This is a genomic window from Virgibacillus sp. GM2-2 (assembly GCF_055329585.1).
This window is the reverse complement of sequence record NZ_JBUZWC010000001.1, coordinates 57,672-115,342: the sequence shown is the minus strand read 5'-3', so window position 1 is coordinate 115,342 and position 57,671 is coordinate 57,672. Positions and strand designations below refer to the sequence as shown.

Here is a 57,671-nt window from a genome sequence, read left to right as displayed (position 1 = left end):
AGGATTATTACGTGGCGTTACGTGAATTTTTGAAAAAAGAATACGCTACACAAACTGTTTATCCGGATATGGATAATATTTTTAATGCACTTCATTATACTCCTTTCCATCAAGTCAAGGTGGTTATTCTGGGACAAGATCCGTACCATGGACCAGGGCAAGCGCATGGGCTAAGTTTTTCGGTGAAACCAGGTGTTGCAATACCGCCGTCCCTTAGGAATATTTTCAGAGAAATGAAGGATGATATCGGTTGTGCCATCCCTGACAATGGTTACCTTGTTCAATGGGCGAAGCAGGGTGTGTTGTTACTAAATACTGTTTTGACCGTACGCGCTGGAGAGGCGCATTCTCATCAAGGGAAAGGTTGGGAGACATTTACAGATCGAGTGATTACCGCATTAAATGAAAAAGATACACCGGTTGTGTACATACTTTGGGGACGTGCTGCTCAAAACAAACAAGCATTAATTGATACGGGCAAACATTATGTGATTAAAGGTCCGCACCCGAGCCCATTATCGGCTCATCGTGGATTTTTTGGAAGCAAACCATTTTCAAAGGCGAATCAGATGCTGGAGGAAAGTGGACAGGATGGGATTGATTGGGGAGCGGTAGCACGAGATTAATTGGTGTTTTAATTTGTCATTATAAGGGTACATTTTCCAAAACATACAAGATTGTACAACGAAGAGGAAGTGAAAAATGTGCTGAAACGTATTATTATTCTCTCTATCATCCTTGCTTTTACCTTACTTACTGCGTGTAGCGAAACCAATGAAAAGGACAAGCCAAATAGTAAGTCAAATTCTGAAAATCAAACGAATGTACAGCCAAAAGAGGATGCGCAAAAGCTTGACAAACAACCGTTTGAGGCAATTGATCCTCCGGAAAATGCGAAGTCATTAGTTGAAAAATATTCAAACGAAGAACAGAAGCTGATGCCTGCTGCCGAAGCCCATGGTGGAGATCGCACAAGATCAGTTCCGTTTGGGCAAACGTTATTGGAAGGGAAGAAGGATTTATCGAATGGTCCGCTAAAAAATTATCGTTTGGTAGCCTTTTATGGAACACCATTGTCGCCGAATATGGGGATTTTAGGTGAATATCCGTCTGAAAAAATGATGAAAAAATTGAAGCAGCAAACAGCCTCCTATTCGGAGGCTGATCCTGACCGGCCAGCTGTTCCAACAATTGAATTGATCGCAACGATAGCACAACGTTCTCCTGGTCCTGATGGAAATTATGTATCTGAACCATCCGAAAAGGTAATTGATCGATATGTTGAACTTGCTAAGAAGCACAATGCCCTATTGCTACTAGATGTTCAGCTAGGACAAGCTCCTGTTATGGAAGGAGTAAAAAAGTTAGAGGAATATTTGAAACTGCCTTTTGTCCACTTGGCAATTGATACCGAATACAGTGTCGATGAAGGTGAAGTTCCGGGAGAAGATCTTGGCCATGTAGACGGTGCTGCTATTCAAAAAGCAGTTCGATACATGGACATGCTTGTGGAGAAGCATAATATTCCCGATAAGTTAGTGCTCGTCCATCAATTCGGTGAGGGGATTGTCACTGGTAAGGATCAGGTTAACCCGACGGATGATGTTGAGGTAGCTCTGAACTTTGACGGTTTTGGTGACGCAGCAGTGAAAATGAGTGCATATGGAAAATTGGTAAAGGAAAAGCCTATCCAATACACTGGTTTTAAATTGTTTTATGAAAAAGATGATCCACTGCTTTCACCAATGGAGGTATTGAGGTTAGACCCAGCACCGGCTGTGGTGAATTATCAGTAGTATTTTAAAAGCTTGGTTTCCAGTATGTGAAAAGTAACTGGAACCGAGCTTTCGTGGTGCGGGAAAATACTGGCCAGATTATGAAAATACAAGCGAGATTGCGTGAAATACTGGCTGGATTTTTAAAATACAAGCTAGATTCAACAGAATACAAGCCAGATTTTAAAAATACAAGCCAAAACAGGTGGAAAGCACGCCATTTGGAAAATACGAGCCATATCACGTGCTTTACGATCCGAATTCGGAAAATACGATCCGAATTGAGCGAAATACGATCCGAATTTGAAATTTACGATCCAAATTCCATTCATTACGATCCGAATCCACACAAATCGAAATCCAGTGTTACGTCTAACCTCGCATCTTAGCTTTCTGATACGTCCATTCAAAGTGTGAACTAAGGTCTTTTATATCCTCTTCATTTAAAATAGCCCATTTATCCGTTTGTAAAAAATATGGAGTTTCAATGCCCTTTTCTTCAAATAATTTAAGAACTTCTGCTAGAGCTTCAATCCGTGGGCCAGTACCGCTTACTTGCCCCGGTATGTAGTCTCTGCCTGTAATAATGTAATCAACCGAAACATTATATAAAGCAGATAGTTCTTTTAATGTATCGTATGAGGGTATGCGATCCTCTCGTTCGTAGTTACCATAGGCGTTTGGTGAATAACCGAGCTTAAGGCTAACTTCTTTTTGTGAGTATCCATGTTTTTCGCGTAAGTTTTCCAATCGATGCCCAAATCCGTTCATGATAACACCCCTTCCATTGGGGTGAAAAATATCACAAACTGTGTGATAAAACGTAAAAACACACGAAATGAGTTTAAATTATTTATGACACTCAAATTGTGTGTTTTATAGTCTGTTTCAATTAAATGAAAGTATATTATAAATAACAAAATTTTACAGTCTTTTCATTATAAACAGATAATTGTCGAAGAGGGGATAAGAAGATGGGGTCACGTGTATCTTTTGAAGAAATTTTTAGTCAAAATGAACAACTGATGCGTTATTATGTTGGTCAAAAAACATTAGATGCTAGTTTGGTTCTGCCTATTTGGTACAAGAAACGGGCGCAAGGGGTGTTGGTTACATATTTTGAAAGTATAATACGGGAAATAGATTAGTTATTAAAAAGAGCTGTGCAGACCGCTAACCAAGCGGTCTGCAGAGACATAAGAATTACAACACTTTTTCCTCCATATCCGACTCCACATTCTCATTTTTATCTGGCATTAGTAAACTAAATACAATTCCAAAGAACGCTGCGATGAAAAATGTTGTGAATTTAGATGTAATGATTCCTTCGAGTGGTGTACTGATCCATAGAATTGTAGAGAGTAGCCCAGCAAGAATGGTTGCGACGACACCTGCGCTTGAGTATTTTTTCCAGAAGAAGGTCATCAAAATAGCAGGAGAGAGGGTACAGCCGACTCCAGCCCACGCCCAGCTGACAACAAGATAAAGTAATGAATCGGAAACGAGTGCTATAATCATGCCAATGATCCCGAATACGACGACAGAAATTCGGGAAATCCAGATCAATTGTTTTTCCGTTAGTTGGATACCCATTGCTTTATGGATGATATCCTCACTGACTGAGCTCGTAACAACCATTAATTGTGAATCGGCTGTGGTGATGATTGCAGCTAGGACACCAGCGAGTAAGATTCCGGCAATCCAAGTTGGAAATAGGTCAAGAATCATAGTAGGTAATATGATTTCTACATCGGCAAAAGATCCCTGACTATACATGGCGATTGCACATAGCCCGATTAAAAATGCTCCTCCATAAGCAAGAAATGTCCAGACAATGGCAACGATGCTTCCCTGGTTGGCTTCTTTATCGTTTTTTAGTGCCATAAAGCGTGCGCTAAGCTGTGGTTGACCACCTAAAAAGCCGAAGAACCAGGAGAAGTTATTGAAAAATAGTACCCCAAGTGCAAATCCTGTTAAACCGCCAAACCAGCTGTTATACGAACCTCCTGCTTCGACAAGTGAATGACTGATTGATAGGTCATTTGTATTGATGTAAATTAAGGCAACGATTGGTAATGCAACTAAGGTTACGAGCATCATGATACTTTGGATCATATCGGTCCATACAACGGATATAAATCCTCCTGCAAATGCGATAACAATGATAACGATTGTGGCAAGTACGACACCGGTTGTATGTGACATGCCAAATGTGGTGAATAGCATTTTTCCAGCACCAGCCATTTGTGCTCCTACGTAAAACATGAGGAATCCAGCAATTAAAATACTTGTTAACCAGCGAATTACATTAGCTTTTTGACCGAAACGCACTGCTAAGTAATCTGGAAGTGTTAGGACATTGTATTTGTCTGTTTCGCGCATGAATTTTTTCGCTAGGAATAACCATGCGAAGATGATTCCAGATCCAATTCCTGCTGCAACCCAAAAGGAAGCAAGTCCGGTTGTAAACACAAATCCTGTATATCCGAGTAGTAACCAGGCGGATTCACCAGTTGCTCGTTCAGAAAAGGCTAGCGCCCAGCCGGGAAGCTTTTTTCCACCAAGCAAAAAATCCGAATGTGTTTTACTGTTCTTACTGAAGTAGTAACCAATGGCTAAAATTGCAATACAGTAGACGGCAAACTCAATCAATATAATATTCATCGTATTCCCCCTTAAATTTGTACTGCTTTTACCTTATTCTAGTTTTTGTCCGGCCCCCTTTTCGACTGCACGTTGATAGATTGCATTTGTGACAACAACATCAAACAGCGCCATTCCGGTTGATTTAAAAACAACCGTCGTGTCGCTAGGTGTACCTGATTTTGATGAAACAAAACTCGCCATCGTTTGGATGGAGTCTCGTGTTATCCAATTATTTTCAAGTGGTGTGGTGATGTCACCGGATTCTTTGATGGCATCTTCCGTGTCGACATAAATGGTATTAGCTACTTGATAAAGAGAAGGTGGAAATTCTTGCATGGTTGGTTGGAACGAGCCAATGCCAATGATTAGCTTATTTCTTAGTAACTCGGGTTTATCTGGGAGTACTGGTGATCTTGAAGTGGTTGCGGTAATGATAACTTCTGCATCGCGAATGGCAGCCTCTGTTGTATCCATTGGATGAATATTGACGCTTTGCCCAATCCATTGTTGTAGTGACTTGATGAAGGAAGGTATTTTTTCAGGTGAGCGATTATATAGATAAATATCAGTAATAGGGCGTTCCGTACATGCAGCGACAGCCTGATAGAGGCCTTGGACACCCGTTCCGATGATGGCTAGTTTTGATACATCGGCTTTTGCTAGATGGCGGATAGCAGAACCACCGATAGCACCTGTCCGAAATCCAGTAAGAAAAGATCCGTCAAGGATAGCCTTGATCTCACCATTTTCCTGACTGTTTAAAATAACAAGCCCATGTAATACTGGGTGGTCAGTATTATTCGGGAAAGAGGTGATGAGCTTCGTGCCAATTGCCTGTTCCGTCATGCATGGCATGAGCAGTAGAGTGTTGTCGTTATCCGTGAGTTGGGTTCGTAAAGGCATTTGAAAATTTTTAGATTGATAGACTTCATATGCCGTATCGATCGCGTCGATAACATCTTTCATTGTGACAGCTTGTAAAATGTCATGTTTATTTAAATAGAGCATCGTACCATCCTTTCTAATTTTAATAGTAGTGCATAAGCAGGTTCCCATCACGCAACGACGGTTGAGATTCGCGCATGATGGTCTTGAAATCGCGCATTAGGTAGGTTACTGCGCGACAATAAGGTGATGTTGTGCGAAATCACACGGTTGATGCACGGTTTTCTAGTATAATGGTGCGATTTAGGCGGAATTTATACATTAAACAATCGCGCCTTCAATCAGTAGATCTTTCTCAGCAAATCGTTCGAACCGAAGTGGCGTAAGATCGAGTGTTTGGTAGTTTCCTGTTCTGATTAACTCGGATAACCCTTTTCCGACGGCGGGTGCCTGTTGCATCCCATGTCCGCTAAATCCGCAAGCTAAATAGTAGCCTTTGAGATTTGGGTGCTCACCGATAATTGCATTTTGGTCGATGGTATTATGGCTGTACATACCTGCCCAGCCACTGGCAATCTTGGCCCGTAAAAAGTTGTCAATACGATTACCGAGAACTGGCCACAATTGTTCTAGAAAAAAGTCCCGCGACCACTTGAAATCAATGCCGGGTTTCACTTTTTCGGAATAACCAGTGATAATGCTTTTTCCTTCGTGGCGAAAATATACACCTGTTGGATCGACGGTTAATGGTAGGTCGTATGTTAGTGGTTCGGCTATATCAAATTGGATAATCTGTCTTTTTAATGGAACGACCGGGACTGGGCAATTAATTTTTTCACTTAACGCGGGTGCCCACGGGCCGGCACAATTGATCACAATCGGTGCCATGTATTTGTCACCGTTAGCTAATTCAACACCGGAAGCGCCTTGCTCATTCGTTAGTATCGTTTCAACAGGTTCGTAAATATAGGATGCACCAAGCTGTTTCGCTTTTTTTACATAACCTTGCATGACGGAATAGGGGTCTAGGTAGCCATCCTCGGCGCAATATAATCCTCCTTGCAAATCGTCGATGTTTAACTCAGGAATAATGGTTCGTAATTCTTCAGGGGTTAGGAAATCAGATGGAACGCCGTATTGACGTTGCAATTTGCATTGTTTTTGGAGTTGATCAAGGTTTTCATTTTTTGCTAGAAATAAGTAGCCTCGTTGTTTAAAATCTATCTCGGCTTTGTCGCCGTTATTAGCCATTTCTTCTGGAAATGTTTTGTATTTTTTCAGGCTGTAGCGACTTATTTGAATGTTAATGGCCGTTGTGAATAGTTGCCTAATTCCACCAGCACTCCTTGGAGTAGAGGAATATTCGTATACATGATCTTTTTCAAAAACGATTATTTCGCCGTTAAAGCCATCATTTAGTAGATTATATGCAACGCTTGACCCAATAACACTTCCACCGATAATGATTATATCTGTATTTTTTTGCAAAATACCACCTCTGATTGTAAGTTACTTTTTTTATTTATAACGTAATTGCTTAGGTCAAGTCTATGGTCAAGTTATACAAAATAATGATGGATTTTTACAATTATAAAAATTGTGATAATATGAATAACAGGAGAAAGTACGGAGGGATAGTAGGATGGATGGATTCGTACAATTTGCACAAAAGACAGTGAAAGCGGTTTCAGAAGTAATAGCTTTTCCGATAAGTGTAAGTGATGAACATGGGCGGATTATTGGTGACACGAATCAGGAGCGAATCGGCACCATGCATAAACCATCCATTGAAGTGATTAATGCGAACAAGGTGATTTTGTTTACGGAGGAAGCGGCAGCAAGCATGGAAAATGTACTTCCAGGAGTTGCTGTTCCGTTGATTTTTGATAACAAGCCAGTCGGTGTTCTTGGAATAATTGGCGATCCAGATGAAGTTGAGAATTACGCTTATTTGGTCAAAAAATACGTAGAAATGATGTGGCAGGAAACACTGCATGTTCAAATGGAGAACTTGGAAACGATGACGTTAGAGTCATTTGTGCAGTATATTCTATTGAATAAATCAGTGAGTGCTGGTCAGATGAACCATTATTGTAAACTGCTTACAATTGAGCCCCAGGTAGACCGCGTCTGTATTGTCGTGGATATTGGTGATTACTTGCTACGAAATGTTCAAGACAATGGTGGGGCAATTCCACGTGATCGGTTGAAAAAAACGTTGCTTGATTGTGTTAAACGAACGTTTGATGAAGGTAAGCAAGATATATGCGGGTTCTTGAATACGGAGCGAATTGTATTTTTGAAATCGGTTGAGGATGAAGCAGATTTTTATAAAGGTTTTCCTGAACGTTGTGAAAAACTGCTTGAAATGTTTAAGTTGTATCATGTGGAGGATGTGAGGGTCGCTTCTGGTAATCGTGCATCTTCTATTGAAAATCTAAATGAATCGTATGCACAGGCAGATTGGTTGATTGGGTACGGAAAGGATGCTGAAGGGGATAAGTGCATTTTTTCGCTATACGACTGGAATATATTAATTGATATTTTGCCTCACCATATCGATACGAAGCTACGAAAGATTTTAGTGCAGCGATTGAAGGCACTAATAACGTGTGAAACCTTTGCGGAATTGAGACATGATTTCATGACCTATTGCAATCATAATATGAATATTAGCCAAGCCGCAAAAGCGTTGTTTGTTCACCGAAATACGTTAATCTATCGACTGAAGAAAATTGATAACCTGACTGGATTATGTACAAGTAAGTTTGAGCACTGTACGTTGTTGTATTTTGTTTTGAAAGAGGAGGGGTAGAGAATGAGGTCATTAGATGTCATTTTATAAGTGGTGTAAAAACCAATTACCATCGGTTCTTTCTAGGTAATTGGTTTTTTAATTGGTAAACCTAAACATAATCAGGTATTGTTTTCAAAATATCTTCTTCCAAGTATTCTAATCCCTCTAGCCATAATTCTACTAACCGAATTCCATCTACTAGCTCAATATTTAATCCTTTTGCATATTGTCTTGCAGGTTCAGTAAATGAACATGTTGTAATGACATAACCACCAACTGCATTTTGTTTGACCATATTGGAGTGTAGTATCGCAATAGGTCCAAAATCCATGTCCTTCATCAAACATTTTACTTGCCCTAAGTACAATCCATCTTCAACTATGTGCTCAAAATCGACACCGTGATCCCCGACCGGTGGCGACACCCAAGTTGTTCCTCCTCGTGCTACTTTAAATACCTCTGCGACAAAATGTTCAAACGTAAAGGGGTCCTGTTTGACAAACAAATCATTCTCGATAATTTTCGGATTATACTCTTCTTTTTCTTTACGAAATTGTAAATATAAGCCCATTGCTAATGTTTGTTTCAATTCCTTACTTCTATGAATGTGTTTTTTTAGTAATTTCGTCTTCAGGTTTTCTCTATTTCTAGTGATTCTAAAATGAATGTAAGATCCAATCAGGTAAACTGCTATAAAGATTTCTACTAGTAACATATTAAGTCCACTCCTTTTTTAACCGGTATAGGCAAAAATACTATAAAATATACCGTATATGAGGTGTAATAGGTTATGAATTCCGGCTTTGTGATAATATTAATAATAGATTGTTAGGACGAAAGGAATGAGAACATGGAACAGAACAATATCGTTAAAGTCAGACGAGGGAATCACACGGAAAGTTGTCATCATGTACATATCGCTGTTGTCAATTCAAGAGGCGATTTGCTTCATCATGTCGGAAATCCAAACGGAAAAATATATGCACGTTCTTCTACAAAGCAGATGCAGGTTATACCATTAGTAGAAACTGGTGCGGCTGATTATTATCATTTCAGTGACACTGATCTAGCGCTTTGTACTGGTTCACATAGTGGTGAAATCATCCATACTGACAGAGTTTTAGCTATTTTAAAGCGAGTTGGACTTGATGAATCTGCTCTGAGATGTGGGGTCCATCCACCTTTTTCAAAGAATACATATGAAGACCTTCTACATCGTCAACAAGAGGTAACACCTGTTTTTAACAATTGCTCTGGTAAACATATTGCGATGGTGGCGGCAGCAAAATTTATGAAGGAATCAATTGAGGATTATTATGCTATCGAACATTCTGTGCAACAACGGATTACGAAGACAATTGCTGAAGTGTGCGATTATCCGAAAGCAGATATTGATATTGGGGTTGATGGTTGCGGGGTTCCTGTTCATCGATTACCGCTTGAACGCTACGCATACGGTTTTGCTAGAATGGCAGATCCCGAAACATTAGGTGCTGAACGTGGAAAGACTGTTCAACGGATAACAAATGCAATGACGTTATTTCCAGAAATGGTAGGTGGAACCGATCGCTTCTGTACCGATTTTATGAAAGCTGGCAATGGAAGATTTTTTGGAAAAGCTGGTGCAGAGGGTGTCTACTGCATTGGTGATACGGAAACAGGCATTGGAATTGCTGTAAAGGTAGCGGATGGCAACGATCGAGCAGCAGCCCCAGCAGCGATTGAAGCGATGGTGCAGCTCGGATTACTAAATGATGAGCAACTGGAGCATCTGAATAAATACCATCATCCAAAGCTACGTAATGCGCGAAATGAAATAATAGGCGAGCTAGTTCCAAGTTTTCGATTGGTGTAACGTTACGTTGGAAAAAAATAAAATTTAGGAACCTGGCAATTTAGCCAAGGTTCCGTTACCTTCCTTTATACCCTTTCCGAAATATCTCCTGTACGTTATGGACCGTTACATATGCATTAGCGTCGATTTCTTCAATGATTTTTCGGAGTGGAACGATCTCATATTTATTGATGACGAGGTATAGGACCTCTTTATTTGCTTTCGTATATCCCCCACGTCCCTCCAGAATCGTTAAGCCACGCAACATTTTGTTCGTAATTTGTTCCAATACTTCGTCCGGGTGCTTGGAAATAATCATTACGGCGGTTCGTTCATTTGCTCCTTCAACAACGATATCGATGACTTTGGCCCCTACATACACGGAAATCAACGTATACATCGCTTTTTCCTGTCCGATGATAAAAGCTGACCCCGCAATAACGATAATATCGATTACAAGCATTCCTTTTCCAATACTCCATCCTAGAAGTAAATTTGATAATCGTGCTAGAATTGCTGAACCGCCAGAGGTACCTCCTGCACGGAAAATAAGACCAAGTCCCAGACCTACAGTTAAGCCTGCGAAAAGTGCGGCTAGTAATGTATCCTCACTTACTTCCTGTCCGATATCAACAGTAAGATGCAGGAATAGGGATGAGAAAATAATAGAAACAATTGTATACCAAATTACTCGTTTATCGAAAAATTTGTATCCGACAGCTAACAATGCAGTGTTGAAGACGAAATTAACAATTCCTGGAGACCATTCAAATAAATAATAGGTAACAATGGTTATCCCGATGACCCCACCTTCCGAAAGGCGATTGGGTATGACAAAGTAGTTGATTGCAATCGCAAAAATGAGTGATCCAATTATGATTAACAGGATATCTTTTATTGTTTTATTCATAGGGTACCTCCTTCACAGAAATGAATTAACTATAAGTAGTTTATCATGAAAAATCGTCGAGATTCTAATACACAATCTAACGATCAACTAATAATTAAAAAATATTGCAAAAATTTGTTGAAGTTTGTCAACTCTAATCCGATAGTACTAGTAAGGGGGATTAGATATGAAGAAACTACGATTAATTAAGTACAAACTGCCATTATTTATGATGATTTTATTAATCATCCCATTACTACTAGTAGGATATTTTTCGTACCAACAAACAGCAATACTAGAAAAAGCGGTGCTTCAAAAAGAAGATATTGAAGCAATGTCTTCCAAATCGAAAGAAATATTTTCATCTTATGAAAATGGGCTAACGGAAATTACAAAGTCAGCCGAGATGAAACACGATACATACACGTTTGAAGTAGAAGAGACAAAAGAATATGTGAACATGCCAACTGTTAACGATCCTGAGAAAACTACTTTTTATGAATCATACTTGAAAGAAATCTCAAAGGAATACGATGAATACTTACTTAATTTGTATATGGCAACAGACAAGGGTGCCTTTTACTTAAATAACATTCCACCAGAGGAAGTAGATTTAACCAAATATGATCCTAGGACAACGGAATGGTACACAAAAGCAATGGAAGGTAAGGGCGAAGTAATCTGGACACAGCCATATATTGATACTGGTACTGGAAAATCAACGATTACATTAGCGAAAACCATTACAAATGAGGGTGGACAAGTAATTGGTGTAGTTGGAATGGACTTTGAAATGTCAAAGCTTGCGACACTAATACGTAATGATATTTTACAAACTACCTTAATTACCGCGGCGCTCTCTATCCTAATTGGACTTGCAATTGTATTTTTCTTTGTACGAGGTTTTGTCCGAAATATAAGAGAAATCCGCCATGGAATGAAAAAAATAGAAGAAGGCGATCTTACTGGAGAACCAATTGTCATTAAAAGTGGTGATGAGTTAAGTGAACTTGCGCATTCTGTCAATGCGATGAAAGAAAACTTATACGCAATTGTTAATCGGGTTGCGCATGCATCAAAACGTGTTACCGGACAAAGTGTTGAACTTATTCAATCATCCAATGAAGTAAAGGATGGAAGTATGCAAATCGCTTCGACGATGCAAGAGGTATCATCAGGAGCAGAGACGCAGGCGAATAGCGCGACAAATTTAGCCGAACTAATGGAGCAGTTTAATAGTAAAGTAGAACAGGCTTACGCAAATGGTCACGATGCTGCGGCTTCCACAGATAGTGTTCTGGCAATGACTGCAGAAGGTAATGAACTGATGAAAAAATCAGTTACACAAATGCAGGACATTGACCAAATTGTTAGCGCAGCATTAGAAAAGGTTAGAGGTCTAGATTCTCAATCAAAAGAGATTTCTACACTCGTTTCTGTTATTAAAGATGTGGCAGATCAAACAAATCTACTAGCCCTAAACGCTGCAATTGAGGCTGCCCGTGCTGGAGAGCATGGTAAAGGATTTGCGGTAGTGGCGGATGAAGTTCGAAAGCTTGCAGAACAAGTAAGTGATTCTGTCGAGGAAATTACAACGATTGTTAGTAGAATACAATCGGAATCGAATGGCGTTGCGCTGTCGTTGGAAGATGGATATAAAGTGGTTGACGAAGGTTCAAAACAAATCAATGTAACCGGTGAAACGTTTGAAAAAATTAATCAATCCGTAACCGAAGTGGTGGATAAAATACAGACGATCTCCGGTAACCTAAAGGATATCTCAGAAAATAGCGTGCAAATGAGTAAATCTATTGAAGACATTGCCGCTGTGTCTGAGGAAACTGCAGCAGGTGTTGAAGAAGCGGCTGCATCCGCTGAACAATCTAGTAGCTCAATGGAAGAAGTTTCTACTAGCGCAGACGAATTAGCAAAATTAGCAGAACAATTAAATGAGCAGGTTATCCGGTTTAAGCTGTAAGCGAGAGAAAACCCTTGGAATCATTCTTATATGATTCCAAGGGTTTTTTTTATGTGGAGAAGCTGGTTTGGAACTTTCGTTTACTTTTTTTATCTGTGCAGTTGAATTTCAGGTTGATTCACAGGCCGGGTATTCGCTTTGTACATGTGAAACTCAGATTTTCTTTGTTTTGCAACGCTTTCTATTGAAAGGAAAGAGGTAAGCGGACCCGACCCCAGATACCTTATTTGGTCAATAGTTGCCTAAGGGGGTCTGTTCGCGGACACAGGATTCCTTATACGGTTGTAAAGTAGTGTTTTCATCGTGGTTTTATCTAAATAAGGTACTCTGTGTCCGCCTAACCCAATAAACATGCCCAAAAAGTAAAAATAAGGTATCGTGAGTCCGCTACTGAGCAGACTTCGCTCAAGTGAATCTAGGGAGGGTGATTATATCTCGATTTACACTGTCAAAACAATTAATTGGCTAAAATTACCTAACCTCCTAATAAATAAAGCTTAATATTTTGTCTGATCTTGTCGATAAAAGTAGTAGAATTCGTCAAACAAGAAAATATCTAGTATGTCTGAAATCTAAAAAATTATCTACATGATAAAGGCAAACCATTCGAAAGGGTGGGACGCAAAGCTCTAGGGTCTAACGTTTGGGAGTATAAACCTAAATTATGGTCGCCTGGCTACCAATAGTACGATTCTTCATTGTAATTGTTACGTAAAGTCTATTGGCAAATCTATTATTTTTAATAGAGTGGCCAATTTTTTTAATGTACGACATACGGACAAAGGGGTGTAATAACTATGACAATTACAATGGAAGAAAGAAATAGGTCTGTTAAAGAATTATTGAATGGGACGTATGCATCGATTAAAACAGTAGTGCCGATTAATCACGAGATTGCTAAACCGAAATTATTGGATCAACTTTTATACATTCAGTTTGGGGTTTTAATTGGAATTATTGGGGATGTCAAAGGGAAGCTAGTTTTATCAGGCGAAACGACTACTTTCGGTTCAATTGGCCAATCGATGTTTGGTATGCCAATTGGTGAGGAGATGCTTTCTTCTTTTAGTGGTGAGTTAGGTAATATGATAGCAGGTTCATTATCGACAAGCATTGTAAAAGAGGGCATTAATACGGACATTACGTCCCCTACCATTATTGAAGGTAACACCAAATTGTCAGGATTTAAACAAGCAATTCATGTAAATGTGGCGTTTGAACAGACTGGCGACCTTGAAATTTATTTATTGTTGGATTGATTAAAATCATAGCAAAATACTATCTAGAGAATGGAGTACTACATCAATGAAAGATTTATTCAAGTTTAAAAGTATTAGAACAAAAATATTGCTTGGCTTTTCCATTATTATTTTACTAGCAGTTATTCTAGGGGCTTATAATTATATTACATTAAAAAATATACAAAACGACACTGAGGAAATAGTCGATGAGCAGTTACCGCTACTTATATTAGATGAAAAACTCGCGTATAACATGGTCAATCGAACTTCATTACTTCGTGGATTTCTTTTATACGATGACCATGGATATCGAATGTTATTTGAATCTGGGATTGAAGAGAGCATTAAACTAGAAGAGCAGCTTCTTAAATTGAGTGATTCGAAAAAAGTAAGAGAACTTATCGATAAAAAGATAGCGTGGGGAAAGGCTACAGACAAAGTGTTTGCGGCATATGATAGTGGAAACAAAAAAGAAGCAATGAATATACTGTCAACGGAAGTAAAGGCTCTTGAAGACGAAATAATTAAAGGATTTAGGGAGTTAGCTGAAAATAGGGAAGCACAAATTAACGAAGCTGGAAAAGATATTTTGGTAAAAGGGGAAACAAATTCTCTAATTGCTCTAATCGTTTCGGCTCTAGTAATTCTAATTGGTATTGTCATTGCGATTTTAACGTCAAACATGATCACCAAGCCTTTGGTAAACGTAATGAGACGAATGAAGTCAATAGCTAAGGGTGACTTAACAAATAGCGATTTAAAGTCAAATTCAAAGGATGAAATTGGACAACTCGTGGTTGCTACAAATGAAATGACAGGGAATATGCGGGAGTTGCTTACCAAAATCAACAACGTATCCGATTCGGTTACTGGGCAGGGTGAGGAGTTGACACAGTCTGCTAACGAAGTGAAGGAAGGTTCTATGCAAATAGCCACAACCATGCAGGAGTTGGCAACCGGTTCTGAAACACAGGCGAGTAGTGCGAGCGATCTAGCATCCACGATGTTATCATTCACTTCTAAAGTAGAAGAAGCAAATAGTAAAGGTCAACGGATTCAATTGTCATCAGACGAAGTTTTAGGTATGACAACGAAAGGTAGTCAATTGATGGAATCATCAACAAAACAGATGGCGATGATCGATAAAATTGTGCAGGATGCGGTTCAAAAAGTACAAGGATTAGATCAACAATCACAAGAAATCTCGAAGCTTGTATCCGTTATTAAGGATATTGCTGAACAAACAAATTTACTTGCCTTAAATGCAGCAATAGAAGCTGCACGAGCGGGTGAACATGGTAAGGGATTCGCAGTTGTTGCTGATGAAGTTAGAAAGCTTGCAGAACAGGTATCATTATCTGTGACGGATATTACTGGTATAGTTGATACGATACAAAAAGAATCAAGTAACGTGACGGAATCGTTACAGAGCGGTTATGCGGAGGTTGAGATTGGTACGAATCAAATTAAAACTACTGGTCAAACGTTCAACGGTATTAATTCGGCAGTTGTCGAGATGGTAAATAATATTAAAACGATCACAGCTAATTTATCTGACATAGCATCGAATAGTCATAAAATGAGTAGTTCAGTAGAAGAAATTGCCTCTATTTCAGAGGAATCTGCTGCTGGAATAGAACAGACCGCTGCATCATCGCAACAGACAAGCAGTTCAATGGATGAAGTTGCATCAAGTTCTGATCATTTAGCAAAATTAGCCGAAGAACTAAATGGTTTGGTTCGTCAGTTTAAACTTTAGTAGAAATAGTAGAAAAAGATTTGTAAAGCACCCAAGATGTTAGAAATTATCTAACGATCGGGTGCTTTTTTGGAATACAACATAATTGTAAATTGCAACAAATTTCGATAATCTAATTTTACACTGATGGGAAAGTTTTTATGGTTATCAGTATAAGGGCAACTAAGGCTTTCGCCATTAAAGCTTGGCGATAAGCCAAGTTTTCTAAATTATAATTTTTTATAATCGCATAAGGAGGCATGCTCCAAAATGAACACGCTTATTAAAAATGGTGAAATATACAGCCCACATTATATGGGGAAGCTTGATTTATTAATGATTGGCGAAAAAATAATAAAAATAGGCAAACTGGATGAAGAAAAGCTACTTTCTATTGGTTTGGATCTCAATGTTGTTGATGCAGAGGGAAACATAATTACACCTGGTTTTATTGATCCACATGTTCATTTAATTGGCGGAGGTGGTGAAGGAGGATTTTCAACAAGAACTCCTGAACTGCAATTAAGTAACATCGTAAAAGCAGGGATTACAACGGTAGTGGGATGTTTAGGAACAGACGGTACAACCCGTCATATGTCCTCTTTACTGGCTAAAGCAAGGGGATTGGAGGAAGAGGGAATAACCGCTTTTATTTATACTGGAAATTACCATGTTCCGACTCCTACTATTACGTCATCTATTAAAGATGATGTCATACTAATAGATAAAGTGATTGGGGCAGGGGAGATTGCACTCTCCGATTCCAGATCGGCACAACCTTCGATTCATGAAATTGCAAAGTTGGTAGCTGAAGCAAGAGTTGGTGGTTTACTAAGCAATAAAGCAGGAGTTACGCACTTTCATATAGGTCCAGGAAAAGAACGTCTTTCTTTTTTGCATAAGATTCTGGAAGACTATGAAATTCCACCATCCAAAATCTATGCAACACACATTAATAGAAGTAAAGAACTTATGGATGATGCTATTAATTTAGCTAATAAAGGTGCATTTGTTGATATCACCGCTGATGAAGAAACGGTTGATTTAATTACATATTATAAGCAAAACGGCGGGGACATGAATCAGTTGACAATATCTTCTGATGGGAATGGAAGCTTGCCCAAGTTTGACGCTGCGGGAAAACTTGTTGGCTTCGGTGTTGCCAGTCAGCAAACATTGTTTAATCAAGTAACTTCTGCCGTAAAGGATTATCATTTACCGCTTGAAGAGATATTATCACTGGTCACCCGTAATACAGCAAGTGCGTTGTGTTTGGATTCCAAGGGAAAAGTGGAAGAAGGCGCGGATGCTGATGTACTAGTTTTGGCAAAGGATTCGTTAGAGCTTGAACATGTTTTTGCGAAAGGTCGCCACATGGTCAAGGATAAGCATGTGATTGTTAAAGGGACGTTTGAGTAGGGTTTATCTTGAGTGGAGGAAAAATAAATGAACTATGCGGTTGGCGTTGATATAGGGGGAACAAAGATTGCAATTGCAGTTGTAAATCAGAATGGGGAAATTGTAAGTGAATCTACTATTCCAACTGATCTATCTATTTCTCCAGAAGAAATGATAGCAAGTATATGTAAGGAAATAAAGAAAGTGATAAGGGATGGCGAAATTGGTGATGACGCAATAATCGGAATTGGTATTGGGGCACCTGGTCCATTGGATAGCGAGCGTGGAATCGTTCTATCACCACCCAATCTTTCAAATTGGAAAAATGTCCCGATACAGCAATTAGTTGAACAATCATTTTCCGTACCTGTTCGTTTAGAAAATGATGCAGATGTAGCGGCACTTGGAGAAAGATGGATTGGTGCAGCTAACGGATGTGATAATTTTGTTTACATTACAGTTGGCACAGGAATTGGGGCAGGAGTTTTTATTAACGGAAAGCTGTTTAGAGGTGTAAGCGGAAATGCCGGAGAAATCGGTCACACTGTAGTCGATCCTTCTTTTGGAAAATGTACGTGCGGTCAATACGGTTGCTTGGGTTTAATAGCATCTGGTAAAGCAATTGAAAAACGTGGTAAAGAGATTATTGGGAAGGATGTATCTGTAAAACAAGTATTTGCTCTTTATGAAGATGGCCATTCTGAAATAGTAGATATGGTGAACCATGTGTTTCAAGTCCTAGGAATCGCCTGTGTCTCCGTAATCAATACATTTGATCCGAGCAAAATTGTAATTGGTGGAGGTGTATCTATGGTAGGTGACTCCCTCTTTCAGTCACTATCAACCTATGTCGGTACTAACGCATTAAATCTAGCAGGCAGACGAACGGAAATCACTCCAGCTCAATTAGGTGAGAAAGTCGGAGTTGTTGGAGCCGCGGGGTTATTTATGGATATTATATATTAAGATAGGAATGTGATTGCTGTGATTGTTATTGGTATTAAAAAGTGGACAAGGTGCCTCATATGGCACCTTGAATATTGATAAAGTCAGTAATCTAGTTGCCTATCTATTCATAGATTGGTATACAATATCGGCTATATCTGCAGATAAACTACCTGTACTATAATACGAGCCACTCTCTAGTTGACCGTTGTTTTGTTTATTCGTTAGGACAATGATTTGTAGGTTGTATTCGGGATCAACTATTACTTGTGTTCCAGTAAAGCCTGTATGACCAAAAGCTTGGTTTGAGTGAAAATCTCCCATGTACCATGATTTATTCAATTCCCATCCATAACCTTGGCCGTATCGCTGTGGTTGTGTAAATGTATCGATTACTTCTGGATCAAACAATTTAACTTTTCCGTAGCTACCTCCATTTAGCATAGTCTGACCGATAATGGCCAAATCACGTGCAGTTGAAAATAGCCCAGCATGACCTGCGACACCGTTATTCGCATAAAAACTATTCCCGTCGCTGACCTCTCCGATTATTGTGTAATCTCTCCATCCTTTAAACATATCTGGATCCTCTTCCACATAGTATCCGAAATTTGGGTCATCAATCATTTTATATTCAAATGGATTACCCCAAGAAGTGGCAGCAATTCTCTTTTTCAAATCTGCTGGTGGTGTGAACATGGTATCCTTCATTTTCAATGGTTCATAGATGTTTTCCTCTAAATAGTCATCTAATCGCTGATCGGTTACTTTTTCAATTATGAAGCCCAATGTCATAAAGCTGAAATCACTATAACGACGATCTGTCCCGGTTTCGTATTCTAATGGAAGTTTATTGATGTAATCTAAGACCTCAGATGAGTTACTAGCGTACAAGTAGGTTGGTTCCCATGGTGTTAGTCCGGAAGTATGTGTCAACAAATCTGCAATGGTCACTTCTTCTTTACCGTTTTGAGCAAATTCGGGGATATATTTTATTACTTTATCGTTAACTGAAATCTTGCCTTCACTGACTAGCTTCATTATTCCTTGGGTAGTTCCCATAACCTTAGTGACTGAGGCTAAATCAAAGATTGTCTTAGCCTTCATTTTTCGTGGATGATCTAGTAGCTGCCCCATGTCATATTTATACGCGTAACCATATGCGCTCTCTTTTATTATTTTGTTATCTTTGGCAACTAGGACGACTGCTCCAGGGGTAATTCCTTTTGTTATAGCTTCCGATACTACCTTATCAATCTCAGCTAATTTTTCCTTATCCATTCCGACTGCTTCAGGGCTACCGTGACTGAGTTTAACTTTGGCAAAAACAGTACTTGTTGCTAGGAAAGTCATGCCAAAAGTCAAGCACACTACTAACATAATAGAAAATAGCTTCTTCATCCTTTTTTCCTCCTCTTAGTTTAGCGTTGTTACCTGAGGTCAGACACCAACCTTTCTGCAAAATAATGTAATAAAATTCAGAAGTATATAATAACTATTAATATACAATATAATGTATATTGTTTTTTATCTCAATGCGACTTATTGAGGATATTTTCGACTATATCCGACAAATGGATAGATTTAGAGATAGTAAAATGTTAATTACTTATAAATATTCAGAAAAGACTTGTCAAATTTTGTTGAAAGCACTATACTTTCAATATACTGAATACTGTATATTAAGAAGGAGTCAATTATGAGTAGAATATGGAACAGTTTATTTTCAAAAAATGGATTAGCGGCAAAAGAGATTGCAATGAAATTAGTTCATATAAACGAAGGGGAGCGAATACCTAGAGTAGATGATTTAGTAGAGGAACTATCGTTAGGTCGTGGAACAGTTCAAGGTGCGTTGAAGGTGCTTGAAAATCTACATGCTGTAAAGCTTGAGTCAAAAGGGCACTTAGGTACATTTCTAAGCTATAAGGATATTCCAGTATTAAAAGAAATTGCTGGTATTGGAGCATTAATGGGTGCAATGCCGTTACCGTATTCTACCCAGTATGAAGGATTAGCAACTGCACTCATGGAGACATCAGAAAATATGATTAATCGTATTAATTTAGCATATATGCGAGGTTCAAAAAATAGATTGGAAGCTCTAAAGTCCCGTAGATACGATTTTATCATTATGTCACAGTTGGCGGCAGAAGAAGAGATACAAACGGATGATAATTTAGTAATTGCTCAAAATTTTGGACCTAAGACGTATGTTTCAGCCCATCAAATATTTTTTTCTGACCCAGATAACCACTACATAAAAGATGGGATGCGCGTTGGAATTGACCATACGTCCATTGATCAATCTAAAATTACACTTTTAGAGTGTGAAGGTAAAGATGTGGAGTTAGTACCGGTCAATTATATGCAACTTTTTGATTATTTACTGAATGGAACATTGGATGCCGCTGTCTGGAATTCGGACGAAAATAGGGCGAAGCGTGCATTTAAGGTAGGTGATTTTTATTCGGAGGAAGCAAAAAGAATTGCGGAGAAGGCATCAACTGCAGTAATCGTAATTGAAAAAGATCGAATAGAAGAATTAGAGCAGATATCCCAATTTGATAAGGGGAAAATTGTGTCCATTCAACAGCTTGTGGTAGATAAAAAGAAGCTGCCACATTACTAGGAGGATAATGTATGAATAGTCGTGAGCTTGAAAGCAGACTTCAAATTTTATTGGAGCAACAGGTAATTACGCTTCATGCGTCTAATGTCACAAAACTTGCATTTGAGAAGCTGTTAAATGATTTAGTTGTTAAGGAAGTGGAACAAGCTGAAATGCTGTTCACGCATTTGCCTACTGCCCTATCACGTATAGAAACGGGTGACACAGTGGAAGCTCCTGCACCGGAAATCATGCGAGAAATAATCGATTCTCCCCGCTTTCCTATTGCAAAGGAACAAGTAGCTTATGTGGAATGGAAATGGGGAGAAGCGTTACCATGTGAGGAAAAAGAGTATTTATATATGCATTACACGAATGTTATTAATCTATCTCTTGGAGGGGATAACAAATGAAAATTGTCATTGGTGGACAGGTAGAGAAAAAAGAAATGCAAGCGTTACTTCATGAAATCGATCCATCGTTAGAAACGGTTATTAAATCAGACATTGATGCAGCTATGGCTATTAAAACAGGGCAGGCAGATTATTATCTTGGGGCTTGCCATACTGGTGGCGGGGGAGCACTTGCGATGGCGATTGCGCTCATTGGAAGAGATCAATGTGAAACGGTTTCAATGCCGGGTAAAAAACCAGTCGAAGAGAAGGTGATAGAAGCAGTAAAGAATGGGAAAAAGGCTTTTGGTTTTACGGGTGATCACATGGAAACAGCAGTGCCAATGATAGTTCGTGCAATTGAAAGTAATAAGTAAGTAAACGGAGGGGGATTACGGATGGAGTTAGTATTTGTTGTTTTAATAGGGGCAGTAGCAGCAGTGTTAGCTAATTTAAATATTGCGGTTTTTAACGATGGATTACGGCCAATAGTTGGGGAGCATATTGAAGGAAGATTAAAGCGTAGAGAATTAGGTATAACTGCATTTGCGATGAGCTTTGGACTAGTAGTTGGTTTTGGGATTCCATTTACCATTACAGCCAGTATTATATTAATTCACAGTATTTTATTAGGTACAGATATTATTGGTTTGATAGCACCAAAGAATAAGTGGGGTACGCCTGTTGCAGCCGTTGTAGGTGGCTTATATGGTTGGGGGTTGCTTGCTGGACTTGAAGGCTTTGTAAAATTATTCGAGTACTTACCAGTTAATTTCTTAGAACCAATGGGAGCGGTTGGTACACCAGTTGTTGTTACCTTCATGGCGTTTCCAGCATTAGCTGTTGCCATGCAGTTTAGTATTAAAAAAGGTGTTTTAACATTTATCGTAGCTGCACTTGTAAGGCAACTAGCTGTTTTTGTAAATGAAAGCGGTTTTATAAACATTGGTGGAAATGTAGTTAGTCTTAACCAAGAAGGTATGGCGTTGATAGCAGGAATGATATTTCTATTCGGATATGCAATGAAGGAAAAGGCAGAAGATGGTGCATCTGTTGATTTGGCTTCCATCTTTAGTGAAAAAGTAAAATCAATTAGAAAAAACGTAGCATTCTTTATGTTAATTGGTGCATTAATTGCAGGTGCTACCAATCTACTATTAATGGCTGGGGATCCTATTTCTTTAAGTTTACTAGCAGAAGGTAAACAAACAGATGCTGGTATTGCTGCGGCAGCTCGTGCAATCGGATTTATCCCTTTAATTGCTAGTACGGCTATTGCAACTGGTGTGTATAGTCCAGTTGGTTTTACACTCATTTTCGTTGTTGGTTTATTTTCACCAAATGTTTGGATTGCAGTAATCATCGGAGCAATCGTTATCTTTTTAGAGGTATTGCTATTAAGTTCCATTGCAAGATTCCTAGATAAGTATCCAGGGGTTAGAAATTCAGGTGAAAATATTCGAAGTGCAATGACTAGATTACTAGAAGTAGCATTGCTAATTGGTGGTGCGAACGCATCGAACGCAATCGCGCCAGGATTTGGTTTCTTCTTTATTGCTGGATTCTACTTATTAAACGAGGTTGCAGGTCGTCCAATTGTACGAATGGCAGTAGGTCCAGTAGGGGCTATTGCGGTTGGAATCATTGCAAATATTTTAGTAGCGTTAGGAATCATGACTATACCACAATAGGAGTTGAGTTTTTTGATACAAACTGTTACAGGAAAAATAGCCAAAGAAGAATTCGGAATATGTGCAGCACATGAACATCTATCAATAGATTTATCACGTGTAAAAAATGATCCTGATACAATTTTAGACGATGAACATGGTGTGACGGCAGAATTGTATCATTTTCATCGTGCAGGTGGGCGCTCCTTGGTTGAGTTAACGAACGACGGAATGGGTAGAGATGTGAAGCGCTTAAAACGGTTAAGTGAAACAACGGATATTCATATAGTAACGTGCACAGGTTTTTATAAAGATCCGTTTATTCCTGCGTTTGCTACAGGATGGGATCAGGATCGATTTGCGGAACATTTTATAAAAGAAATTACACACGGGATCGAAAATACGGATGTTTTTCCTGGAGTCATTGGTGAGGTCGGAACGAGTGTTAACGAAATAAAGCCAATTGAAAAACAGTTAATCTTAGGGGCGGGCAAGGCTGCGGTGGAAACAGGATTACCTGTTTCCACCCATACATCGCTCGGAACGCTTGGAAGTAAACAGGTAGAGATGCTCTTTGGACTTGGATTATCGAAGGATCAAATTATTATCGGGCATCAGGATTTAAATCCAAATAAGGATGAGGTATTAGATGTTCTCCAATCAGGTGTATATATTGGATTCGATACAATTGGTAAAAATAACTATCGTCCAGATGAGGAGCGGTTAGACTTTTTAGTAGACTTTATCGAGCGAGGATTCCATAAGCAGATTTTGCTTTCAGCTGATCTAACGAGAAAATCGCATTGGAAAAAACATGGGGGTCCTGGTTATGATCTAGTTTTACGTGATTTTATTCCTAAATTGGAGAACCGTGGTATCTCAAAAGAAGTTATTACAGATTTACTTGTTCATAATCCAGCAAACGCATTTTCTATAAAGGGGTAATAGTAATGGTTTACGATGCAGCAAAATTGAAATACGCTGATTCCGTGCTTCCGAGCTTATCAGTAGAGGAAGCGAAAGAACTTCAATTTAAATTAGTACGAAGCATGAGTAAGCATTTTACTGGAGATCAATTTTTATCGATGGGGGATTTAGGTGTTGCACCTCGATATAAAAAGCCAGAACAAACAGAACGAGTGGAGCGTGCGCTAGCCGAATTTTTTGATGTTGAAAAAGCGGCATTAGTTCGAGGAGCGGGGACGGGTGCAATACGGATTATATTAAGTGCACTGCTTTATGCTGGAGATTCGATGTTTATTCATACCGCCCCCGTCTACACTACTACAAAAGAAACGATAAGAATTCTTGGTATTCATACGGAAGCGATTGATTATAATGACTTGGATTCCGTTGAGAAAGCAGTAATGGAAAATCGTTCATGTAAGATTTTTTACATTCAGCATGCAAGACAACAGCCTTTTGATTCGTATAATTTGAAAGCATTAATACAAACGGTAAAACAGGTTCGTCCAGAATTACCAATAGTAGTTGATGATAATTATTGTGCTATGAAAACCCATGGTATTGGTGTTGAATATGGTGCTGATTATTCAACATTCTCAGGGTTTAAGGTTCTTGGTCCAGAAGGTATTGGTGTTATAGTAGGAAAAGAAAGTGCTATTAATCAAATTCACGAGCGCAATTATTCTGGTGGGGGACAGGTTCAAGGCTACGAGGCAATGGAATTACTTCGAATGATGACATTTGCCCCAGTTTCACTAGCGATTCAAAATGAGCAGGTTGAGGAAGTTTGTAGACGTCTAAATGAAGGTGTGATTGGTGGAATCGAAGCTGCTTACATGACGAATGCACAATCAAAAAATGTCATTGTAGAACTTAAAGAACCTATCGCACAGGAAGTCATTAAACGAAGTAACGGCCTTGGAGCTGCAACACATCCAGTTGGTGCGGAATCAAAATATGAAATTGTACCGATGATTTACCGTGTATCAGGTAGTTTTATTGAAGCGCAGCCTCGACTGAAGGAATACGGGCTTCGGATTAATCCAATGAAATCAGGTGCCTCCACGGTAATAGAGATTTTAGATAGAGCGATTCATTTGAAAATGTAATGCACAAAGGCACTGCGGGAAAATAGGAGCATGTCAAGGGATGATGTCAGTAAGCGGACTCAGAATACCTTATTTTACTAAAATCACCTCTTTTTGAGCACTAATCGGACACAGGATACCTTATTTAGTAAAAAAGACTGAATTTCACTCTATTCTTACCTAAATAAGGTATCCTGAGTCCTCTTAACCCATAAAATAGGCGTTAAAAGTAAAAATAAGTGCTTGTGTGTCCGTTATTGATTGAGTATTTGCCTAGACGCCATATTTACTTCTATTGCAACGTCAAAGAGCAATAATTTATACGAACAGAGCCTAAAGAAATAGGAGGATGCTTCCATGTTTTTGGATGTAACAAAACGTAGAAATCCAGGGCTAATACATGCTGGTGTCTCACTACATCAAATGGGGGAAATTCCTCCAAACACCTATGTAATCGATGTTGATAGTTTGCGAGCAAATACCAAGAAGCTTGTTACGGTGGCCAATGATCATAACGTAGAATTATATTTTATGAGTAAACAGCTTGGGCGTTTTCCTGAAATTGCAACTATTATTGCGGAAAGTGGTATAAAAAAAGCGGTTGCGGTTGATTTTGACGAAGGAAAAATATTAGCAGAACACGGTATGCAAATTGGTAACATCGGACATCTAGTACAACCTGGAAAACATCAATGGGAAGAAGTTCTAAGCTGGAAGCCTGAAGTAGTAACCATCTTTTCGTACGAACGAGCAAAACAACTATCCGACGTGGCTATTAAATTAGGTGTTAAACAAGATATTTTACTGAAAGTTGTTGGAAAGAATGACAGTATTTATGAAGGTCAAGAGGGTGGGGTGCCACTGGATGAGCTTTCACAAGTTATTGATTTAATGCAGGATTTAGCTGGTGTAACAATAGTTGGTGTAACTTCTTTTCCAAATTTGCTTTTGGCAGATAATTGCGAGCAGATGATTCCAACAAATAACTTAGCCACCTTACTTACAGCGAAGAAAGTACTGCTAGATAAAGGGATAGATGTTAAGCAAGTAAATGGTCCCAGTGGAACGAGTTGTAAAACTATTCCATTTTTGGCTGAACAAGGAGTAACGCACGGTGAGCCTGGACACGGACTAACAGGAACTACTCCTTTACATGCTTATAAAGACTTGGATGAAAAACCGGCGATTATTTATGTAACAGAAGTGTCTCATAAGTCCGAAGAAAATTATCATGTAATAGCAGGCGGTTTTTATGGTCGCTCAAATATGAATGGTTGTTTTGTGGGGCGCAACGAGAAGACTCTCGATCAATATGTAGATGTTAAAAAGCCTAGTCCAGAAACGATTGACTATTATGGGGCAATAGAAATCCCTACTGATTTTTCCATTGAAATTGGAGATACAGCGATACTTGCATTTCGAACGCAAATTTTTGTAACCCGCGCGCATGTTGCATTGGTTGAGGGTATTCAGTCAGGAAATCCAAGACTTATTCATTTAGAAAGGAAGTGGTGACGTCTTGGCAAAAATGACCTTGGTCGTCATTGATAGTTTTGGAATTGGGGCGATGGAAGATTGTGAAGCTTTCATTTCCTCGGATTGCAACGCAAATACGTATAAGCATATTCGGGATAAAAAGAAAGGTGCTTTGAAGACTCCTTTTATGTATGAATTAGGCTTAGGAATGCTAGTAGATGGCGGACCGGAACCGCAGAATGCGTTCGGCTATTCAAAACTGGCTCATCATGGAGCAGATACGTATCTGGGCCATCAAGAAATAGCTGGTAGTTGTCCGAAAAAATCGACTAAACGATTGATGAAGGACATTCATTTGCAATTGAAAGTAGCCCTTGAAACAGCTGGATATGCAGTGAAGTACCCTTTCGACTATTGTTCTGTGTTAGTAGTTGATGACGGGGTAGTTGTTGGGGATAATTTGGAGTCAGCGTATGGAAATATTATTAATGTCACAGCTGATTTGAACAAAATGCCTTTTTCTGAAGTGAAGCAAATTGGAAAGGTAATCCGTGAAAATGTTGATACCACTAGGGTTATAGCATTTGGTGGACCACATACCTCAATTGAACATATTTTAGCTTGCGTAAAAGAAAAAAATCCGGATCAATGGGGGGTAGACACTCCGAAAGCAAATGTTTATGGAGATGGATATGAAGTTTTTCATATGGGATATGGTGTTGATATTGATAACCAATTTCCGATGATTGCAGCAAGACATGGATTGAAAGTATACCGTTTAGGTAAAACGGCAGACGTTATCCATGGAGAAGGGCCAGCAAATCCCATTGTGAACACAACTGAATTGTTAGAAGAAGTAAATAATGCATATACACAGGAAACTGGAGATGCAGCTTTTTTAGTTAATATACAAGAAACCGACTTAGCCGGACATTCTGAGGATGTTGACTGGTACTGTGATTTGTTAAATGAAACAGATAAATGGTTGCAGGAGTTTGTTCCAAGAATGGCAGCAGAAGATGTATTAATTATTATGGCTGATCACGGGAATGATCCCACTATAGGACATTCTAATCACACGCGTGAATACGTTCCCATTATGATTGTGGGAGAGAAAGTGAAAGCAGCTAATATTGGTCTGCGGGAGACAATGGCTGATGTGGGCGCCACATTTAGTGACTTTTTTGGAATACCGAAAACGGCTGAAGGGGAAAGTTTTCTTAGGGAGATAATGGACTGAGAATGACAAGGAATTGGAGTGATATCCAGTTCCTTTTTTTGTTTCAATCTGGGTGAATTGGAAAATAATAAAAAAGTTCTCTTTTACTACAAAAATTATTTTTTTACAAGTTACGGGTTACATATCAGCCTCAAGCATTTTACAATCAATTTTCGAATGAAAATGGCTTTTTATAGTTTGGACTATCTTTGTGTTTTGTATTATATTAATAGAAAAGATAGCTACAGGAGTGTGAATAGAATGGAAAGTAACGGCATTTTAACTGAAATATTGAACCAACAAAAAGTACTTTTTAATCGGTTTAATGAAGTGGAAGAAATAAATGAAAAACGATTTGAAAAAATAGATACCCGTTTCAATGAAATAGAAGAAAAAAATGAAGCACGTTTCAATGAAATGGAAGAAAGCACTAATAAGCGTTTTACAACACTAGACGATAAGGTTGATTTACTTACCTTACAAATGAAGACCGCATTTAATACGCTAACAGAAAAAATAGATGTAATGGATGAAAAACTTAATAATAATATTGTTTCTAGACATGAAATTGACTTCATAACACAAAAGGTACATTCGTTGGAAAAAGATGTTTTCAAGCTTAAAAATCAATAAAAATCCAACTGAAGATACCAGTTGGATTTCATTGTTTATTAGGATTTCACACCTGTTGGCCAATGTAGATCATGTTCTTCTACATTCGTAATCTCATTTTTATCATCTACAAATACTACTCTTGGTTTTAAGTCTTCAATTTCTTCGTCCGTCATAAGTCCCATACTTAAGATAATGACGATATCTCCAGGTGAAAATAAATGTGCTGGAGGTCCATTTAAGCAAATTCTACCCGATCCTTCTGGTGCAGGTATTGCATATGTTTTCCAACGAGTTGCGTTCTTTAAGCTTGTAATTTGCACCATTTCGTATGGTTTAATATTTGCTTCTTCCATTAATTTGGAATCGATTGTTATACTACCGACATAGTCTAGTTCTGCTTCTGTGACTGTTGCACGGTGGATTTTCCCCTTACACATTAAACGTTGCATGTAAATCCTCCCTCAAAATTGACTTTCTTTTGTAAAGTATAAAGAAAATATTCAGTGAAAACAAAGATGACGCTTTGGCGCAAAAATTCTTCACGATAGTCATCCTATTATTTCTCATCGTAAATTATGTCTAAATTAGAATATAGTTTAGGTAAGAGCAATATAATCAATACGATAATTTAAATAGTTAAAGGAGCGATAGCATGCCATTTGTCGAATTAGATCGCGAGACAAAGCTTTACTACGAGGATGTAGGTGAAGGGCAACCAGTTATTTTTGTTCACGGAGTGATGATGAGTAGCAAGTTTTTTCATAAACAAGTTCCATATTTTAGTGGAAAATATCGAACAATTACATTGGATTTGCGCGGTCATGGTCAGTCGTCTAAGGTTGATTGTGGTCATACAGTTGCACAATACGCCAGAGATTTAAAGCAGTTTATTGAAAAACTTGAAGTGAAGGATGTTATTTTAGTTGGTTGGTCAATGGGGGCATTCGTGTTATGGGATTACGTGAATCAATTTAGTACGGAAAATATTAAAGCGATCACGGTTGTTGACCAATCTCTATCAGATTATATCTGGCCAGGTTGGGCGTTTGGGGCGTTTGATTTTGATGCCATAAAAGGTGTGATGCAGGCAATTCAAGAGGATCAACATGGCTTTAATAGCGAATTTATATATGGAATGTTTAAGGAAAAGCCTGATCCAAAAGAGCATGAATGGATATTGACGGAAATGAATCGACTTTCGGCAGCGGTGGAAAGCACCATTGTTTTTAATCAGACGGCCGTGGATTATCGGGATACAGTCGGAAATGTCGATGTCCCCACCTTAATTTGTTTTGGAACGGTAGGATTTTTTCCAATTGAAGCAGGAGAATATATTCAAAGAAGGATTGCTGGTTCGAAGCTGGTTGCATTTGAAAATAGTAGTCATTTGTTGTTTCTGGAAGAAACGGAGAAGTTTAATCGTGTGTTGGATCAATTTTTTATGGAATTGGAATGACAAACGCTACATCGGATTAATAAAGGGTATTTCGAAGCAAATTTCATCAGAGTTTTTAAATGAAAAGCCATTATTTCAGTGTGAATATATGTACTGAAATAATGGCTTTTTGTGTACTATCAATTAAAGTTTAACGATTTTATACGGTTACAGCTTCCTGTTCGTTTATCTTCGCAACAACAGATTCAGTAAGCTCTTTTGTTGTTTTGGGAACGATCGTTTTTAAAACTGGGTTGATCATTGGTCCCATCATGCCTTTTGCATTGATGTCCATATATCCTATAATTTTCGTTTTCTTTTTGTTGAGGGAAACTGCCTCGAAATAGCCATCACCTTTAAAGTTTTCATTTAATCCAGTCAGTTTAAAGGTCACGAGTGTAGGCTTTTTCCATTCGATAATGTCAATTTGTAAGTGGACCGTTTTTTGAATCAGCCCTACATCTCCTTTGAATTTCCATGTGGATTGTCTGTCATTCACGATATGATGCGCTATATAGCCAGGAACGAGGGGAGCCCAGTTGTTCATATCGCTTACAAATGACCAGACTTTTTCAATCGGAAGGTTTAATGCTTGTTGATGAATCCCATGCGGCATGATGATATCCTCCTTGATGTTTGGTAACTGTGTAGTTTATGTGGAAATAGTGTGTTTTAGAACAAGATTCTGCTGTCAATTGTGTGAATTTTGAGGCTGGGGCAAAATTAAATTTATTAAAGAGAATCCGAAAAATAATATAAAATGGTGTAAAGAAACGCTCCGGAAATATACTTCGCTTTCCGCGGGTGGCTGTTGAGCCTCCTCGTGCTTTCGCACTCCAGGGTCTCACCGATGCCTTTCCTCCCGCAGGACAAGGAAAGCTTCCCTGAAAAAGCATCGCACGCAGAAAAAGCGATTTTCTTTTTCAAGGAGTCTACGTATATTTCCGGAGCTAATTTAGAGCATTGTTCGTCATTTCAATTGGTAGGAGTAGTTATGCCCCAACCTCAAGGTTTCATTAATTATTCTTGATAACCTGTATTTGCTTTTACTTTGACTTTAGCGTATCGTTTTGCATCTTTTTCTTTAGTTAATACTGTTCCAAGGTAGCCTCCTAAAAATCCGAGAGGCACGGAAACCAATGCTGGATTGGCAAGTGGAAAAATTGGGTCTCCGACAAATAATGCAGCACCTTCAACTGGCGAGAATACGCTTGGACTTAGGGATACAAGAATTAATGCTGAGAACAGACCTGTTAGCATTGCAGCAACAGCACCACTTGTATTGAATTTTTTCCAGTAAACTGTGTAAAGGATAACTGGTAGGTTAGCACTTGCCGCAATACAAAAGGCAAGTGACACAAGGAATGCCACGTTTAAATATTGGGCAAATAAAGCTAGAATAATCGCTAAAACAGATACAGCTAAAGAAGCGTAACGAGCTGCTAGCATTTGCTGTTTATCTGTCGCTTTTCCTTTTTTAATAATTTGTCCGTATAAGTCATGGGCAAATGCTGATGCACCTGATAATACAAGTCCTGCAACTACGGCAAGAATTGTAGCAAATGCTACTGCAGAAATAAAGGCGAATAGAATTTCTCCACCGATTGCTTGAGCAAGTAATGGTGCGGCCATGTTTCCGCCTGGATTTGCTGCTAGAATATTAGTTTCCCCTACGAAGGCTGCCGCTCCGAATCCTAGGAACAATGTAAGTACATAAAAGATACCGATGACCCATGTCGCTGTAATAACAGAGCTTCTTGCTGATTTTGCATCTTTAACAGTGAAAAAGCGCATCAGTATGTGCGGAAGCCCAGCTGTTCCGAGTACTAAGGCAACCATTAGAGATATGGTTCCAAGTGGTTCAGTGTACTTCAGTCCCGGTTTTAAATAATCTGCCCCATGGCTTGTAACCGATTTTACCTCATTAAACATGTATAAAATATCAAAATCAAATTTTAGTAGAACTAGGAACGAAATGATAATCATACCCGCCATTAATAGGACTGCTTTTACGATTTGGACCCAGCTAGTTGCAATCATTCCACCAAATAATACGTAAATGGTCATCATCACACCAACAATTAACACCGCGATCCAATAAGGGATATCGAATAATAGCTGGATTAAGGCTCCTGCACCTACTAACTGTGCAATCATGTAAAACAGGACGATCGTTATTGTACTAAGTGCAGCAGCTCCACGAACTTTTGTAGCGTCAAAGCGTGCTTTTAGCATATCTGCAAGTGTATATTTTCCGAGGTTTCGTAATGGTTCTGCAACTAAAAATAGTACAACAAGATATGCAATAAGGAATCCGATACTGTAAAAGAATCCATCAAATCCATATAAAGCAATTGCCCCGGCAATACCTAGAAAGGAGGCTGCTGATAAATAATCTCCAGCAATTGCGACACCATTTTGCCAGCCTTTTAATCCTCCACCAGCTGTATAAAAGTCACCGGTCGTTTGTGTATGCTTAGCAGCAAAGTATGTGATAAAAAGCGTCAAAATAACGATAGCTAGAAAAAGAACGACAACCGTTGTATTCATTAATTTTTTCCTCCTTTGTCAAGCTGTTCTTCAATGATTTCGTCTGCTTGTTTATCAAAGGTAGCAGCTTTTCTCACATACATAGTGCATAACACCCAAGTCATCACAAATTGTGAAAATGCAAATATCCATACCCATGATATATCACCGATAACTGGTGTATTAAGAAACGTCGTGTAGGAAGTTAATATTGGTAGTAAAAAATAAAATACTAGAAAAAATATGGTTAACGGTATGATAAATTTCTTTCTGTCAGCCATCAATTTTTTAAACTTTGGACTTTGCTCTACTTTTTCATAATCAATCTGATTGTTAACTTGATTGTCTAATTTATTTGCACTAAGGTTGCTCATGAAAAACCTCCTCGTAATATTTTTTAATAGTAAAGGTTCCAGATTTTCACTTAAGCCTTCATTATTTAATCTTCCATTGTTGAAAGGTCTCCCGTTGGTAGTCCAAGATCCCATGCTTTTAAAACGCGTCGCATTATTTTACCGCTTCGTGTTTTCGGTAGCGAATCTCGTATTTCTAACTCTCGTGGTGCAACATGCGCAGCCAAGCCTTCTTTTACAAATTGACGAAGTTCTTCTTCTAAATTTCCACTTTGTGAATAGCCATCTTTAAGCGAAACGAACGCTTTAATAATTTCTCCTCGTACAGGATCTGGCTTACCTATAACTGCTGCTTCAGCAACTGCTGGATGTTCGACTAGCTTACTTTCAACTTCAAACGGTCCAACGCGTTCACCTGAAGTTTGGATAACGTCATCATCACGACCCTCAAACCAGAAGTAGCCCTCTTCGTCTTTCGAAGCTAAATCGCCTGATTCATACCAGTCTTCAAAAGGGAAGTATTGCTTAAACCGTTCCTCGTTTTTCCATACAGTTCGAAGCATAGATGGCCACCCTGCTTTAATACATAATTTACCCATTTTTCCAGGTGGAAGCTCATTACCGGTTTCATCTAAAATAGCTGCTTCAATACCTGGGAAAGGTTTACCCATTGACCCTGGTTTTAGTGTCATGGAAGGGTAATTGGAAATAATAATGCCACCTGTTTCTGTCATCCACCAATGATCATGTATCCGTTGATTGTATACTTTCATTCCCCAATGAACTACTTCAGCGTTCAATGGTTCACCAACACTTAAAACGTGCCGTAACGAACTTAAATCAAATTGTTTTGTTGCCTTATCACCAATCGCCATGAGCCTACGAAAAGCGGTGGGGGCACTTAGCCAGACGGTAACCTGGTATTCTTCAATTGTTCCGTACCAATCTTTTGGAGTGAATCGCCCACCACGAATGAGGTTTGATGCACCGTTTAACCATGGTCCAAAAATCCCATAAGACGTGCCAGTTACCCAGCCGGGGTCGGCAGTACACCAATACACATCATCATCCTTCAAATCCAACACCCATTTTGCCGTTTGATAGTGTTGTATCATGGCGTTGTGTACGTGCAGAATTCCTTTTGGTTTTCCAGTTGACCCAGACGTATAGTGCAAGATCATTCCATCTTCACGATCAACCCATTCCACATCCAATTTTTTTGATGCGTTATGCATTTCTTGTTCGTAATGATAAAAAGCAGTAGTAGAATCATCGTCAGGAGCGTCTACATTATCGACTAAAATAATATGTTCTAAATGGGGAAGCTCATTATAAGGAACACGTGGTAGTAGTTCAGTTGTTGTAATAAGAACAGATGCGTCACTGTTCTCTAAACGATCACGAACTGCCTGTTCCATAAATGCCTCAAATAATGGCCCTGCAATTGCACCGATTTTTAATATCCCGATCATACTAATATATAGCTCTGGTGATCTTGGCAAAAATAAAAAGACACGTTCTCCTTTTTTAACTCCAATTTTTCGTAAAACATTACCAAATTGATTGGATAGTAATTTCATGTCCTGGAATGTATACTTTTCATCGCGGTCTCGATCACTATAGTAGAGAGCGACTTTATTTTTTCTCCATGTTTCTGCGTGTCGGTCAATCGCTTCATGAGCCATATTGACCTTTCCAGTTTCATCCCAAGAAAACGTTTTTTCAACATCTTCCCATCTAAACGTAGCACGGGCTTCATCGTAGTTTGGCATATTTGCCTGCCCCTTTAATGGAGCAATTGCATTACTCAACATTATTCCCCCTCAAATGAATGATTGTGCACTGCGCACAAAGAGTGCACCGATTAGTAATTGAAAGCGCTTACTAGATAGTATAATAATAGCTTCATCATCTGAGGACGAATTTGGTTCAATTGTAGTTATTAATGTTTGAATTGAATGAATTTATTCATAAGTGGTTAATTTTTGAATAATTCCAGAAGAACTTTTCTTGCTGCTCGGCTTACCGGCAATGTTGTATGATCATTGTCTTGTAAGGTTACATTACATGTTCCGTTGAACCATGGCGTAATTTCTCGTACATAATTTAAGTTCACTAAATAACTTCGATGTGTACGAAAAAATGATTGTCCTTTTAATTTGTCTTCCAATTCATGTAGTGTCATTCTGCTTTCTATTACTTCTTCCTTCGTATGTATTTCCAGCATTCGCTTTACAGGGACTGCATAATAGATAGACTCAGGGGAAAGGACTACCATTCGATCGCCATCATCAACAAGGAGTTTTGATGATGGTGATTGCGCTTGTAATTGAAGATTGCGACTCAACTTACTATCAATATGAGCTAATTGCTTTCGCACACGCTTCATCGTTTTCTGAAATCGTGCATCATCATACGGTTTTAACAGGTAGTCCACTGCATCAATTTCAAACGCATCTAATGCATATTCATCATAAGCGGTTGTGAAAACGAAAAGGGGAGGCTGGATGTAGGCTGCTTCTATTATTCGTTTGGCGGCATCCACACCAGACATCCCCGGCATTTGAACATCCAGGAAAATAACGTCAGGTTCATGTTCCAAATAGAGTTTTACTAATTGATCACCTGTTTCGGCATTAGTATATGTAATGATATCTTGTTCCTTTTGTAATAAATGGATTAACTCTTCTCGTGCCAATTGTTCGTCTTCCGCAATCATAACGTGAATATTTTTCATTAAAATTACCTCCTACTCGTTATATGGAATAGTAAAATATACCTCACTTCCAATGGAAGGCAGGTTACGAATGTGCAAACGTGCGGACTCTCCAAGCAGACTAATTAAACGTTGATTAACGTTATACAAACCAGCACCACTGTCATCATTATCTTTTAATAACTCATGACCAAGGCGGTCGATAAGTTCATCAGGGAATCCAGTTCCATTATCACGAACGGTTATCCGAATAGATTGATTGTATCTTTTTAAAATTACGTGTATCATTCCACCGCTTGTTACGTTTTCTAAACCATGCTGAACACTATTTTCAACAAGTGGCTGAATTGTTGAGGGGGGAATATATACCTTCGAAATTCCCTCGTCTTCCGAGAAGTCAATTTTTAATCGACTTGAAAAACGAGCTTGAATAATATCAATATACGCTTTAACGTGCTGACATTCTTTTTCTAAATGAACGAGTGATGAAGAAACAAGACCAATATTAAACCGCATATAGTGAGCTAACTGAACCGTAATATGACGCGCTTTTTCCGGATCTTTTCGAAACAAGGCCGCAATTATATGGAGCGTGTTAAAGAGAAAGTGCGGATTGATTTGAGCTTGTAAATTCCGTAATTCCGTATCACGGATATGTGTTTTTAATTTTTCAGAGGCAATTGTATTCAATTGATTTGAAATCAACTGCCCTAGTCCTTGTGCCAGCATTAACTCTACCGGTCGTATATGTTGTGCTTTCTTAAAGTAAAATTTAATAATTCCTGTTACATTATTCGCATCCATAATTGGAATCATAATCGCAGCTTCTAATGGACAGTGGTCGTTTTTGCATTGTATTTCTGACTTGGAATAGGCTACCTGCATTTGTTTCGTATCAATCGCTTGAAGTGATAAAGAAGTGGTAATCGGATCTCCTTCTCGATGATGATCTGCTCCCAACCCTTTATGTGCCAAAACCTCCTGGTTGTTTGTTACGGAAACAGCTGCCAACCTCAATCGATCGTATAGCAAATTAGTTATTCCCATCGCCATTTCACGTGAGGAATCTTTTTTTAGAAAAGGTAGTGCTTCCTCCGCAATGGTTAATGCTTGTTTTGTTGCGGATGCCGCCATATTTTCTTGTTCCCGTAATACAATTCCGATCATTGCAGTAAAGATCGCAATGGCAATACTATTCGACAACACGAGTGGTAATCCAATGGTATTAACAATGCTGATCATGATGTCAGGTCGTGGAGCAAATATTAGCAACATGTGCATTAATAATACAGGTGGAAAAACCCCAATAAATAATGCCTTCATCGGTGAAATTACGCGTTCATTTGAAAAAAAACGTGCGGTTAATCCTGCGAGTAGTCCTGTAAGTGGATTAACCAAGGTATTAGCAATGACACCAATTCCTCCAAGATAAAAAAGATGGGCACCGGCAATGATACCTGCACCTAATCCAACCACTGGTCCTCCTAATAATCCGGCGATGACAATAGCAACAAGGCTTGAACTCACTATCAATTGATCTTCCTGTACTGTCCAAATAAAGTCATGGATAATGGCGGAATTTCCTTCGATAACTACTCCAGTGATTGTGCCAGCGATTCCAAAAAGACCAAACATACAGGCATGAACAAGGGACATTTTCATATTAAATTCTCGGTAGAGTAGTGATCGAAAGCCAGGAATGCGTGTAAGTACGAAAGCAAGTACTAATAATAATCCAAGCCGTTCAAATAAAATAATGGTTAAATCTTTCATTTTGGCAGCCTCCTCGTATCAATTCCTGTCTGTGCTTTGATGTAAAACTGCCTAAATTCTGTGTAAGATTGTGGTTTATCTGATGAAATGATTGACCCGAGATAAGCAGCAATAAATCCAACAGGGATTGCTACGATGCCCGGATTATACAATGGAAAAATCGGTTCCCGTGTAATCCAACCACCATCTGGATTCATTATGTGAGGTCCTAGTAATAATAGTATTAGTGAAGCTATCAATCCACTTATCATCCCAATGATTGCTCCTGTTTGCGTGAAGCGTTTCCAGTAGATTGTTAGCAACAAAACAGGAAGGTTACTAGAAGCAGCAACAATGAATGTTAAAGAAACAAGAAATGTTACATTGATATTTTCCAAGCCAAGTGCAAATAAAGTGGAAACGAGCCCTACGGTGAACGCAGTCCATTGTGCAGCACGAAGCTGTTTTTTTTCGGTAGTTTGTCCTTTTTTTATAATGTGATAATAAATGTCATGTGAAAATGCAGTGGTCGCTGATATGACTAAACCGGCAACAACTGCAACGATTGTTGTAAAAGAAATAGCTGCAATGAACGCCATCAAAAAATCTCCGCCAAGCTTGGCCGCTAACAATGGTGCAGCCAAATTTCCTGTCGGATCTAGTGCTATCAGCTGGTCAAACCCAATCAATGCTACCGTACCAAGTCCTAGAACAAGCGTTATGATATAGAAAATACCGATAATCCAACTTGCGGTGAAAAGTGATTTGCGCACTTCTTTTGTATTACGAACGGTAAAAAAACGTATTAAAATATGTGGTAATCCAGCTGTTCCAAGTATTAAGGCGAGGTGAAGGGATAGCGTTTCAATTGGGTTACCAAATAAATTTCCAGGGAGAAAAAAGTCTTCGCCCAAAGGAGTACCGAGCTTAACCTGTGCAACCAATTCAGAGAGGCTCCAGTCAAAACGAGAAAATACAATTAACGAAAGTAGAAAGGTTCCGGACAATAGAACAACAGTTTTCACAATTTGAACCCATGATGTGGCATACATTCCTCCGAATACAACGTATACTGTCATAAGACTCCCGATTATTAATACAGAGGTAGAATAATTTATATCTAATAGCAACCGGATTAATAATCCTGCTGCTACTAACTGAGGAATCATATATAAAATAGAAATAATAAATGCTCCAATGGCCATTAACAATCGTATTCTATTGCTTGGAAAGCGGGAACATACAACATCCCCTAAGGAGTATTTACCTAAATGATGAACCGGCTCAGCTATAAAAAACAAGACAATTAAGTAGGATACTAAAAAGCCAATCGCATATAAGAATCCATCATAGCCATTGATTGCAATTGTTCCGACAATACCTAAAAAGGAAGCGGCACTTATGTAATCCCCAGCAATAGCCATCCCGTTTTGTATTCCCGTTAAACTGCCAGCGGCGATGTAATATTGGTTGGTTGTTTTACTCTGTTTTGCTGCCCAGTATGTAATAATTAATGTACATATAATGATGCATAGGAAAAATAAAAAATAAGTAAGGTTCACAGTTTCACCTTCATTTTGAAGTTATAGAAAATTAGCTAAATACAAAACTTTCATATTATGAATAGTATCCTACAATTTGCTTTTAGTAAATAAATTGATTTGATGACATCATATGCTACACTAGGAAAAACGAGGTGGGATAATGATATACGAATTTAAAGTAACACTGAAGGATGTCGGTGTTCCCGTATGGCGTAAAATTCAAATGGATAGTAATGCTACGTTTCACGACTTGCATAAGGTGTTACAGGTTGTGTTTGATTGGCTAGATGGTCACCTACATAGTTTTTTCATAACGAAGTCTAATGGGAGAAAGGTCGATCGACTTGAAATTGGTCAGGAGGTTGACCTTGAGTTTGACTTTTTCGATAATTTTGTTGATCGGGAAGGTAGCTTAAAGGAAAAAGATGTTAAGCTGGTGGATTATTTCGTCCGGAAAAATGATAAAGCATCTTATGTCTATGATTTTGGTGATAATTGGGATCATGATGTTGTGTTGACAAAAATAATGCCTCGAGAACAAGGGGTTTCGTACCCTCGATGTGTTGGTGCTAAAAACAGTGCGCCACCTGAGGATAGTAGACATGAAATTATTATGGGTGAAATTGACCTTGAAGTTGATCCATTAGTTGATTTGGCTATGGAAGTCAATTTAGACATTGAGGCTTTGTTAGAGGATATGCTCAAACAAAATAAAGAGATGCAGACGAAAAATAATAACTGGCCGGATATTTTAGATAAAGCAAAAGCGCTGTATAAGTTAAAGCCTTGGAATTTTATGGACAACTCGCTCGTTTTTATGGTTCAAGATCCACAAACAGATGAGCGGTTATTTTGTACCATTCTCAATGAAGGTAATCAATTTTATGGGATGTGTGTGTATATTGGTGAACGGGGATATCGGTCGTTGGTGGATACGTATGGCGGAGAGAAATCGAATCGTTATTTAATCGATCATCAACAGGGAATATTATTGAGCTTTGAGAACCGGGAAGATTTAATTGCAGAAGAGTACGCAGTGATTAAAGGGAATTATAGGAGCTTTCACGGTAAAAAGGCATGGCCAACGTTTACGAGTCATAAACCAGGATTTCTTCCCTGGACCTTAGATGAACAGGAAAGAAAATGGATGGAGTTAGCTCTTGTACAAGCCTTACATGTTTGTCAGGAAATTGCTGATGGACTTGCAGTACCGGACTTATATGAGGAACAATCTGTATTGGCCCGCATACCTGGAAAAAGGCGTCCGTACGTTTTCAAAAACAATATCGTGGATTTACAGGATTATGCTAAAAATGAGGTGACATTAGATGTTTCCGAATTAGAGCTGAGACGGTTAGAAAAGCAAAAGCTGATCGCGACGATTGAGTTTTCCACGCGTTTTATCGAATTGCCTATTCAAGAAGATGAGTCAGAACGACCAATACTTCCTTATCTAATTATTGCTGCTGACAAAAATGAAGGTCTCGTTGTGTATCATAGTATGCTTACAGGGAAGCAAGATGTAGGGACGGTTCAACGCGAATTTCTGAAGTTTATTGAACACATTAATGGAATTCCGATGAACTTGATAATGGACGAAGATACGGAAAGTTTGCTCCGTCCAGTTATTGAAAAGTTGAATGTGAAGGTAAAAGTGGAAGACTCGTTAGAAATCATTGAAGATGTGATAGACGGTTTTTTTAACAATTAGGTGTGTTTACTAATTTTTCCCTGATTAAAATTGTAGTTATCTCAAAAGCTAACGGTGAACGGATTTATTCTGTTCAGTTTGAAATCCCACAAGGAGTGATCAATGATGGCAGAGAACAATAACGATTTGTTAGTGCCTGGTGCAAGAAATGCAATTGATAACATGAAGGAAGAAATTGCAAATGAATTTGGTGTCGAGCCTGGAGCCGATACTACTGCACGTGATAACGGAAAAGTGGGTGGCGAGATGGTCAAACGCATGATTAGACTCGCTGAAGAGAATATGCGAAACGGCCAAAAATAAACGAATGTTCTAATGAACAGAAATTTATTGGGCAGTTTCGATATCATATTCTTAGAAGGAAAGGGATCGGAGTTAATTCCGGTCCCTTTTCAATATTCATTCACTAACCTCAACAATAATCCCTGTCACGATTGTAAAAACGATGATGAATGCAAGTACAAACATGAACATATTTATCATCTCCTACCATGTTTTAAATCCTTCAGATCCTGGTGGTGCATGCTGAATCATATCAGTTAATGGAATAGCATAAGCGATGATGATTAAGGCGAATGCTATTCCGATCCATAGCCACCAATTTTCTAAGAACTTTGGTGTGTGACTTGCATCACTTTCAGCAAGTGGGAAATCAACAAAATTTAGCTCATTAGTTGCTTTTGGTGAACCGAATAATCCTTGAATGACAATGAAAATTAGCAAGCTAGCTGATAAAAATAAGATGGATCCACCGATAGCCATTGTTACATGATTAGAAAAAATTCCGTTAAACCATTCTAGGGCAGCTGGATGATCGCCATAATTCGAATACGCTGTTCTTCTTGGTGCACCTAGAAGTCCTAAAATATGTTGGGAGGTAGACATGAGAAACATACCGATAGCCCATGTGAACACTTGAATAAAAGCGAGTTTTTGTAACGATTTGGTTAATTGCCTACCTGATAAATATGGAATTAGCCAAAAGGTCAATCCATAAAACGTCATCGCAACTGGTGCGCCAACAGTAATGTGAAAGTGTCCGACAACCCATAATGTATTGTGTATGACTTCATTTAACTGAAAGCTCGCGTTGATGATTCCGCCAGCGCCGCCAGGGATGAAAAAGAGCATTGCGATAAAAATAGATGTGAACCGGACATCACGCCACGGAAGTTTTTTTACCCAACCAAATAATCCTTTTGCACCTTTTTGTCTACCTGAAACTTCAAATGTTGCAAACATCGAGAACGCAGTCATTAGTGATGGAATGATTACCATAAAGGTTAAGGATGTTTGCAAGAATTTCCAAAAGCTTGGAATTCCTGGTTCAACTAATTGGTGGTGAAAACCAACAGGTATGGAAAACAAAATAAATAACATAAATGTTAATCGTGCGAGCGAATCGCTAAATACTTTTGTACCAAGAAGCTTTGGAACAACCAGATACCAGGCCATGTACGCAGGTAGTAGCCAGAAATAAACGAGTGGATGACCAAAGTACCAAAATAGTGCTCGACTTAATTCCACGTTTATTGTATCGACCCACCCAAACGCCCAAGGTATAAATTGGAACAAAACTGTTGCCACAACCCCGAGACATGCAATTAGCCATAGAACGATCGTAACAATTGTCATAAATGCAAATAGAGGACTCATTTCTTTTTTGTGTTGTTTTTTCCATGCTACATAATGGCCAATCAAGGCAAATCCACTAACCCATGTACCGACAATAAATAGTGCCAATCCTACGTAATATAATCCATGTGCCTGGAGTGGTGCATAGAACGTATACATTACGGATGCTTCGCCAGATACGATCATAACAACGGTGAGAATAGTGCCGACTGTCATGATGTAGAATCCTAACCACGAAAATCCTCGCACTTTTTTTCCGAATGTACCGATTGATTTGCTCATACCAGTGTAAAAAAATCCATAGATAAAATAAGTAGTAAAAACGAGTGCTAGTAACACGCCATGAGCAGTGAGTATTTGATAGTAATCAAGCCATACCGGAAGTACAAGTGCGTTATTACGGATAAAAACTTGAAGTAATCCGCAAAACGTACCGATTAGAAAGGCAGTATAAGCTACCACTATATTAGTCAACGCTAGTTTTCTATCTGGCTTCGCTATTTGCTTATTCATGTGCTACCACCTCAATTTCCGTCTTCATGTATTGGTGACCGGTCCCGCAATATTCATTACAGATGACTAAATAGTTACCTTCCTCTGTGAAGGTGTATTCCTTTGTGTTTACTTGTCCAGGAACGACCATCATGTTTACGTTTGTATCAACAATTGAAAAGCTGTGCGTGACATCTGGGCTAGTCACTTTAAATATAATTTTTTTGCCAACAGGAACAGTGATTTTGTTTGGCTCATAACCAAACGTTTTTGCGATTAAGGCTACCTGATACGTATTGTCATCTAGCTTTACAACTCCTGGATTGTCAAACGGCGCAGTATGTGTGATGTGTTCTGGATGAACAGCATGATCACCTCCCGCAGGTTGATGGCCAAGCGTAAATGCACTGACTCCAATAATCAATAAAAATAAAATTAAGGACGAGATTCCAAAAATCAACCAGATTTTTTCAAACTTGTGTACGTGCATATAAATCCACCTCTTTCTTGATTAACGTGATAAGTGAAAAAAGTACATACTAAACCAGGCAATGAGAATGAAAATTCCTACGCCAAAAACACTAATGAGCGTTCCTACTAAATCCATATCCTTCTGTTTTCTATTATTTTTTCTCATTGGATCGCCTCCGTTTCTTATACGTTTACTATATAAAGTTTGCGTTTCGTTAACTGTGATTTTTATCACAGGTGAAGCGAGTAAAATTAGACATTTTGTGAACAAGTAATTCCTTCAAAAAACTGGCATTAAATTGGTAATAAAATGTACTATAATTTCATAAAAGTAATAGTAGGTTAAAATATTAGGTCAAAAGACCTGCTTGTTTAATTAACTGAAAACTAATATAATTAAAACTACACAAAATTTTTAAACGCCAAAAGATGTTATTTACAAACTAAGGAGGCTAATTACATATGAAGTTTTCGAAATTTTCGTTACTCTTAGTTTTTGGGGTAGTGCTGAGTTTGATTCTTGTTGCTTGTTCAGATGACTTTAAAGGTGAGGTCGGAAAGGAATCGGGCGAATCAGGAAAATCAAGTGGAGAAGTTGAACAAGAATTTAATTTAGCTGCATCTGATATCATCCCAACGATGGATTCGTCGATGGCAACCGATTTGCTGGCGTTTCAAGCATTAAGTGCTACAAATGAAGGTTTATATCGACTAGGAAAAAATGGTGAAATTGTTGAGGGTATCGCAACGGATCATAAAGTTAGTGAAGACGCGCTTACATGGACGTTTACATTGCGGGAAGATGCTGTTTGGTCGAATGGAGACCCCGTTACAGCACATGACTTCGTATATGCTTGGCGACGTGCTCTTGATCCGGACACTGGCTCTGAGTATGGCCCTTATATGATGGGTGGCGTACTTAAAAATGCGACAGCAGTTAATAAAGGAGAAAAACCGCTTGAATCATTAGGCGTTAAGGCTGACGGAGACTACACATTGGTTGTAACTCTAGAGAAGCCAATACCATATTTCGAATCTTTAACAACATTTGGAACTTATTACCCTATGAACCAGAAATTTGTTGAGGAACAAGGCGATGAATACGCAACAAGTTCTGATGCTCTTTTGGCAAATGGTCCATTTAAATTAACGAATTGGAAGAGCACTTCGGATTCGTGGAAATTTGTAAAGAATGAAGATTACTGGGATGCGGAAACGGTGACACTAGAAAGTATCACATATGACGTAGTGAAGGATCCACAGGTTGGAGTCGACTTATATGAAAAAGGAAAATTAGACCGTACAGCTTTAACGTCCGAATTAGTTGATGTTTATTCAGCGAATGAGGATTATGAGGTAACGCTTGGTACTGGTGTATACTATCTAAAATTTAATCAAACACAGTCAGAGGCGCTAGCAAATGTCAATATTCGCCGTGCACTAAGTCAAGCGTTTAATAAACAAGCGTTAGTAGATGAAATTTTAAACGATGGATCCATTGTAGCTAATGGATTTGTACCGAAGAATTTTGTGAAAATGCCTGAGTCTGGTGAAGACTTCCGTGAAGTTAGTGGTGATTTGTCAACGTATAACGTAGAAGCCGCAAAAGAAGCGTGGAAAAAAGGTTTAGAAGAGCTAGGAAAAGAAACAGTAGAGCTTGAATTTCTATCAAGTGATAGTGAGACTTCTAAAGAAATGGGCGAATACATTGCAAATCAGCTAGAACAGAACCTAGAGGGACTAGAAATAACATTGAAACAGGTTCCGTTTGAACAACGGTTAGCACTTGATTCTGAGATGGATTATCAAATCCAATTTTCTTCTTGGTTCCCAGATTACTTAGATCCATATACTTTCTTAAATTTATTTGTAACAGATGGTGGAAATAACAAGATGGGATATTCCAATCCTGAATATGATGCTTTAATGGAAAAAACGGCAAATGAACTAGCATTAAAGCCTGTTGAACGTTACCAAGCATTTTTAGAAGCTGAAAAAATCTTATTTGAAGATGCAGCGATTGCACCAGTTTACCAAAGTGCAACTGCACAGCTGATCTCGCCAAAAATGCAAGGAGTAATTGAAAACTCATTTGGAGCACTTTATGAATACAAGTGGGCTTCAGTAGCTGAGTAATCACGAAAATACCGTTAGTTGTTATGTAGGAAATACTACATAATGACTAGCGGTTTTTTGTATATGTAATTAATCAAATGTTTGATTAACACTCTCATAGGCACACTGAAAGGGATAAATTAATAAGATACAAGTATGAAAATGGATAACTGCTTTAGAAGCGATCCATTGTAAAGTAATTAGTACTAGGGGTGTGCGTATGCCAGCGAAAACTGGAGATGAATACATTAAACGGATTGACCAGCTCCATTCGAATGTGTGGATTGATGGCAATCAAGTTGACGGTAAAATTTCTGAGCATCCTGCATTTAGAGGGATTATGCGTAGTCAAGCAGCATTATACGATCTACAGCATGATAGTGCTGTAAACGAATCGATGACTTATCAATCGCCAAAAACGTGGAATCGTGTAGGAATATCATTTTTACAACCAAAGACCCGTGCTGACTTAGTAAGAAGAAGGAAAATGGTTCAGAACTGGGCAAGGTCAAATAATGGATTAATGGGTAGAAGCCCTGACTATATGAATACAGTATTAATGGCGTTTGCAGCATCCGTGGATTTTTTAAAAGGGAAAGAAAACTGTTTTCCCGACAACATTACACGCTACTATGAACATGTACGTGAAAATGATTTATGTTTAACCCATACATTTATTGATCCTCAGGTGAATCGAGCGCAATTTTATTTGGAAGATGCGGACGAGGAGCCAATTGCTGCAAAAGTGATAGAAAAAAATGATGATGGAATTGTTATAAAGGGGGCGCGGCTACTTGCTACTCAGGGTGGAATTACGGATGAGATATTAGTATTCTCAGCCGGTGGAATTCAGGATAAAGCAAATGGCTTCGCATTCTCCATTCCTAGCAATAGCCCTGGATTACGATTTATTTGTAGGGAATCTTTTGTCGGGGGAGAATCTAGGTTTAATTATCCATTAAGCTCTCGCTTTGAAGAAATGGATACAATTGTTGTATTTGATGACGTATTAGTGCCGTGGGATAGAGTTTTTTATTATGATAATATACTCGTTTCCAATAGCTTTATGTCGTCAAGTTCATTTTTGCCATTCACATTACACCAAGCAGTATCTAGACAGATTGTAAAAACTGAATTTATCCTCGGGATTGCCCAATCGATTATAGACACGATCAATATTAGTGAGTATCAACATGTACAGGAAAAAGTATCGGAAATTATTGTTGGATTAGAAACACTTAAAGGATTAGTTCTGAAGGCTGAAGCAGAAGCAGAAATTGACGAATGGGGATATATGCGACCTGATCGAACGACATTACAGATTGCTATAAATATATTCCCGCGGATATACCCTCGTTTTGTAGAGATTGTGCAGTTATTAGGTGCGAGCGGTTTAATGTCGATTCCGACAGAAAATGCTTTTGCCTCAACTATTCGTTCAGATTTGAATCAGTATTTGCAAGCAAAATCAGCTGATGCGAAGGACCGAGTACAGCTATTTCGATTAGCCTGGGATCTAACTATGAGCGCCTTTGGTACACGCGAAACATTGTATGAACGGTACTTCTTTGGTGATCCTATTAAACTATCGAGCCAATTGTATTTTTCCTATGATAAAGAACCATTTGTGAAGCGGGTAAAAGAGTTTTTAAATGACAAAAAATAAATTCAGTGTCAATTATCGAGTGAATCTTTTATTTCCCGGGAAATAACGACAAAAAAATACCAGATACCTTGTTATTTTTCTAACTCGGTACCTGGTATTTTTTATTTAAATCGGGTTGTTTTATCCCAGCCAATTGTTTGACGTTGCTTTTTGGCCTTTTAGATAGTAGATAAGGCTTCTGACAAATAGGTACGAAAATAGCTGAGCATAAGTGAAATACATGATGAAGCTAACAAATACATTTTTCGGTGTAAACGTTTGTTCTGCAGCCTGGGCACTCATTAGTTGAGTTGTGTATACGATATAAGCTACATACCAAATAAACATTAACGGAATTGTATAGGTTATATAGAGAATATCGAGTACACCTAGCACAAACCAAATGTAGGAAAGCACTAGAAAAATCCAGAATATAACGTAAACCATTAATTGATGAACAGAGTGAACCATCATTTTACCCCCGAAGTAACCAGGAGTGGTTAGTGTGCGTTCGACAATATATAAGTTTCCTTGAAGCCAACGGGTTCGTTTTATATAAACTTGCATTGTTTCCGGTTCCTGTTCCCAAGTTATTGAATCCGGAACGATTGGTAGATAAAAGCCTTTTTGGGTAATTCGTAAAGTAAGTTCCGCATCTTCTGCAATCGCATATGGATCATATCTACCTAATTCCTCAATAACACTGCGGTTCACCAGCATATTTGTGCCAGTAAGTGAACCGGTTTTAAACAGTTGCCATCGACCAGATTGCATTAGTAGTTGAAAAACTTGAAATTCAACTGAAATCATACGGGTCAAAAGGTTTTTACCTTCATTGATGGTTCTTACATACCCAACTGCTCCAGCTGCGTTCTCAAACGAATGTGCTGTTTCTATTAATTTAGTAAGTGCGTGTTTCTCGGGTTGGTTATCCGCGTCGTATACACAAAAATATTCACCGGTTGAAATGCTAAGTCCATAGTTTAACACTCGAGATTTCCCTTTGGGTTCACCTTTTGGAACTTTAATGTGATGGATGTAGTTAAACGTTTCGTCATACTCTTCTGCAATATCTGCTGTTTTATCAGTAGAATTATCATTTAGAACATAAATGTTAAGTTCACCTGGGTAATCTAGTTTCACCATTGCATCGAGAGTGTTTTTTATGACGAGTTCTTCGTTGTGTGCTGGAATCAAAATATCTACACTCGGGTATTGGTTAAGCTTCGGTTGAGTGATTTTTTTTGAGCGATAATAAAGACCAGCTATCGTTAATAAACTGTAATAGAATAGTAGAATTATAAACAGTAATGTTGTGAACAGTAGAATTCCTCTTATGTTGAATAAGTCAAAAATAATACCAATAGCAGCTAATAACCCTAATGAGATTACTAGGATTAATATTATTTTCTTCATGATCTATCACCTGTCGTTTCACTTAATTCAGGTTGATAGCCAATCGTTTCTTTTTCATAAGTTAGCTTTGAAAGAGCTTCATGAGTAAACTTTTTTTCTAAGTTTAACCGCAATCGATTCTCTACTTTTTCCAACCCACTCCTTTCAATGTCCTGCAACAATATGGTTATGGTTACGTCATCCAGTTTTCCAACGATATCATAATAGGCACGAATAGTTTGGACTGTGCAATCAGCAATTTTGATAAAACTTATTTTACGCACGTTTTTTGGAAGGTTTTGTAGTCCGATTTTTACTATGTATCCACCTTCTTTTTTTCTTTTCATTGCAGTACTAATAATATTTTTTTGTTTTTCAAACTCACGATTTGTAAGAATTGTAGTGTCAATTATGTGTTCCTCTAACTCCTCAACGCGCTTCGATAAAACTTCATTTTTCCTTGCCGTAGTATAGGACCACTTTGATATCACATAGATTGACCAGATATTCAGGATAATTAAGCTATGTATGCCAATCCATTTAAGTTGGGAGGGTGTTGTCCAATTATCAATAAAAGCTAGTATTAAAGCCGAAAGGGCTGTGACTAGTGTAACTAATATAAATACAAGAAAGCAGACTCTATCCTTAATAGTGAAAAATACAACGACCGGAACTAAAAATAATAGAAAAAACGGATTAGGAATCATCTCATTGGTCAAATGATAAAGAGCCATAAATGAAAGGATCCACATGAACACAGGTATGGCAATTTTTTGACGTAACGTCATTACGAATCCCCCTTTTAAAAGTAAAACTATCACATAAACTATACCCGATAATATGTGGATATAAAAGTATATTATTGCTGGAAATAAAGGCATATTCTTGACAAATAAATAATTTTGCTTATACTAGTTGTATAACATATAAACAAAAGTTAATAAAATAAACAAATGTTTAAGTTAGGTGGTGAAGTATGAAACGAGATCTTAATGAAAACGAAGAGTTGATTTTGCGATTGATTAAAGAAAATGCATTTATTTCGCAGAATGAGCTTTCTGAAAAAGTTGGATTGTCCCGTTCTTCTGTTGCGAACCTAATTTCTGGATTGGTTAAGAAGAATTACATCTATGGGAAGGCATACGTTTTAAATGAAACGAGACCGATTATTTGTATTGGCGGAGCCAATGTCGATCGTAAATTGTATGCGAAAGAAGAAATTGTCTCGGAAACATCAAATCCTGTCAGGTCTTCCCAATCTGTTGGTGGCGTTGCGAGGAATATCGCTGAAAATCTTGGTCGTATGGGTGAAGAAGTGATTTTACTTTCTGTTAGTGGAAACGATTCTGATTGGAAACAAATTGAGGGCCTGTCGTCTCCATTTATGAACCTAGATTATGTGGCGCAGATTGAAAATGCTTCTACTGGTTCGTATACCGCTGTGTTAAACGCTGACGGCAATTTAGCGCTTGCTCTTGCTGACATGGATATATACGATTCTATTACACCCGAACTTTTAACAAAGAATAGCGCACTGCTACAACGGGCGAGGTGCTTGATTGTGGATTTGAACTGTCCAAGTGAAACAGTTGAATTTCTTTGTTCCTTTGCTTCAAAGCACCAAATCCCAATTGCTATTATTCCGGTTTCATCACCTAAAATGAAACGATTACCGAATAATTTGCGTGGTGTTACTTGGCTCATTTCCAATATAGATGAAACAGAAACATATATGGATTGTCGATTGGAGAATCCTTCTGATTGGGAAACAGCTGTTGGTAAGTGGGTAGACTTAGGTGTAGAAAATGTCATTATTACAAAAGGCGCTGAAGGTGTGATGGCTGGCGGAAACGATCAGCCAGTTCAGCACTTTTCTGCAATACCCACTCCAGATATTGTCGATGTTACCGGTGCTGGAGATTCATTTTGCGCAGGTGTGTTATATGCCTGGTTGAAGAAACGCTCATTTGAAACAGTAATTCAGTCTGGAATAATTAATGCACATCAGACGCTTCTGTCGACTTATACGGTAAGACAAAATTTATCAAAACATCAATTTGAACTCGATTTGGAGGAGTTAATATGAAAAAGTATGTAGTATTATCAGAAGAAGTAAAACAAGCTAAAGACGCTGGGAAGCCAATAGTGGCATTAGAATCAACTATTATTTCTCACGGAATGCCATATCCACAAAACGTTGAGATGGCGAGAAAAGTGGAACAAATTGTACGTGATAATGGTGCGGTCCCAGCGACTATTGCGCTAATGGACGGTAAAATTAAAGTTGGTTTAACGGAAGACGAATTAGAGATGTTTGGAAAAAGTGATGATGTGGCAAAGGTATCACGTCGCGATTTACCATACATTATAGCGACTAAAAAACTTGGGGCGACAACGGTTGCTGCTACCATGATTTGTGCAGAGCTTGCGGAAATCGAACTATTTGTTACAGGTGGAATAGGTGGAGTACACCGTGGCGCGGAAACGACAATGGATATCTCAGCTGATCTTGAAGAGCTTGCACAAACAAACGTTGCAGTTGTTTGTGCAGGGGCAAAATCAATTCTTGATCTTGGTCTAACAATGGAATACCTTGAAACAAAAGGTGTACCAGTAATTGGTTATGATACAGAATATTTGCCTGCTTTTTACACACGAAAAAGTGAATTCAGCGTGAATTTTTCAACAGACTCTGTAGATGAAATTGCGGAAACGTTAAAAGCAAAATGGGATTTAGGATTAGATGGTGGGGTAGTAATCGCAAATCCAATTCCGGAAGAGGATGCAATGGATGAGGCGTACATTAATGGAATAATCAAGGATGCGATTGAAGAAGCGAAGGAAAAAAATATTACTGGTAAGGATAGCACGCCTTTCCTTCTAGGGAAAATAAAAGAGTTAACAGAAGGCAAAAGCTTAGATGCTAACCTTGCGCTCGTTTACCACAACGCAAAAGTTGGTGCACAAATTGCTGCGAGTTTAACTTCAAAAAAATAATTAGAAAACTTGGCTTATCGCCAAATGGCGAAAACCTTAGTTGCCCTTATACTGAAATCCATAAGAACGTATACTTTCCTAGTCAGTGAAACAAAAACCAGGTATCGATATAGTTGAAGCGATACCTGGTTTTTTTATAAGATAAGAATATATAAAACCTGTCCAGCTCCATCGCCTAGACACTCGAGACATAAGCAGTCCACTTCCGTGTGGTAAAAAACAACACACTGCAGCGTTCTGCTTATGCTTGTCGTGTCTTTCAAGGCGCTTGTGCTTTTCTTATTCCAAAAGTCTGAAAAATTTGTTGAACTTTGTTGCTTGTTCGTATATACTTTACATAATTAAATAGATTAGTAAATTGATAAGGGCAAACCTGATGAAAATTAGGGACGCAAAGCTATAGGGGCTAAGGTGAAAACTAAGCTTGCCAGCTACCGGTTACTGGACGTAGCACACATCCATGTAAACGGGTGTGTTTTTTTATAACAAATTATGGCAGCCCTTGTTATAACAAGCTTCGGCATACCTATTAAGGACGAGGTAAATGCCGGGTTTTCTACTATGGTGAGAAGAGGTGGGTACGATGAAGAGTCGATTGTTTTACATATGTGTGTTAGCAGTAACGTTATTATTTTTAAGCGCTTGTGGTGACGTTGAGGCCGTTAAGAAAAAAGAAGCGAACGCGTCCGAATCACCAAAACAATTGGAAAAACAAGCATCAATTTATGAGAATGATCAATTCCCTGTAGTTGTTCAACAAACACCAGGTTGGCAGTTAACTAAAGAGCAGGTGGAAAAGGATAAGTTGATTGTTTCGTTTAAGAACGAAACAGTAAATGCAATAATTACTACTATTCCTACGTATAAAAGCTTTAACGAATTGAAGGACGAGTTCCTTCTCGGTGCTGGTGAAGTTGAAATTATTGAAAATAAGGAAAAACAACTTTCCTATAAATCAACGTTAGAAAATAGTATTCGCACTGATATTTTTTTAGATAAGCATCAGAATTTTACCTACATCTATACTTTTATGACACCGCATCAAGGATATGAAAATACGAAACAGGCTATTCATGATTTTTTAACTAATATCAAAACTAAATGAAAAAGGGAGTGGGCATGATGTTGAAACGTATTACTGGTATTACACTTGGAATAGGATTAGTTGTGGGTGGACAAGTTTATGCTGAAGACGGGAGTACTGTTGTAAGTCCTGATTCAGAGCTGTATGAAACCATTCGTTTAATGGAAGAAACGGAATATAAACTTACGGATGACATTAGCGATAAAGTTTTATTACAGGATGAATTTGCTGAAAATCGCTTAGAAGAAATTGAGCAAGCAATGCAAAATGGTGATCAAGAAACTGCTGAAAGGTTAGTAGAAGATTTTGAAGAGCTTGTAGAAGAACTGGAAAAAAACTTGATAGAAGCTGAAGAGGCTGGTGACGACCTTTCTGAAGTGGAAGACGAGGTAAGTGATGTGAAAACTAGTATTCTAAAGCTAACTGCATTACTGGAGCGTGCTGATTTTCCGGAAGAAGCAAGAAAAGGTATTTTACGAGCTTTAGAGAATCAACAAAAATCATTAGAAAATAAAGATGACGACAATGACGAGGCAGAAGAAAACGATTCGGATGATGAAACTGCTGAGATAGATGATGACCAAGTGAGTGAAGACGAAGAAGATGCTAATGAAGAGGCAGAGGAAAGAAATGAAGAAGCTAAGGAATTAAGAGAAGAAGCAAAAGAAGAGGCAAAAGAATTAAAAGAAGAAGCGAAAGAGCGTGAAAAGGAAGCTCGAGAAGAAGCGAAAGAACGTGAAGAGGAAGCACGAGAAAAGCAAAAAGAGCGTGAAGAAGAAGCTCGAGAAGAAGCTGAAGAAAGAAGAGAAGAAGCAAAGGAAAAGGCCGAAGAACAGAGAGAGCAAGCTAAAGAACGAGAAGAAAGAGAAAAAGATCAAGAAGATGAAGACGATGAACAAGAAGAGGATGAAAACGAAGACAACGATGATCAAGGTGAGAACGAAGATGGAGAAGACGATTAACATAGCTTGCTAGTTCAACAATTAAGGTGGTTGGTCTCTGATTAACGAGATCAACCACCTTTTATTCTGTCTTAACTGCTCGTAAAAGTACGATTCTGTTCAACTACCATTCAGTAGGGGAGAAAAAGAAACAAAACCCCATTAAATGAAGTCTCACTTTATTGGATCAATTATTTCTTTCAATTGACGTATTCGCTAGCTGTATGATGGTCATGTCGTCCATCGGTGGATTGTGAAGTCCTGCTCGCACATCACGATAATAGCGTTGAAGCGGATTTTGATTAGATAAGCTGCGTGCGCCTGCAATTCGCATAGCTAAATCAACAATTTCTACTGCATGATTAACAACGGATAATTTTACTGCTCCAAGTTCTGGCTTCATCGATTGTCTTTCTTCCGCGCTACTTTCATCCCACTTTTTTGCAACGGAATAGAGAAAGTGTCGACTTTCCATAACAAGTAACTCCATTTCCCCGATTTTCTGTTTAACATTTGGTAGATCAGAAATAGTGCCTTCAATGCTGTTCGGTGAATAATTGGTGGCAAAATTTACAGCATATTCCTGAGCAGCTTGTGCTATTCCTAAATAACATGCTGGAATATGCAGAAGCCAACCGGCAGCAGGTTTATTGCCAGGTGTTATATATTGAACAAGATCGCTCAAGTCAACCTGAACGTCCTTTAGCACAAGATCATGGCTTCCTGTGCCACGCATTGCGATTGAATCCCACGTTTCATCAATTGTTACGCCATTTCTTTCGCGTTTGATTAAAAAATTTCCTACCTGATCAGTGCCTTCAATGGATGCACTGACAACGAAGTAGCTTAAAACTGGTGCCAGTGTCGTAAATGTTTTTCTACCGTTTATTATCCAGCCAGAGGAGGTTTTTTTCGCAACAGTTTCTGGGCGTCCACCTCTAGTCGGGCTACCAGTAGCTGGTTCTGTAGCCGCATTATTTAGAAGTGCTCCTGTTTGTAAAACATCCTTCGCAAATGCTTGATATTTTTCCTTATCCCAAATCTTGTTTTCGCCTAAAAATTTTGTAATTCCCATATGCCAGCCAATGGCTAATGCCGTAGATCCGTCAGCTTTTGCAATTGTTTCCTGGTGGCGTAGCATTTCATACAGGGAAATTTCGAGTCCGCCATATTCTTTTGGAATAGTTAAAGCGGGATATCCAATCTCTTTTAACTCTTTAAAATTATCAAAAGGAAAAGAACTTTCCTCGTCATGTTTTTGGGCTCTATCTTTAAAGGGTGCTACTTTTTCTTCAAGTGCGGTAATTCTTTCATCTATTGTATTTAGATCAGATAGTTTCATTCGTGAACCTCCTAGAATTATTCCTACAAAATTAGTCGGATTTTATAGTATATTATTTCATTTTGATTGTGCCTGTGTAAAGTATATTGCTGGTATATTATTTTCGCGATAGTATTTCAAAATTCCCGAAATGAACCCGATATATACAGTATAGATAGTAGAACGTAAATCGGGGGTTATGATATGGATAAAGCATCATTTATTGGTGTAATTTTAGCTATTATTGCAATTGGTGTAGGAATGGTACTTAAGGGAGTTAGCCCTATTGCGCTTTTAAATCCTGCGGCGATTTTAATTATTTTTGTCGGAACTGCAGCATCGGTTTGTATTGCATTTCCAATGAGTACACTAAAAAAGGTTCCAACACTTTTTAGAATCATCATTAAGGAAGAAAAGAGTAAAGATATCAAAGAGGTTATTCAGATGTTTACGGAATGGTCTGAGATTAGCCGTAGAGAAGGTGTTCTATCGCTGGAAAGTAAGCTTGAGGAAACAAATGATACATTTTTATATTCTGGAATGCAAATGGTAGTGGACGGACAGCAGCCGGATTTTATTCGTGATGTCATGCTTGAAAAAATAGATGCTATGGAAGAAAGGCATCAAAAAGGTGCACAAATTTTCTCCCAAGCTGGTACATACGCTCCAACACTCGGGGTGCTAGGGGCAGTAATCGGATTAATTGCCGCTCTTGGTAACATGGAAGATACAGAAGCGCTTGGGCATGCTATATCTGCAGCGTTCGTTGCTACGCTAATGGGGATTTTTTCTGGATATGTGTTATGGCATCCGTTTGCGAACAAGTTAAAGGAAAAGTCTAAGAACGAAGCGCAAGTAAAGTATGTGATGGTTGAAGGTATTTTATCGATTGCGAATGGGGAATCGCCACAAATTATTAAAGACAAACTAGGATCCTATTTATCTCCTAAGGAACTATCAAAGATAAATCAGGAGGTAGAAGATGCGCAAAAAGAAACAGCATAAAGAGAATCACATTGATGAAACATGGCTTATCCCATACGCAGATTTATTAACCCTGTTACTTGCATTATTTATTGTCTTGTTTGCGATGAGTAGTATCGATGCAGAGAAATTTGAAGAGCTTGCAAAGGTTTTTCAGGGTGAATTCACAGGTGGTAATGGTGTTCTTGAACATAACGAAAGCCCTGTCATGAAACCGAATGAAGTACCGGTGGAAGAAAAGGAAGAAGAGGAAGAGAAAGAAAAGCAAAAAGAAACGCCAATTAGTGCTAAGGAACGAGAAATGAACGAATTAAAGGCATTACAGGAGGATATTAACGCTTATATTAATGCGAACAATCTTTCTGGCGTTTTGAAAACAAAGCTCGGTGGTGAAGGATTATTAATTACCATTGTGAATGATGTTTTTTTTGATCCGGGAAGTGCAGAAGTAAAAGAAGCTGGTCGTGAAATAGCAGGGGAAATATCCAATTTTTTAAATACAGACCCACCAAGAAATATAGTTGTAAGTGGGTATACGGATAACCGTCCGATGAATAATGAGGAATTTGATTCGAACTGGGAATTGAGTGCAATTCGGGCCGTTCACTTCATGCGTTTACTACTTGAGAATGAATCACTTGATCCGAAAAAATTTAGTGCGAAAGGGTTTGGGGAATACCACCCGATTGTGCCGAATGATACGGAAGCAAATAAAGCAAAAAATCGTCGCGTTGAGGTATTAATTTTACCAAACTATTAATCAGAGGTATCTAGTACTTATTGAAAGTATTAGGTGCCTTTTTTAATGGCAATGCAAAACCAATGTACTGTAATGACGTTTCTCTCTTGGCATGCTAGCGGACACAGAATGCGCTATTGTTCTTTTTTTGGCATATTTTATGGGTTGATCGGACACAGGATTCCTTATTCGATTAAGTCCATATAATTGTGTAAAAAGAAAAGACATCATAATTCTCCATGTTACAATGTTTTCAACCACGAAAAACGAACAGGAGGAAATTATGATGTCCCAAATCAATTTTACACTAGATTTTGAAAAACTTAAAGGTGACGTGTTAGACTCCGGTCTAAACGATGTGGTGAAGTCTTCATTAGTTCTAATTCTAAACCAATACATGGAGACAGAACGGGATCAGTTTATACAAGCCAGTTCCCATGAGCGTAACTCAGAACGTAAGGATTACCGCAACGGTTATTATGAAAGAGAATACCTTCTGCCAAATGGAAAAATTAGTTTGAAGGTTCCTCGCACACGTAGTGGTGGATTTTCTACAGACATATTCGAACGCTACTCCCGTTGTGATAAGGCTCTTTTACTCTCCATGCTGGAAATGGTCGTCAATGGCGTCTCCACACGGAAAGTCACCAAAATCATGGAGGAACTATGTGGCGAGTCTGTTTCGAAGTCAATGGTGTCCGACCTTACTCAAAAGCTTGACCCGATTGTCAATGCGTGGGCGAATCGACCACTTAACGTGATGAGTTATCGATATGTGTATGTAGATGCTATGTACATCAAAGTCCGTGAGGACCAGAAAGTGGTCTCTAAAGCCGTTTACATAGCTATGGGTGTCAATGATGAAAACAAACGAGAAGTAATTGGGCTAAAAGTGGATCACGCAGAATCCGAAACTAGCTGGTATGCGTTTTTCGAATCGTTGAAATCCAGAGGTCTACAATCACCAAGACTCGTCATTTCTGATGCACATGCTGGGCTTAAAGCTTCCATTCCAAGAGCGTTCGTTGGGACGAGCTGGCAGCGTTGCACTGTTCATATGTTGAAAAATATGATCGACACGTTGCCAAACAAGAATTCAGAGGAAGCCAAATCTGCATTAAAGGCTATTTTTCGCGCAAGTAATATGCAACATGCACGCACCTTAAAAGACCAATTTATCATGAAATACGAAGAAGAAAAGGGATACAAGAAGGCTGTTGCTATCTTAGATGAAGGCTTTGATGACGCGACACAATTTTATGCTGAACCCGAGAACTATCATGTAAGTTTACGTACCACCAATGTATTAGAAAGATTGAATTCCGAGGTACGTAGAAGAGAAGGAGTAATCCGTACATTCCCAAACCAGCAATCCGCTTTTCGGCTAATTGGCGCGGTGTTAATGGATTATGAAGATAAATTGGATCTTGGCAATCGAACATTTTTAAAAAAGTAAGAGGAAGTAAATGGCCGCAAATTTTAGGAGGGGGCCATGGCCCCCTCCTATCAAAAATCAATTAAACCTTATAGTGGTTGTAAATATTGTATTTAGCTTTTACACAATAATAAGGACTTGACTCCTTATTCAGGTAAAAACACGTTGTAGCTATTACTTTTTGGGTGAATAACGAATCCTGTGTCCGCGAACA

51 protein-coding genes, 1 pseudogene and 2 riboswitches (1 of these 54 only partly in view) are annotated in these 57,671 nt (G+C 38.5%); of the genes and pseudogenes, 31 read left to right on the top strand and 21 right to left on the bottom strand.

From position 1 onward, the window contains the following. Together ACY9Z2_RS00505 and ACY9Z2_RS00500 are read left to right on the top strand one after the other, a co-directional pair. Window positions 1-626 carry the 3' portion of a uracil-DNA glycosylase gene (locus ACY9Z2_RS00505; protein WP_463607635.1) on the top strand. 58 nt of this gene lie to the left of the window's left edge, so 626 of the gene's 684 nt are visible here — the last part of the coding sequence; its start codon lies beyond the left edge, outside the window; it ends in the stop codon at window positions 624-626. A 78-nt stretch (window positions 627-704) separates the two neighbouring features. Then, on the top strand, window positions 705-1,796 hold the full coding sequence (locus ACY9Z2_RS00500) for a hypothetical protein (RefSeq protein ID WP_463607634.1): 1,092 nt from the start codon (window positions 705-707) through the stop codon (window positions 1,794-1,796). 351 nt (window positions 1,797-2,147) lie between these two features. Here the strand turns inward: ACY9Z2_RS00500 and ACY9Z2_RS00495 are convergent, their stop codons facing one another. Then, complete coding sequence (locus tag ACY9Z2_RS00495) at window positions 2,148-2,546, bottom strand: helix-turn-helix domain-containing protein (RefSeq protein ID WP_463607633.1); 399 nt, start codon at window positions 2,544-2,546, stop codon at window positions 2,148-2,150. Between the two features lie 203 nt (window positions 2,547-2,749). On the opposite strand from ACY9Z2_RS00495, the gene ACY9Z2_RS00490 reads away from it, so the two are divergent. Beyond that, window positions 2,750-2,923, top strand: a complete 174-nt coding sequence (locus ACY9Z2_RS00490; protein WP_463607632.1) for a hypothetical protein — start codon at window positions 2,750-2,752, stop codon at window positions 2,921-2,923. 55 nt (window positions 2,924-2,978) lie between these two features. Here the strand turns inward: ACY9Z2_RS00490 and ACY9Z2_RS00485 are convergent, their stop codons facing one another. The 3 genes from ACY9Z2_RS00485 to ACY9Z2_RS00475 form a co-directional block, all read right to left on the bottom strand. Then, entirely contained in the window at window positions 2,979-4,439 is a 1,461-nt protein-coding gene (locus ACY9Z2_RS00485) for a sodium/proline symporter (protein WP_463607631.1), read from the bottom strand. Window positions 4,440-4,472: 33 nt separating this feature from the next. Next, the gene (locus ACY9Z2_RS00480) at window positions 4,473-5,477 is read right to left on the bottom strand and encodes an ornithine cyclodeaminase family protein (RefSeq protein ID WP_463607630.1); all 1,005 of its coding nucleotides are present in this window, start codon (window positions 5,475-5,477) and stop codon (window positions 4,473-4,475) included. Between the two features lie 150 nt (window positions 5,478-5,627). Continuing rightward, window positions 5,628-6,794 (bottom strand): NAD(P)/FAD-dependent oxidoreductase, encoded by a 1,167-nt coding sequence (locus tag ACY9Z2_RS00475; RefSeq protein ID WP_463607629.1) that lies wholly within the window; start codon window positions 6,792-6,794, stop codon window positions 5,628-5,630. Window positions 6,795-6,948: 154 nt separating this feature from the next. Here ACY9Z2_RS00475 and ACY9Z2_RS00470 point away from each other — a divergent pair, with 154 nt between their 5' ends. Then, window positions 6,949-8,121 carry a CdaR family transcriptional regulator gene (locus tag ACY9Z2_RS00470; RefSeq protein WP_463607628.1) on the top strand — a complete coding sequence of 391 codons (1,173 nt, stop codon included), beginning with the start codon at window positions 6,949-6,951 and terminating at the stop codon, window positions 8,119-8,121. 91 nt (window positions 8,122-8,212) lie between these two features. Here the strand turns inward: ACY9Z2_RS00470 and ACY9Z2_RS00465 are convergent, their stop codons facing one another. Beyond that, window positions 8,213-8,818, bottom strand: coding sequence for a restriction endonuclease (locus ACY9Z2_RS00465; protein WP_463607627.1), 606 nt, complete (start codon window positions 8,816-8,818; stop codon window positions 8,213-8,215). A 135-nt stretch (window positions 8,819-8,953) separates the two neighbouring features. Here ACY9Z2_RS00465 and ACY9Z2_RS00460 point away from each other — a divergent pair, with 135 nt between their 5' ends. Further along, entirely contained in the window at window positions 8,954-9,958 is a 1,005-nt protein-coding gene (locus ACY9Z2_RS00460) for an asparaginase (protein ID WP_463607626.1), read from the top strand. 55 nt (window positions 9,959-10,013) lie between these two features. Here ACY9Z2_RS00460 and ACY9Z2_RS00455 read toward each other — a convergent pair whose 3' ends face one another. Then, a complete protein-coding gene (locus ACY9Z2_RS00455; protein ID WP_463607625.1) occupies window positions 10,014-10,847 on the bottom strand; it encodes a YitT family protein in 834 nt (277 codons plus the stop codon). A gap of 166 nt (window positions 10,848-11,013) precedes the next feature. Here ACY9Z2_RS00455 and ACY9Z2_RS00450 point away from each other — a divergent pair, with 166 nt between their 5' ends. The 5 genes from ACY9Z2_RS00450 (at window position 11,014) to ACY9Z2_RS00430 (ending at window position 18,147) form a co-directional block, all read left to right on the top strand. After that, window positions 11,014-12,804: a methyl-accepting chemotaxis protein gene (locus tag ACY9Z2_RS00450; protein WP_463607624.1), complete on the top strand. Its 1,791-nt coding sequence runs from the start codon at window positions 11,014-11,016 to the stop codon at window positions 12,802-12,804. A gap of 586 nt (window positions 12,805-13,390) precedes the next feature. Continuing rightward, window positions 13,391-13,488, top strand: a riboswitch (cyclic di-GMP riboswitch). Between the two features lie 113 nt (window positions 13,489-13,601). After that, entirely contained in the window at window positions 13,602-14,063 is a 462-nt protein-coding gene (locus ACY9Z2_RS00445; protein WP_463607623.1) for a chemotaxis protein CheX, read from the top strand. A gap of 46 nt (window positions 14,064-14,109) precedes the next feature. Beyond that, window positions 14,110-15,804: a methyl-accepting chemotaxis protein gene (locus ACY9Z2_RS00440; protein WP_463607622.1), complete on the top strand. Its 1,695-nt coding sequence runs from the start codon at window positions 14,110-14,112 to the stop codon at window positions 15,802-15,804. Window positions 15,805-16,053: 249 nt separating this feature from the next. Beyond that, window positions 16,054-17,202: a beta-aspartyl-peptidase gene (gene iadA, locus ACY9Z2_RS00435; RefSeq protein ID WP_463607621.1), complete on the top strand. Its 1,149-nt coding sequence runs from the start codon at window positions 16,054-16,056 to the stop codon at window positions 17,200-17,202. Between the two features lie 27 nt (window positions 17,203-17,229). Further along, window positions 17,230-18,147: an ROK family protein gene (locus ACY9Z2_RS00430; RefSeq protein WP_463607620.1), complete on the top strand. Its 918-nt coding sequence runs from the start codon at window positions 17,230-17,232 to the stop codon at window positions 18,145-18,147. Window positions 18,148-18,246: 99 nt separating this feature from the next. On the opposite strand, the gene ACY9Z2_RS00425 is transcribed toward ACY9Z2_RS00430, so the two are convergent. Continuing rightward, on the bottom strand, window positions 18,247-19,527 hold the full coding sequence (locus ACY9Z2_RS00425; RefSeq protein ID WP_463607619.1) for a serine hydrolase: 1,281 nt from the start codon (window positions 19,525-19,527) through the stop codon (window positions 18,247-18,249). Window positions 19,528-19,825: 298 nt separating this feature from the next. Between ACY9Z2_RS00425 and yhfZ the strand changes: the two genes are divergently transcribed. The 9 genes from yhfZ (at window position 19,826) to ACY9Z2_RS00380 (ending at window position 28,181) form a co-directional block, all read left to right on the top strand. Further along, the gene (yhfZ, locus tag ACY9Z2_RS00420) at window positions 19,826-20,758 is read left to right on the top strand and encodes a GntR family transcriptional regulator YhfZ (RefSeq protein WP_463607618.1); all 933 of its coding nucleotides are present in this window, start codon (window positions 19,826-19,828) and stop codon (window positions 20,756-20,758) included. Between the two features lie 11 nt (window positions 20,759-20,769). Beyond that, on the top strand, window positions 20,770-21,150 hold the full coding sequence (locus ACY9Z2_RS00415; RefSeq protein WP_463607617.1) for a PRD domain-containing protein: 381 nt from the start codon (window positions 20,770-20,772) through the stop codon (window positions 21,148-21,150). Beyond that, window positions 21,147-21,506: a DUF2620 domain-containing protein gene (locus ACY9Z2_RS00410; RefSeq protein ID WP_463607616.1), complete on the top strand. Its 360-nt coding sequence runs from the start codon at window positions 21,147-21,149 to the stop codon at window positions 21,504-21,506. The genes ACY9Z2_RS00415 and ACY9Z2_RS00410 overlap by 4 nt, the downstream gene beginning before the upstream one ends. Before the next feature lie 21 nt (window positions 21,507-21,527). Then, the gene (locus ACY9Z2_RS00405) at window positions 21,528-22,820 is read left to right on the top strand and encodes a YhfT family protein (protein ID WP_463607615.1); all 1,293 of its coding nucleotides are present in this window, start codon (window positions 21,528-21,530) and stop codon (window positions 22,818-22,820) included. A 12-nt stretch (window positions 22,821-22,832) separates the two neighbouring features. After that, window positions 22,833-23,744 carry a phosphotriesterase family protein gene (locus ACY9Z2_RS00400; RefSeq protein WP_463607614.1) on the top strand — a complete coding sequence of 304 codons (912 nt, stop codon included), beginning with the start codon at window positions 22,833-22,835 and terminating at the stop codon, window positions 23,742-23,744. Window positions 23,745-23,749: 5 nt separating this feature from the next. Continuing rightward, window positions 23,750-24,874: an aminotransferase class V-fold PLP-dependent enzyme gene (locus ACY9Z2_RS00395; RefSeq protein ID WP_463607613.1), complete on the top strand. Its 1,125-nt coding sequence runs from the start codon at window positions 23,750-23,752 to the stop codon at window positions 24,872-24,874. 336 nt (window positions 24,875-25,210) lie between these two features. Continuing rightward, complete coding sequence (locus tag ACY9Z2_RS00390) at window positions 25,211-26,368, top strand: YhfX family PLP-dependent enzyme (RefSeq protein ID WP_463607612.1); 1,158 nt, start codon at window positions 25,211-25,213, stop codon at window positions 26,366-26,368. Between the two features lie 13 nt (window positions 26,369-26,381). Then, the gene (locus ACY9Z2_RS00385) at window positions 26,382-27,569 is read left to right on the top strand and encodes a phosphopentomutase (protein ID WP_463608263.1); all 1,188 of its coding nucleotides are present in this window, start codon (window positions 26,382-26,384) and stop codon (window positions 27,567-27,569) included. A 240-nt stretch (window positions 27,570-27,809) separates the two neighbouring features. Further along, the gene (locus tag ACY9Z2_RS00380) at window positions 27,810-28,181 is read left to right on the top strand and encodes a hypothetical protein (RefSeq protein ID WP_463607611.1); all 372 of its coding nucleotides are present in this window, start codon (window positions 27,810-27,812) and stop codon (window positions 28,179-28,181) included. Between the two features lie 38 nt (window positions 28,182-28,219). On the opposite strand, the gene panD is transcribed toward ACY9Z2_RS00380, so the two are convergent. Then, window positions 28,220-28,612, bottom strand: a complete 393-nt coding sequence (panD, locus tag ACY9Z2_RS00375) for an aspartate 1-decarboxylase (protein ID WP_463607610.1) — start codon at window positions 28,610-28,612, stop codon at window positions 28,220-28,222. 203 nt (window positions 28,613-28,815) lie between these two features. Between panD and ACY9Z2_RS00370 the strand changes: the two genes are divergently transcribed. Beyond that, complete coding sequence (locus tag ACY9Z2_RS00370; protein ID WP_463607609.1) at window positions 28,816-29,619, top strand: alpha/beta fold hydrolase; 804 nt, start codon at window positions 28,816-28,818, stop codon at window positions 29,617-29,619. A gap of 139 nt (window positions 29,620-29,758) precedes the next feature. Here ACY9Z2_RS00370 and ACY9Z2_RS00365 read toward each other — a convergent pair whose 3' ends face one another. The 7 genes from ACY9Z2_RS00365 to ACY9Z2_RS00335 form a co-directional block, all read right to left on the bottom strand. After that, on the bottom strand, window positions 29,759-30,214 hold the full coding sequence (locus ACY9Z2_RS00365; protein ID WP_463607608.1) for an SRPBCC family protein: 456 nt from the start codon (window positions 30,212-30,214) through the stop codon (window positions 29,759-29,761). A 404-nt stretch (window positions 30,215-30,618) separates the two neighbouring features. Further along, a complete protein-coding gene (locus tag ACY9Z2_RS00360; RefSeq protein WP_463607607.1) occupies window positions 30,619-32,148 on the bottom strand; it encodes a solute symporter family protein in 1,530 nt (509 codons plus the stop codon). Continuing rightward, window positions 32,148-32,501: a DUF485 domain-containing protein gene (locus ACY9Z2_RS00355; RefSeq protein ID WP_463607606.1), complete on the bottom strand. Its 354-nt coding sequence runs from the start codon at window positions 32,499-32,501 to the stop codon at window positions 32,148-32,150. Before ACY9Z2_RS00355 ends, ACY9Z2_RS00360 begins: the two co-directional genes overlap by 1 nt. A gap of 65 nt (window positions 32,502-32,566) precedes the next feature. After that, window positions 32,567-34,294, bottom strand: coding sequence for an acetate--CoA ligase (acsA, locus tag ACY9Z2_RS00350; RefSeq protein WP_463607605.1), 1,728 nt, complete (start codon window positions 34,292-34,294; stop codon window positions 32,567-32,569). Between the two features lie 164 nt (window positions 34,295-34,458). Continuing rightward, a complete protein-coding gene (locus ACY9Z2_RS00345) occupies window positions 34,459-35,217 on the bottom strand; it encodes a LytR/AlgR family response regulator transcription factor (RefSeq protein ID WP_463607604.1) in 759 nt (252 codons plus the stop codon). A 12-nt stretch (window positions 35,218-35,229) separates the two neighbouring features. Continuing rightward, complete coding sequence (locus tag ACY9Z2_RS00340; protein WP_463607603.1) at window positions 35,230-36,969, bottom strand: LytS/YhcK type 5TM receptor domain-containing protein; 1,740 nt, start codon at window positions 36,967-36,969, stop codon at window positions 35,230-35,232. Next, window positions 36,966-38,510: a solute symporter family protein gene (locus ACY9Z2_RS00335; protein ID WP_463607602.1), complete on the bottom strand. Its 1,545-nt coding sequence runs from the start codon at window positions 38,508-38,510 to the stop codon at window positions 36,966-36,968. Before ACY9Z2_RS00335 ends, ACY9Z2_RS00340 begins: the two co-directional genes overlap by 4 nt. Before the next feature lie 142 nt (window positions 38,511-38,652). On the opposite strand from ACY9Z2_RS00335, the gene ACY9Z2_RS00330 reads away from it, so the two are divergent. Together ACY9Z2_RS00330 and ACY9Z2_RS00325 are read left to right on the top strand one after the other, a co-directional pair. Next, the gene (locus tag ACY9Z2_RS00330; RefSeq protein ID WP_463607601.1) at window positions 38,653-40,203 is read left to right on the top strand and encodes a plasmid pRiA4b ORF-3 family protein; all 1,551 of its coding nucleotides are present in this window, start codon (window positions 38,653-38,655) and stop codon (window positions 40,201-40,203) included. Window positions 40,204-40,308: 105 nt separating this feature from the next. Further along, window positions 40,309-40,506, top strand: a complete 198-nt coding sequence (locus ACY9Z2_RS00325; RefSeq protein WP_463607600.1) for an alpha/beta-type small acid-soluble spore protein — start codon at window positions 40,309-40,311, stop codon at window positions 40,504-40,506. Between the two features lie 183 nt (window positions 40,507-40,689). On the opposite strand, the gene ACY9Z2_RS00320 is transcribed toward ACY9Z2_RS00325, so the two are convergent. Genes ACY9Z2_RS00320 through ACY9Z2_RS00310 form a run of 3 tightly spaced genes read right to left on the bottom strand, consistent with a single transcriptional unit; the run spans window position 40,690 to window position 42,967 of the window. Beyond that, window positions 40,690-42,351 carry a b(o/a)3-type cytochrome-c oxidase subunit 1 gene (locus ACY9Z2_RS00320; protein ID WP_463607599.1) on the bottom strand — a complete coding sequence of 554 codons (1,662 nt, stop codon included), beginning with the start codon at window positions 42,349-42,351 and terminating at the stop codon, window positions 40,690-40,692. After that, entirely contained in the window at window positions 42,344-42,820 is a 477-nt protein-coding gene (locus ACY9Z2_RS00315; RefSeq protein ID WP_463607598.1) for a cytochrome c oxidase subunit II, read from the bottom strand. The genes ACY9Z2_RS00320 and ACY9Z2_RS00315 overlap by 8 nt, the downstream gene beginning before the upstream one ends. Before the next feature lie 21 nt (window positions 42,821-42,841). Then, window positions 42,842-42,967, bottom strand: coding sequence for a cytochrome C oxidase subunit II (locus tag ACY9Z2_RS00310; RefSeq protein ID WP_463607597.1), 126 nt, complete (start codon window positions 42,965-42,967; stop codon window positions 42,842-42,844). Window positions 42,968-43,263: 296 nt separating this feature from the next. Here ACY9Z2_RS00310 and ACY9Z2_RS00305 point away from each other — a divergent pair, with 296 nt between their 5' ends. Both ACY9Z2_RS00305 and hpaB read left to right on the top strand, forming a co-directional pair. Further along, entirely contained in the window at window positions 43,264-44,937 is a 1,674-nt protein-coding gene (locus tag ACY9Z2_RS00305) for a peptide ABC transporter substrate-binding protein (protein ID WP_463607596.1), read from the top strand. Between the two features lie 199 nt (window positions 44,938-45,136). Next, complete coding sequence (gene hpaB, locus ACY9Z2_RS00300) at window positions 45,137-46,582, top strand: 4-hydroxyphenylacetate 3-monooxygenase, oxygenase component (RefSeq protein WP_463607595.1); 1,446 nt, start codon at window positions 45,137-45,139, stop codon at window positions 46,580-46,582. A 101-nt stretch (window positions 46,583-46,683) separates the two neighbouring features. Here hpaB and ACY9Z2_RS00295 read toward each other — a convergent pair. Beyond that, window positions 46,684-47,980: pseudogene (locus tag ACY9Z2_RS00295) on the bottom strand (glycosyltransferase family 2 protein). Further along, window positions 47,974-48,744, bottom strand: a complete 771-nt coding sequence (locus ACY9Z2_RS00290) for a hypothetical protein (RefSeq protein WP_463607594.1) — start codon at window positions 48,742-48,744, stop codon at window positions 47,974-47,976. Before ACY9Z2_RS00290 ends, ACY9Z2_RS00295 begins: the two are co-directional and overlap by 7 nt. A 188-nt stretch (window positions 48,745-48,932) precedes the next feature. Here ACY9Z2_RS00290 and ACY9Z2_RS00285 point away from each other — a divergent pair, with 188 nt between their 5' ends. The 4 genes from ACY9Z2_RS00285 (at window position 48,933) to ACY9Z2_RS00270 (ending at window position 52,999) form a co-directional block, all read left to right on the top strand. Then, window positions 48,933-50,042 (top strand): PfkB family carbohydrate kinase, encoded by a 1,110-nt coding sequence (locus tag ACY9Z2_RS00285; RefSeq protein ID WP_463607593.1) that lies wholly within the window; start codon window positions 48,933-48,935, stop codon window positions 50,040-50,042. Then, a complete protein-coding gene (locus tag ACY9Z2_RS00280) occupies window positions 50,039-50,953 on the top strand; it encodes a pseudouridine-5'-phosphate glycosidase (RefSeq protein ID WP_463607592.1) in 915 nt (304 codons plus the stop codon). The genes ACY9Z2_RS00285 and ACY9Z2_RS00280 overlap by 4 nt, the downstream gene beginning before the upstream one ends. A gap of 356 nt (window positions 50,954-51,309) precedes the next feature. Beyond that, window positions 51,310-51,392: riboswitch (cyclic di-GMP riboswitch) on the top strand. 144 nt (window positions 51,393-51,536) lie between these two features. Next, complete coding sequence (locus ACY9Z2_RS00275) at window positions 51,537-52,058, top strand: hypothetical protein (protein WP_463607591.1); 522 nt, start codon at window positions 51,537-51,539, stop codon at window positions 52,056-52,058. A 17-nt stretch (window positions 52,059-52,075) separates the two neighbouring features. After that, window positions 52,076-52,999: a DUF5667 domain-containing protein gene (locus ACY9Z2_RS00270; protein ID WP_463607590.1), complete on the top strand. Its 924-nt coding sequence runs from the start codon at window positions 52,076-52,078 to the stop codon at window positions 52,997-52,999. A gap of 166 nt (window positions 53,000-53,165) precedes the next feature. On the opposite strand, the gene ACY9Z2_RS00265 is transcribed toward ACY9Z2_RS00270, so the two are convergent. Further along, window positions 53,166-54,320, bottom strand: a complete 1,155-nt coding sequence (locus ACY9Z2_RS00265; protein WP_463607589.1) for an acyl-CoA dehydrogenase family protein — start codon at window positions 54,318-54,320, stop codon at window positions 53,166-53,168. 183 nt (window positions 54,321-54,503) lie between these two features. On the opposite strand from ACY9Z2_RS00265, the gene motA reads away from it, so the two are divergent. The 3 genes from motA (at window position 54,504) to ACY9Z2_RS00250 (ending at window position 57,478) form a co-directional block, all read left to right on the top strand. Next, entirely contained in the window at window positions 54,504-55,304 is an 801-nt protein-coding gene (motA, locus tag ACY9Z2_RS00260; RefSeq protein WP_463607588.1) for a flagellar motor stator protein MotA, read from the top strand. After that, the gene (gene motB / locus ACY9Z2_RS00255) at window positions 55,282-56,043 is read left to right on the top strand and encodes a flagellar motor protein MotB (protein WP_463607587.1); all 762 of its coding nucleotides are present in this window, start codon (window positions 55,282-55,284) and stop codon (window positions 56,041-56,043) included. Before motA ends, motB begins: the two co-directional genes overlap by 23 nt. 265 nt (window positions 56,044-56,308) lie before the next feature. Beyond that, on the top strand, window positions 56,309-57,478 hold the full coding sequence (locus ACY9Z2_RS00250) for an IS256 family transposase (protein WP_463607586.1): 1,170 nt from the start codon (window positions 56,309-56,311) through the stop codon (window positions 57,476-57,478). Window positions 57,479-57,671 lie beyond the last annotated feature (193 nt).

Bases quoted from the DNA above. Each gene is read 5' to 3' on its own strand.
- ACY9Z2_RS00495 (WP_463607633.1), bottom strand. From the start codon at position 2,546: ATGAACGGATTTGGGCATCGATTGGAAAACTTACGCGAAAAACATGGA.
- ACY9Z2_RS00490 (WP_463607632.1), top strand. From the start codon at position 2,750: ATGGGGTCACGTGTATCTTTTGAAGAAATTTTTAGTCAAAATGAACAA.
- ACY9Z2_RS00485 (WP_463607631.1), bottom strand. From the start codon at position 4,439: ATGAATATTATATTGATTGAGTTTGCCGTCTACTGTATTGCAATTTTA.
- ACY9Z2_RS00480 (WP_463607630.1), bottom strand. From the start codon at position 5,477: ATGGGAACCTGCTTATGCACTACTATTAAAATTAGAAAGGATGGTACG.
- ACY9Z2_RS00470 (WP_463607628.1), top strand. From the start codon at position 6,949: ATGGATGGATTCGTACAATTTGCACAAAAGACAGTGAAAGCGGTTTCA.
- ACY9Z2_RS00465 (WP_463607627.1), bottom strand. From the start codon at position 8,818: ATGTTACTAGTAGAAATCTTTATAGCAGTTTACCTGATTGGATCTTAC.
- ACY9Z2_RS00460 (WP_463607626.1), top strand. From the start codon at position 8,954: ATGGAACAGAACAATATCGTTAAAGTCAGACGAGGGAATCACACGGAA.
- ACY9Z2_RS00455 (WP_463607625.1), bottom strand. From the start codon at position 10,847: ATGAATAAAACAATAAAAGATATCCTGTTAATCATAATTGGATCACTC.
- ACY9Z2_RS00450 (WP_463607624.1), top strand. From the start codon at position 11,014: ATGAAGAAACTACGATTAATTAAGTACAAACTGCCATTATTTATGATG.
- ACY9Z2_RS00445 (WP_463607623.1), top strand. From the start codon at position 13,602: ATGACAATTACAATGGAAGAAAGAAATAGGTCTGTTAAAGAATTATTG.
- ACY9Z2_RS00440 (WP_463607622.1), top strand. From the start codon at position 14,110: ATGAAAGATTTATTCAAGTTTAAAAGTATTAGAACAAAAATATTGCTT.
- iadA (WP_463607621.1), top strand. From the start codon at position 16,054: ATGAACACGCTTATTAAAAATGGTGAAATATACAGCCCACATTATATG.
- ACY9Z2_RS00430 (WP_463607620.1), top strand. From the start codon at position 17,230: ATGAACTATGCGGTTGGCGTTGATATAGGGGGAACAAAGATTGCAATT.
- ACY9Z2_RS00425 (WP_463607619.1), bottom strand. From the start codon at position 19,527: ATGAAGAAGCTATTTTCTATTATGTTAGTAGTGTGCTTGACTTTTGGC.
- yhfZ (WP_463607618.1), top strand. From the start codon at position 19,826: ATGAGTAGAATATGGAACAGTTTATTTTCAAAAAATGGATTAGCGGCA.
- ACY9Z2_RS00415 (WP_463607617.1), top strand. From the start codon at position 20,770: ATGAATAGTCGTGAGCTTGAAAGCAGACTTCAAATTTTATTGGAGCAA.
- ACY9Z2_RS00410 (WP_463607616.1), top strand. From the start codon at position 21,147: ATGAAAATTGTCATTGGTGGACAGGTAGAGAAAAAAGAAATGCAAGCG.
- ACY9Z2_RS00405 (WP_463607615.1), top strand. From the start codon at position 21,528: ATGGAGTTAGTATTTGTTGTTTTAATAGGGGCAGTAGCAGCAGTGTTA.
- ACY9Z2_RS00395 (WP_463607613.1), top strand. From the start codon at position 23,750: ATGGTTTACGATGCAGCAAAATTGAAATACGCTGATTCCGTGCTTCCG.
- ACY9Z2_RS00390 (WP_463607612.1), top strand. From the start codon at position 25,211: ATGTTTTTGGATGTAACAAAACGTAGAAATCCAGGGCTAATACATGCT.
- ACY9Z2_RS00385 (WP_463608263.1), top strand. From the start codon at position 26,382: ATGACCTTGGTCGTCATTGATAGTTTTGGAATTGGGGCGATGGAAGAT.
- ACY9Z2_RS00380 (WP_463607611.1), top strand. From the start codon at position 27,810: ATGGAAAGTAACGGCATTTTAACTGAAATATTGAACCAACAAAAAGTA.
- panD (WP_463607610.1), bottom strand. From the start codon at position 28,612: ATGCAACGTTTAATGTGTAAGGGGAAAATCCACCGTGCAACAGTCACA.
- ACY9Z2_RS00370 (WP_463607609.1), top strand. From the start codon at position 28,816: ATGCCATTTGTCGAATTAGATCGCGAGACAAAGCTTTACTACGAGGAT.
- ACY9Z2_RS00365 (WP_463607608.1), bottom strand. From the start codon at position 30,214: ATGCCGCATGGGATTCATCAACAAGCATTAAACCTTCCGATTGAAAAA.
- ACY9Z2_RS00360 (WP_463607607.1), bottom strand. From the start codon at position 32,148: ATGAATACAACGGTTGTCGTTCTTTTTCTAGCTATCGTTATTTTGACG.
- ACY9Z2_RS00355 (WP_463607606.1), bottom strand. From the start codon at position 32,501: ATGAGCAACCTTAGTGCAAATAAATTAGACAATCAAGTTAACAATCAG.
- acsA (WP_463607605.1), bottom strand. From the start codon at position 34,294: ATGTTGAGTAATGCAATTGCTCCATTAAAGGGGCAGGCAAATATGCCA.
- ACY9Z2_RS00345 (WP_463607604.1), bottom strand. From the start codon at position 35,217: ATGAAAAATATTCACGTTATGATTGCGGAAGACGAACAATTGGCACGA.
- ACY9Z2_RS00340 (WP_463607603.1), bottom strand. From the start codon at position 36,969: ATGAAAGATTTAACCATTATTTTATTTGAACGGCTTGGATTATTATTA.
- ACY9Z2_RS00330 (WP_463607601.1), top strand. From the start codon at position 38,653: ATGATATACGAATTTAAAGTAACACTGAAGGATGTCGGTGTTCCCGTA.
- ACY9Z2_RS00325 (WP_463607600.1), top strand. From the start codon at position 40,309: ATGGCAGAGAACAATAACGATTTGTTAGTGCCTGGTGCAAGAAATGCA.
- ACY9Z2_RS00320 (WP_463607599.1), bottom strand. From the start codon at position 42,351: ATGAATAAGCAAATAGCGAAGCCAGATAGAAAACTAGCGTTGACTAAT.
- ACY9Z2_RS00315 (WP_463607598.1), bottom strand. From the start codon at position 42,820: ATGCACGTACACAAGTTTGAAAAAATCTGGTTGATTTTTGGAATCTCG.
- ACY9Z2_RS00310 (WP_463607597.1), bottom strand. From the start codon at position 42,967: ATGAGAAAAAATAATAGAAAACAGAAGGATATGGATTTAGTAGGAACG.
- ACY9Z2_RS00305 (WP_463607596.1), top strand. From the start codon at position 43,264: ATGAAGTTTTCGAAATTTTCGTTACTCTTAGTTTTTGGGGTAGTGCTG.
- hpaB (WP_463607595.1), top strand. From the start codon at position 45,137: ATGCCAGCGAAAACTGGAGATGAATACATTAAACGGATTGACCAGCTC.
- ACY9Z2_RS00290 (WP_463607594.1), bottom strand. From the start codon at position 48,744: ATGACGTTACGTCAAAAAATTGCCATACCTGTGTTCATGTGGATCCTT.
- ACY9Z2_RS00285 (WP_463607593.1), top strand. From the start codon at position 48,933: ATGAAACGAGATCTTAATGAAAACGAAGAGTTGATTTTGCGATTGATT.
- ACY9Z2_RS00280 (WP_463607592.1), top strand. From the start codon at position 50,039: ATGAAAAAGTATGTAGTATTATCAGAAGAAGTAAAACAAGCTAAAGAC.
- ACY9Z2_RS00275 (WP_463607591.1), top strand. From the start codon at position 51,537: ATGAAGAGTCGATTGTTTTACATATGTGTGTTAGCAGTAACGTTATTA.
- ACY9Z2_RS00270 (WP_463607590.1), top strand. From the start codon at position 52,076: ATGTTGAAACGTATTACTGGTATTACACTTGGAATAGGATTAGTTGTG.
- ACY9Z2_RS00265 (WP_463607589.1), bottom strand. From the start codon at position 54,320: ATGAAACTATCTGATCTAAATACAATAGATGAAAGAATTACCGCACTT.
- motA (WP_463607588.1), top strand. From the start codon at position 54,504: ATGGATAAAGCATCATTTATTGGTGTAATTTTAGCTATTATTGCAATT.
- motB (WP_463607587.1), top strand. From the start codon at position 55,282: ATGCGCAAAAAGAAACAGCATAAAGAGAATCACATTGATGAAACATGG.
- ACY9Z2_RS00250 (WP_463607586.1), top strand. From the start codon at position 56,309: ATGTCCCAAATCAATTTTACACTAGATTTTGAAAAACTTAAAGGTGAC.